Raw genomic sequence first — 54,994 nt, 5'->3', positions numbered from 1 at the left:
CGAGCCGGGGGCGGGGGCCCGCCCCCCCGGACCCCCCCCCCCCCCACTCGGGGGGGGGGCGCGCGGGGGCCCCCCCCCCCCCCCCCCCCCACGGTCACGTCCGCCTCAGGCGCCGCGCAGCTCCTCCAGGATCGGCGCGGCGACCTTGAAGGCGTGGTTGGCCGCGGGCACCCCGGCGTAGACCGCGGAGTGCTGGATGACCTCGGCGATCTCCTCGTCGGTCAGCCCGTTGTTCTTCGCCGCGCGCACGTGCAGGGCGAACTCGTCCCAGTGCCGCAGCGCGATGGTGATCGACAGGGTCATCAGGCTGCGGTCCCGCCGGGCCAGGCCCGGCCGCTGCCAGACGTCCCCCCAGGCCACGCGGGTGATGAAGTCCTGGAAGTCGGCGGTGAACGGCGTGGTGTTGGCCACCGCGCGGTCGACCCACGCGTCGCCGAGCACCTGCCGGCGGGTCCGCATCCCCGCCTCGCGGCGGGCGTCGTCGGTGCTGGGCAGGTCGCTCATCGGGGGTCTCCGTCGAGGTGGGCGAGCAGCGCGCCGGTGACCTCCAGCGGCGACTCCAGGTTGGCCAGGTGGGCGCCGGGGCTCACCGACACCAGCTCGGCGCCCGGGATCCCCTCCGCGATCGCCCGCTGGTGGTCCGGCGGCAGCGCGGGGTCCTCGGCCCCGGACACCACCAGCGTCGGGGCGCCGATGCGGCCCAGCTCCTCCCGCAGGTCCAGGTGCGCGACCACCTCGCAGCAGGCGGCGTAGCCCTCGTCGTCCGCACCGGCGATCATCGCCTCGAGCCGGGCCACCAGGTCCGGCTGCGCGGCCGCGAAGGACGGCGTCAGCCAGCGGCTCACCACGGCCGGCGCCAGCGGGGCGGTGCCGCCGGAGCGGGCGGCGGCCGCCCGGTCGAGGAAGCCCTGCGGCTCGGTCTTCGCCGACGTGCACAGCAGGGCGATGCGCCCCACCCGGTCGGGCTCCCGCGCGGCCAGCCGCATCACGGTCATGCCACCCAGCGAGAGCCCGGCCACGTGCGCCCGCCGCACGCCGAGCCGGTCCAGCAGCGCGACGACGTCGTCCACCAGGTCGTCGAGGCGGTACGGGCCGGCAGGTGCCGGCGAGCTGCCGTGCCCCCGGGTGTCGTAGGTGACCACGCGGAAGCGCTCGGCCAGCGCCGGCACCTGCGGGTCCCACATGGCGCGGGTGGCGCCCAGGGAGTTGGAGAGGACGACGACCGGCGCGTCGCGCGGCCCGTCCTCGGTGTACGAGACCTCGACAGCAGTCACGGCTTCCCTTCGGTCAGTCGGGCGTGTTCGGCGAGCGCGGCGTCCACCTGGGCGCCGGCCTCCCCCACGGCCGGGGCCGCGGCGGCCAGGACGGCAGCGGGGTCCACGTCGGTGCGCGCGGCCACCACCTCGGCCAGCGGCCGGCCGGTGTCACGGGCCTCGCGGACGGCGGTCGCCGCGGCGTCGTGGGCCGGGCCCCTCCCCAGGCCGGGCGCGAGCGCGTCGGCGAGCGCGCCGGCCAGCGGGCCCTCGTTGGCCGCGGCGACGGTCGCGGCCATGCGCGCGACGTCGGGACGCAGGCCGCGCAGGCTCTCGGCCAGCCAGGCCGCGGCCGACCCGACGGTGGTGAGCAGTTCGGTGAGCGAGGGCCACTCGCTGTGCCAGGCGCCGGCGGCCCGTTCGTGCTCCTGCTCCATGGCGCCGAGCAGGGTGGCGACCAGGCCGGGGGCGCGCCGGGCGCACGCGCGGGCGGAGATGGCCGCGACCGGGTTGCGCTTGTGCGGCATCGCCGACGAGCCGCCGCGCCCCTCCCCCACCTCGGCCACCTCGGCGACCTCGGACTGGGCGAGCAGGACGACGTCGACGGCGACCGTGGCCACCGCGCCGGCGGCGGCCCCGAGGGCGCCGGCCAGGTCGGCGATCGGCAGCCGGACGGTGTGCCACGGGACGGCGGTGGTCACCAGCCCCAGCTCGTCGGCCAGCGCCGCGCGCACGGCGACCCCGGCCCCCTCGCTGGCCGCCAGCGTGCCGACCGCGCCGCCGTACTGCACCGGCAGCGAGGCGACCACCTCGGCCAGGCGCAGCCGCGCCCCGTCGAGACCGGCCAGCCAGCCGGCCGCCTTCAGGCCGAACGTCGTGGGCAGGCCCTGCTGCATCAGGGTGCGGCCCATGACCACGTCGTCCCGGTGGGTGCGCGCCAGCCCGGCCGCGGTCTGCGCGGCCGCCGCCAGGTCGGCATCGATCGCCGCGACGGCGTCGCGGGCGAGCAGCACCAGGGCGGTGTCCAGCACGTCCTGGCTGGTGCCGCCCACGTGGACGGCGACGGCGTCGCGCTCCCCCACCGCGTCCTGCACCGCCCGCACCAGCGGCGGGACCGGGTTGCCCGCGTCGGCGGCCTTCGCCACGACGGTGGCCAGGTCCAGCCGGGACGGGTCGGCGCAGGCGGCAGTGACCGCGTCGGCAGCCGTCGTCGGCACCAGCCCGCTGCGCGCCGCGGCGCGGGCGAGGGCCGCCTCCACGTCGAGCAGCGCCCGGAACCAGGCGTCGTCGGAGACGGCGGCCGCCGCCGCGCCGCGGGCGAACGTGCCGGCGAACAGAGCTGTCACGGCTGTGTTCATACCGTGCGGCTCCACACCCAGGCCGCTCACACCGCGAAGAAGACCGTCTCCGCGTCGCCCTGCAGGTGCACGTCGAAGGAGTACCCGTCCTCGGTCCGCCGGGCGATCAGGGTCCCCCGCCGGTCCTCGGGGACCGACTTCAGCACGGCGTCCTCGGCGTTGGCCTCGGCCTCGTCCTCGAAGTAGATGCGGGTGACCACCCGGTCGAGCAGGCCGCGGGCGAAGACGCTGACGTCGATGTGCGGCGCCTGCAGGCCGCCCTCGCCGTCGGGCAGCCGGCCCGGCTTGAGCGTGTGCAGCGCGAACTCGCCGGGCGGGTGGACCGTCTGCACCCGGGCGTAGCCGCGGAAGCCCGGGTAGGACGACGCGCCGCGGGGGTCCTCGGGCGACGGGAAGCCGCCGTCCGGGTCGGCCTGCCAGGTCTCGATCATCGCGTCGGGGACGAGGTCACCGGCGCCGTCGAAGACCCGCCCGCGGATCCAGATGCCGCCCTCGGTCCCCTCGGCGGCGGCCCACGCGCCGTCCGACCACGTCAGCCCGATCGCCAGGTAGGGCCCGACCGTCGCGCTCGGCGTGGAGCCCAGCCGCAGCGGCCCGGTGAGGAAGCCGGTGCCGCGCTGCCCCGAGCGCGGCTGGAAGGGCGTGGTGGGGTCCGGTGGGACGTCCAGCGGGTCCACGATCTGGGTCACGCGACACCTCCTGCGCGATTCCGCGCCTCGATCCGCTCCTCGCTCGATGCCACCGGTCGCCTCCGCGGTCGCTCCGCTCCTCGGTCGCTGGCGCTCGCTGCGATGCCCACTCCCTGTCGGCTCCCGCCTCGCTGCGATGCTCCCTCGGCTGTCATCACGCGACATCTCCGTCGTCGTCGGTCTCGAACGGGGTCTGGTCCCTGCCGCGCAGCACGATGTCCCACTCGAAGGCCAGCGCCCAGTTGTCCTGGGTCCGCTCGAGGCTGTACTGGCTGATCGCCCGGTGGCGCGCCGCGGCCGGGATGGAGTTGTAGATCGGGTCCTGCTCGAACAGCGGGTCGCCCGGGAAGTACATCTGGGTGACCAGCCGCTGGGTGAAGGCGCGGCCGAAGAGGCTGAAGTGGATGTGCGCCGGACGCCAGGCGTTGTGGTGGTTGCCCCACGGATAGGCGCCGGGCTTGATCGTCATGAACTCGTAGCGGCCCAGGCTGTCGGTGACCACCCGGCCGAGGCCGTCGAAGTGGGGGTCGAGCGGCGCGGGCCAGTTGTCGACGACGTGCCGGTAGCGGCCGGCCGCGTTCGCCTGCCACACCTCGACCAGCGCGTCGGGCACCGGGCGGCCGTCGCTGTCGAGCACCCGCCCGAAGACGAGGATCCGCTGGCCGATCGCCTCGCCGCCGTTGCGGTAGGTCAGGTCGGCGTCCTGCTGCTGGACGCGGTCCTCCCCCAGCACCGGGCCGGTGATCTCGGTCAGCCGCTGGGGCAGGTCGACCGGCGTCCGCAACGGCGCCCGGAGCCCGGTGCTCCGGTAGTCGGGGAAGCCGACGGGAGTGCGCAGCGAGGGGTCCTCGCGCAGGTAGCGCGGCAGGTGCAGCCGGCTCTCGGATGTGGTCCCGGTCATGCTGGGACGGTACGACCGGCGGGCTAGGCTGCCCAAGCCGGGACTTCCGGCCAGTAGAAGGAGGGGGCCGTGGCCGGAGGAGGCGCGACACCGGGGCGGTCGGTCACCTCGCGGGCGCTGGCGGTGCTCGACGCGTTCAGCAGCAGCGCGCCGCACCTCACGCTGTCGGAGATCGCCGAGCGCTCGGGAACGCCGCTGTCGACCGCCCACCGGCTGCTCGCCGAGCTCACCGACTGGGGGGCGCTGCAGCGGCGGGCCGACGGTCGCTACGAGATCGGCCGCAAGCTGTGGGACCTCGGGCTGCTCGCGCCGGTGCAGCTGGAGCTGCGGCAGGTGGCCGCACCGTTCCTGCTCGACGTGCACACCGCGACCCGAGACACCGTCCACCTCGCCGTGCGGGAGGGGCGCAGCGCGCTCTACGTCGAGCGCATCTCCGGCCGGGAGTCGGTCCCCGTGGTGAGCCAGGTGGGCAGCCGGCTGCCGCTGCACGCCACCGGGGTCGGCAAGGTGCTGCTGGCCAACGCGCCGGTCGACGTGGTCGAGGGGGTCCTGCGCTCGCTCACCCGGGAGACCCGGCACACCGTCGTCGACCCCGCCCGGCTGCGCCGCGAGCTCGGCGAGGTGCGCCGCCGCGGGTACGCGCGCACCGCCGAGGAGATGTCGCTGGGCACGCTCTCGGTCGCCGTCCCGGTCTCCGCCGAGCGGGCCGGCACGCCCGTGGCCGTGGCCGCGCTGGGCGTGGTGGCGCCCAGCCACCGACGGGACCTCGCCCGCCTGGTGCCGGTGCTGGAGGTGGCCGCGCGGGGCATCGGCCGCGAGCTGTCGCGAGCCCAGCGTTTCCACTGAGCGGCAACGAGCGGTTCCCAGGTACACGTACCGCCGGTCACACTCGGCCCGTGCGTACTCAGGTGGGGATCATCGGCGCCGGCCCGGCCGGCCTGCTGCTGTCGCGGCTGCTGCAACTGCAGGGCATCGACTCGGTCGTGCTGGAGAACCGGTCGCGGGAGTACGTGGAGGCCCGCATCCGCGCCGGCATCCTCGAGCAGCACACCGTCGACACGCTCACCGCGGCGGGCGTCGGTGACCGGCTGCAGCGCGAGGGCCTCGAGCACCGCGGCATCTACCTGCAGTACCCCGGCACCCGCCACAAGCTGGACTTCCCGGAGCTGTGCGGGCGCACGGTCTGGGTGTACGGGCAGACCGAGGTCACCAAGGACCTCATCAGGGCCCAGCTTGACGGCGGCCCGCCGCTGCTGTTCGAGGTGTCCGACGTGCGCCCCGAGGACGTCGACACCGACAGCCCCCGGATCCGGTTCGTCGACGCCGACGGCGCCGAGCAGGTGCTCGAGTGCGACGTCATCGCCGGGACCGACGGCTTCCACGGCGTCTCCCGCCCGGTGGTGCAGGCGGCCGGCGGGCGGGTGTGGGAGCGCACCTACCCCTACGCGTGGCTGGGCATCCTGGCCGACGCCGCGCCGGCGACCGACGAGCTGATCTACGCCTGGCACCCCGACGGCTTCGCGCTCTACTCGATGCGCTCGCCGAAGGTCTCGCGGCTGTACCTGCAGGTCGACCCCACCGAGAAGATCGAGGACTGGTCGGACGACCGGATCTGGGAGGGCCTCGCGACGCGGTTCGGGCACGAGGGCTGGGAGATCAACACCGGGACGGTGACCGAGAAGTCGATCCTGCCGATGCGCTCGTTCGTCAGCGCCCCGATGCGCCGCGGCCGGCTGTTCCTGGCCGGGGACGCCGCGCACATCGTGCCGCCGACCGGCGCCAAGGGGCTCAACCTCGCCGTCGCCGACGTCACCCTGCTCGCCTCGGCACTGGTGCGGCTGCTGCAGGAGAAGCAGACCGACCTGGTCGACTCCTACTCCGACCGCGCGCTGGCCCGCGTCTGGCGGTGCACCCACTTCTCCTGGTTCATGACCTCGATGCTGCACCGCTCCGGGGACGACTTCGACGCCGAGCTGCAGCTCTCGCAGCTGCGCCGGATCGCGGCGTCCGAGCCCGCCGCCCGCGAGCTCGCGGAGAACTACACCGGTCTCCCGCTCGAGCTCTGACCCGAGGGGGGCGCGGGGTCAGCGGCCGGCGTCGAGCAGGGTGAGGACGGCGGCCGCGGTGCCCGGCGCCAGCGGCAGGTGCGGGAGCACGGCGGGCAGCTCGTCGGGCTCGATCCCCTCGGCCAGCAGCGCGGCGAGCACCCGGGCGGCGTCCCGCGCCCCGACCGGCCCGTCCAGTCCCGCCTCCGCCAACGCCGCGCGGGCGAGGAACACCGCGCCCGAGGCGGCCGGGTCCTCCCGGCTCCGCGGCGGCGCGGACGGCGCGGCCTGCCGGGTCAGCGCCTCGGCGGCCCGGACCAGCGACAGGGGCAGGCCCTCGGCCTCCACCTCCAGCAGCGGGACGTCGGCCAGCGCGGCCAGCACCGCGTGCTCGGCCTCGGTCCGCAACGGCGCCTCCCACCCACCGGCCCGGACGACGGCGACCAGGTCGCGGCCGTCCTCCCCGAGGTCGTCGAGCAGCTCGGCCCACTCCGGTCCGCGGGTGGCCCGCGCGCGCTCGGCGGCCAGCACACAGGTGGCCAGCACGAACGGCTCCACGACCTCGGTGTCGAACCGGTCGGCGTAGACCACGCCGTCGGCGTCCACCGCGTTGAGAGCGTCGCGGAAGGTGCCCGGCCGCGCGTCGCCGAGCTCGAGCCGGCCGTCCTCCTCGCCACTGAGCGCCTGCCCGCGGGCGAGCCGGTCGCCGTTGGTGCCGCCGGTCTCGACCAGCCGCCCGCGGCGCCGCTCGTGGTGCGGCCGGTCGGAGATGCCGACGCTCCAGGCGCAGGTCTCGGCGATGAGCGCGGGCACCCGCTCGCGCAGCACCTCCCGGGTCAGCTGGCCCATCCAGTCCACGTCGAACACGCCCCGAGAGTGCCCCCGCGGGCCCCACCGTGCACGTGGCCTCAGCCGAAGAGGCCGTCCAGGAAGGACTGCTTGCGCTTGCCGCCGTGCCCGGACGACGAGGTCTTCTTCCCCTGCACCTGGTTGAGCACCTCGCCGACGACCGCACCGAGCCCACCGGAGCCGGCTCCGTAGCCGCCGGAGCCGGTCGAGTGGCCGGAGCCGGTCGAGTGGCCGGACGTGCCGTGCGCCGCGCTGCCGTGCCCGGACGACGTCCGGCCGTGCCAGTCGTTCTCCGCGTCGATGAGCCGGTCCAGCTCACCCCGGTCGAGGAAGATGCCGCGGCAGTCCGAGCACTGGTCGACGTGCACGCCGTTGCGCTCGTAGGTCCGCATCGCGCCGTGGCACTTCGGGCAGATCAGCTCCATGGCGCGGCAACGACCGACCCGCCGGGACGGGTTCCCCGTCGCGGCCCGCCGCCGTCCCGACGCGCCGGGACCGCGGTCGCCCCGGGAGCTACCGGCCGGTAGCTCGTGTGGGATCGTCGGGGTGACCCACCTGCGAGACGGCGGTGCTGCCGTCAGGAGAGAGGCCCGATGCGGTTGCAGCTGTCCCCGGAGCTGGAGGCGTTCCGGGAGGAGATGCGGACGTTCTTCACGACCGAGGTCCCCCAGGAGATCCGCGACACCGTCGCCGCCCGCCGGCACGTGTCCAAGGACCAGTACGTCCAGACCCAGCGGATCCTCAACGCCGCGGGGCTGGCCGTCCCCCACTGGCCGGTGGAGTGGGGCGGCAAGGACTGGACGCCGCTGCAGCGCCACATCTGGCGCGAGGAGATGCAGCTGGCCTGCGTCCCCGAGCCGCTGGCCTTCAACGCCGGCATGATCGGCCCGGTCATCGCCGCCTTCGGCAACCAGGAGCAGAAGGAGCGCTTCCTGCCGGCGACGGCGAACCTCGACATCTGGTGGTGCCAGGGCTTCTCCGAGCCCGACGCCGGGTCCGACCTCGCCTCGCTGCGCACCACCGCGGTCCGGGACGGCGACGACTGGGTCGTCAACGGCCAGAAGACGTGGACGACGCTGGGCCAGCACGCCGACTGGATCTTCTGCCTGGTCCGCACCGACCCCACCGCGGAGAAGAAGCAGCGCGGCATCTCGCTGCTGGTCTTCCCGATGGACACCCCCGGGGTCACGCTGCGGCCGATCGAGCTCGTCGACGGCAGCTTCGAGGTCAACGAGGTCTTCTTCGAGGACGTCCGCGTCCCGGCGGAGAACCTCATCGGCGAGGAGAACCGCGGCTGGGACTACGCGAAGTTCCTGCTCGGCAACGAGCGGGTGGGCATCGCCCGCGTCGGCGCCACCAAGCGGCTGCTGGCCCAGGCCAAGGAGTACGCGCGGGAGGTCACCGTCGACGGCCGGCCGCTCGCCGACGACCCGCGGATGGCCGGCCGCATCGCCGAGCTGGAGAACGACCTGCTCGCCCTGGAGCTGACCGCGCTGCGCGTGGTCGCGCACTCCTCCGACGGCCGGCCGCACCCAGCGTCCTCGGTGCTCAAGCTCCGCGGGTCGGAGCTGCAGCAGGCCGCCACCGAGCTGGTCGTCGACATCGCCGGCCCGCTCTCGGTCGCCTCCTTCGCCGACGAGGGGTCCGACGTGCCCGACTGGGCCCGCGTGGCGACCCCGGAGTACCTGAACCACCGCAAGGTCTCCATCTACGGAGGCTCCAACGAGGTGCAGCGCACCATCATCGCCGGCACGATCCTGGGGCTGTGAGGTAACCGTGGACTTCACCTTCGACAGCGAGCAGAACGACCTGCGGGAGGCCGTGCGCGGCCTGCTGGAGCGCGCCTACGGCGACAGCGAGGCCCGCCGCAGGGTCGTGGCCCAGGACCCGGGCTTCGACGAGAAGACCTGGTCGCGGATGGCGGAGATGGGCCTGCTCGGCCTGCCCTTCGCCGAGGATCACGGCGGCATGGGCGCCGGGCCGATCGAGGTGGCGATCGTCGCCGAGGAGATCGGGCGGGTGCTCGCGCCCGAGCCCTTCGTCGAGACGGTCGTGCTGGCCGGCGGGCTGGTCGCCGCCGTCGGCACCGACGCGCAGCGGGGCGAGGTCCTGGCCGGCATCGCCGAGGGGACCTCGCTGGCCGCGTTCGCGCACGCCGAGCCCGGCACCCGGTGGAGCCCGTCCGCGGCGGCGGTCACCGCCACCGAGGACGGTGGCACCTGGCGGCTCACCGGCGTCAAGGAGCCGGTGCCCGGCGGCGCGCGGGCCGACGTCCTGGTGGTGTCGGCTCGGCCGACCGGGGACGGGGCCTCCGGCGGCACCGCGCTGTTCCTCGTCCGCGGCGACGCCGAGGGCCTGACCCGCACCGGCTACCGCACCCACGACGGCGGCCGCGCCGCGCGCGTGGCGTTCGACGGCACCCCCGCCGAGCTGCTCGGGGAGGGGACCGGCGACCGGACCGCGGACGTCGAGAAGGCGCTCGCCGCGGCCCGCATCGCCTACAGCCACGAGGCGGTCGGCGCGATGGACACCGCGCTGCGGACCACGGCCGAGTACCTCAGGACCCGCAAGCAGTTCGGCGTGACGCTGAGCAAGTTCCAGGCGCTGACCTTCCGGGCGGCGGACATGTACGTCTCCCTGGAGCTGGCCCGCAGCACCGCGCTGTGGGCGGCGATGGTGGCCGACGCCGGCGGGGACGTCGTCGCCGCGGCCGACCGCGTGCGGCTGCAGACCAGCCGCGCCGGCCGGCACATCGGCAAGGAGGCCATCCAGCTGCACGGCGGCATCGGGGTGACCGCGGAGTACACGGTCGGCCACTACACGAGCCGGCTCACCGCGATCGACCACCTGCTCGGCGACGGCGACTGGGCGCTGGCCCGGCTCGCCGCCGGCGTCACCGACCACGAGACGGTCGACCCGATCGGCGCTCCCTACACCGGCTGACGAGCAGGGCCGGCGTCCCCCAGGGGGCGCCGGCCCCGGTGTGGCCCACCTGCCCGGGGCAGGTGTCCTCCCTCAGCCCAGCATCGCCAGGCGGAGCTCCTCGGCCCCGGCGGTGACCTTCTCGGCCACCGCCGGGACGGCGTCCTCCCGCAGCAGGCCGCCGGTGACCTGCTCCACCGGCACCGGCTGGTACCCCTCCGCGGTCAGCCGCGAGGCGATCTCCAGCGCGCCGCGCAGCAGGGCCCCCTCGTCGGCGGCGAGGTCGTCGACGGCGATCAGCGGGGCCACCATGCTCGCCGGGAAGCCCCACTGGTCCAGCGCCACCGCGGTCAGCCGGAAGGCGTGGATGCCGTACCGGTGGACCTCCCCGGCGCGGCGACCGGCGATGGTCGCCTCGGCCGCGACCAGCTCGCCGTAGCCGTCGGGGTCGTTGTGGTGGAGCAGGGCGATCCCCAGCGGCGCGAGCAGGCCCAGGCAGAGCGCGTCCTGCGGCCGCTCGCCGAACCGCGGCGCCAGCGTGGAGGCGGCCAGCGCGACGCTCGTGCTGCGCCGCCAGAAGTCCTCGGGCAGCCGCGACTCGTCGTCCAGGTCGGTCAGCGCCACGGTGGCCATGGTCCGCACGGTCGTGAAGCCGATGACGGTCACCGCGAACTGCAGCGAGGTCACCCGCCCGCGCATGCCGAAGTAGGCGGAGTTGGCCAGCTTCATCACCCGGCCGGCCAGCGCGACGTCCGCGGCGAGGGTCTCGGCCAGCACCTTGGCGCTGGTGTCGTCGGAGTTGGCCGCGGAGACGATGTGTGCGGCGACCGGCTTCTGCGCGGCCATGGTGTCGATGCTGGCGAGCACCGCCTCCAGGTCGAAGGTCGGTGCGGCGGCCAGGGTGGCGGGCACGTCGGCTCCCGGGAGGACGAGACGGGCGGGGGTCATCGGGTGTGCGCGGCGAACCACGCGGCGGTCCGGTGGCCGGTCATCGGCGCGGCGAGGCTGAAGCCCTGCAGGAACCCGGCCCCGAGGGAGGCGAGCTCCGCGGCCTGCTCGGCGGTCTCCACCCCCTCGGCCACGGTCGACAGGCCCAGGTTCTTGGCCAGGGCGATGACCGCCGAGGCGATCTCGGTGTGGCCGTGCGCCAGCTCGGCGACGAACGAGCGGTCCACCTTGAGGCAGTCCACCGGCAGGTGCCGCAGGTGGGCCAGGGACGAGTAGCCGGTGCCGAAGTCGTCGATCGCCAGCTGGACGCCGAGCTCGCGCAGCTGGCCGAGCACCTCGCGGGCCGAGGCGGGGTCCTTCATCAGGGCCGACTCGGTGATCTCGATGGACAGCCGGGACGGGGCCAGCCCGTGCCGCTCCAGCGCCGCGACCACGTGGCCGTGCAGGTTGTCGTCCAGCTGCAGCGCCGAGACGTTGACGTTGGCCCGCCGCGGGGCGGCCGGGCCCAGCAGCCGGTCCCACTCCGCGAGCTGCCGGCAGGTCTCGTCGAGGACCAGCAGGCCCAGCCCACCGATCAGCCCGCTCTCCTCGGCCAGGGCCACGAACGTCGCCGGGCTGATCGGGCCCCGCTCGGAGTGGTCCCAGCGGGCCAGCGACTCGACCGCGACCGAGCTGCCGTCGACGGCGCTGAAGATCGGCTGGTACAGGAGGGTGATCTCCCGGCGCTCGATGGCCTCGCGGAGCTCGACGACCAGCCGCAGCTTGTCCCGGGCCTCGGCACGCGCCTGCTGGTCGAGCACGGTGATCCGGCCCTTGCCGCCGGCCTTGGCCTGGTACATGGCGATGTCGCAGTCGCGGATCAGCTCCTCCGCGGCGGTGTGCTCGGCGGTCTGCACGGTGACCCCCACGCTGGCGTGCGGTCGGACGTCGACCCCGCCCAGCTTCACCGGCTCGGTCAGCACGGCACCGATCCGCTCGGCCAGCGCGACCGCGTCGTCCTCCCCCACGTCCTCGCAGACGACCACGAACTCGTCGCCACCGAACCGCGCCACCAGGTCGACGGGGCGCACCGTCGCGCGCAGCCGGGCGGCGATCTCCACCAGCAGCTCGTCGCCGGCGGCGTGCCCCAGCGAGTCGTTGACGACCTTGAAGTTGTCCAGGTCCAGGAACAGGCAGGCCAGGCCGCTGCCGCCCGGCGTGAACCGCGCGGCGACGTGGTCGGCCAGCAGCGTCCGGTTGGGCAGCCCGGTCAGCGGGTCGTGGTTGGCCTGGTGGGCCAGCCGCGCCTCGAAGGCCAGCCGGTCGGTGATGTCCTCGATCGTGCCGACGAAGCCCGCGCCCACGCCGGGGGTGAACAGGTGCGCGAAGCGGATGACCGTCGTCCGCTCGGTGCCGTCCTCGCGGACCAGGCGCGCCTGCGCCTCGCCGTCCCCGCCGCCGAGGACGGCGACCACCTGCTCGATCACCGCGTCGAGGTCCTCCGGGTGCACCGTGGCCATCCAGCCGGTGCCCAGGAGCTGCTCGGCCTGCAGGCCGACGAGGCTGCAGAAGGCGTCGTTCACGTGCGCGAGCCGCATGCCCTGCTCCGAGAGCAGGGTCGGGATGGGCGAGCGCTCGGTGAGCGTGGCGAAGCGCTGCTCGTGGGCGTCGGCGGTCGCGCGCAGCGCCCGCTCCTGCTCGTTGGACGTCGGCACCAGCCGCAGGGTCCACATCCGGCCCGACGGCGAGGGCGTGCACACCACGAGCGTGTCGACCAGGGCGCCGCTGGCGGTCCGGACCGGCAGGTTCATGCGGGCGGCCCGCTCGCGGCGCAGCAGGAGCTTGATCTCCCCGCCACGCAGGGTGGGGACCAGGGTGGCGACCGGCAGCGACCGCAGGTCGGCCAGGCCGAGGCCGAGCAGCTGCGTGGCGCCCTCGTTGCCCCAGGTGACGCGGGGGGTGCCACCGACCAGTTCGGCCACGAGGAGGACGAGGGTGTCGCTCACCGCGGCGCCGTAGAAGATCGACGAGACGATCTCCGGTGAGACCACCGGCTCGGCAGGCACCGTCGTCGCTGACACGCTCACCCCTTCATCCCGCACCCGCGGGGACCCCGGGCGCGCCGCCGGGCGGTCCCGGCTCACGGATGAGTACGGCAGCGGGGGCGGGCGGCTACAGCCGACGGCGGCGTGCCCTCACCCGCACGGGTGGGGGCCTGCGCCCCGCGGAGGTGGCGCGCCACCCCGCGGCTGCGGTCGGTCACCGGCCGCCGCAGGGCGGTGCGGCGCCGTCCGGGGGCGCGGGAGCGGGGAGGAACGGCATGATCGGCCCCGGCTGCGCCACCACGCACGCCGTCCCGGTGTGCCCGCCGAACCGGCGGGCCCACCCGTACCTCGCACCGGATGCCCCGTCGACGACGCCGGGGCCGACCCGCCAGGAGGAGTGGACGTGCTCATCGGAGTGCCCAGGGAGACCCGTCCCGGGGAGACACGGGTTGCCGCGACGCCGGCGACGGTGCGGCAGCTCACCGCGCTCGGCTACGCCGTGGTCGTCGAGGCCGGGGCCGGGCGGGCGGCCAGCTTCCCCGACGAGGCCTACGCCGACGCCGGCGCGCGGCTGGTGGGGACGGCAGCCGAGGCGTGGGGCGCCGACGTCGTCCTGCACGTCGCCCGGCCGCGGGCAGGAGAGATCGACCTGCTCCGGGACGGCGCGGTGCTGATCAGCCAGCTGACCCCCGCCCTCGACCCCGACCTGGTCGCCACGCTGGCCGCCCGGCCGGTCACCGCGCTGGCGGTCGACGCGGTCCCCCGGATCTCCCGCGCGCAGTCGCTGGACGTGCTGTCCTCGATGGCCAACGTCGCCGGCTACCGGGCCGTGGTCGAGGCCGCGCACGCGTTCGGCAGGTTCTTCACCGGGCAGGTCACCGCCGCGGGCAAGGTCCCGCCGGCCACGGTGCTGGTCGCCGGCGCCGGTGTGGCAGGGCTGGCGGCGATCGGCACGGCCAGCAGCCTCGGCGCGATCGTGCGGGCCACCGACGTCCGGCCCGAGGTCGCCGAGCAGATCGCCTCCATGGGGGGTGAGTACGTCGGTGTGCCGGCCGACGACCAGCAGGCCGGCGGCACGGGCTACGCCGGTGTGACGTCCGAGGACTACGACCGCCGGGCGGCGCAGATGTACGCCGAGCAGGTCCGCGAGGTCGACATCGTCATCACCACCGCGTTGATCCCCGGCCGGCCGGCGCCGCGGCTGATCACCGAGGAGATGGTGGCGAGCATGCGGCCGGGCAGCGTGATCGTGGACATGGCCGCCGCGCAGGGCGGCAACGTCGCGGGCTCGGTCCCCGACGAGGTGGTGGTGACGCCCAACGGCGTGACGGTCATCGGCTACACCGACCTGCCCGGCCGGCTGCCCGGGCAGTCCTCGCAGCTGTACGGCACCAACCTGGTCAACCTGGTGAAGCTGCTGACCCCGGGGAAGGACGGGCAGCTGGTCCTCGACCTCGACGACGTCGTCCAGCGGGCGATGACCGTCGTCCGGGACGGCGAGGTCCTCTGGCCGCCCCCGCCGGTGCAGGTGTCGGCGGCACCTCCCCCCGCGCCGGCCCCCCGCGCGGACACCCCCGCACCGGCGGAGCGGCCGCCGGCCTCCCGCACCCGGACCCCGCTGCTGGTGGGCGGCGCCGCGGTGGCGCTGTTCCTCGTCACGGCGTTCTCGCCCGGCCAGCTGATCGGCAACCTCACCGTGTTCGCGCTGTCGATCGTCGTCGGCTTCTACGTCATCGGGAACGTGCACCACGCGCTGCACACGCCGCTGATGAGCGTCACCAACGCGATCTCCGGGATCATCGTGGTCGGGGCCCTGCTGCAGATCGGCCACACGAGCACGCTGGTCAGCGTGCTGGCGGTCATCGCGGTCCTGGTGGCCAGCATCAACGTCTTCGGCGGCTTCGCCGTGACCCGCCGCATGCTCGGCATGTTCACGCGAGGCCGGGCATGAGCGCGTCCTCCGCCGCCGCGGCGGCCTACATCGTCGCCGGCCTGCTGTTCGTCCTCAGCCTGGCCGGGCTGTCCAGGCACGAGACGGCCAAGCGCGGCAACGCCTACGGCATCGCCGGCATGGCCGTCGCCCTGGTCGCCACCATCGGGCTGGCCGCCCGCAGCGTCGGGGCCGCCGCGATCGCCGCCATCGCCGTCGCGATGGTCATCGGCGCGGCCCTCGGCCTGTGGCGGGCCCGCAGCGTGCAGATGACCGGCATGCCCGAGCTGATCGCGATGCTGCACAGCTTCGTCGGCCTGGCGGCGGTGCTGGTCGGGTGGAACGGCTACCTGTCGGTCGAGCGGGCGGGCACCGGACAGACCGAGGTGCCCGCCGACCTGCTCGGCATCCACTCCGCCGAGGTGGTCATCGGCGTCTTCATCGGCGCGGTCACCTTCACCGGCTCCATCGTCGCCTTCCTCAAGCTCTCGGCCCGCATCAGGAGCAACCCGCTGATGCTGCCGGGCCGCAACGCGCTCAACCTCGGCGCTCTGGTCGCCTTCGCCGGGCTGACCGTCGCCTTCGTCGCCGCACCGGGCCTCGCCGTCCTCGCCGTCGTCACGGTGCTGGCCCTGGCGCTGGGCTGGCACCTGGTCGCCTCCATCGGCGGCGGCGACATGCCGGTCGTCGTCTCGATGCTCAACAGCTACTCGGGGTGGGCGGCCGCGGCGTCGGGCTTCCTGCTCGACAACGACCTGCTGATCATCACCGGTGCACTGGTCGGCTCCTCCGGTGCCTACCTCTCCTACATCATGTGCCGGGCGATGAACCGGTCGTTCCTGTCGGTCATCGCCGGCGGCTTCGGCAACGAGGGCAGCACCGCCGCCGGCGTGGAGGGCGAGCACATCGAGATCACCGCCGAGGAGACCGCCGAACTGCTCCGGGACGCGGAGTCGGTGGTCATCACGCCGGGCTACGGGATGGCGGTCGCGCACGCGCAGGGGCCGGTCGCCGAGCTCACCCGCAGGCTCACCGACAAGGGGGTGCGGGTCCGCTTCGGCATCCACCCGGTCGCCGGCCGGCTGCCCGGCCACATGAACGTGCTGCTGGCCGAGGCGAAGGTCCCCTACGACATCGTCCTGGAGATGGACGAGATCAACGACGACTTCCCCGAGACCTCCGTCGTCCTGGTCATCGGGGCCAACGACACGGTCAACCCGGCCGCGCTCGAGGACCCGGGCAGCCCGATCGCCGGCATGCCCGTCCTCGCGGTCTGGGAGGCCGAGCACGTCGTCGTCTTCAAGCGCTCGATGAACACCGGCTACGCCGGCGTCCAGAACCCGCTGTTCTTCCGGGACAACACCCGGATGCTGTTCGGCGACGCCCGGGAGCGGGTCGAGGACATCCTCCGCGCGCTGTGACCCCGGAGACTGTCTCCCGGGCGGCCCAGGGCCTACCGTGGATCCGTGCGCTCCTCGGGGCCGGTCCTCGAGCCGGTCGACACCGGCCCGGCCGACCACGTCTGCTGGGTCCACGACGACGCCGAGTCCCTCGCCGAGGGGGCCCGCCGCTTCCTGGCCGGCGGGCTGGCCCGTGGCGAGCGCCTGCTCTACGTCGGTCCGGAGGACGGCATCGCCCGGCTCCGCAGCGCTCCGGGCCCGCTCGGCCCGCTGGCGGACCTCGAGGCCGACGGCCGGCTGAGCCTGCTGTCCCTCGCCGACGCCTACAGCCGCCTCGGCCACTTCGTGCCCGAGCGGCAGCTGGCCTTCTACGAGCAGGCCACCCGGCGGGCGATCGAGGACGGCTGCTCCGGCCTGCGGGTCGTCGCCGAGCTGACCGCGCTGGCCGCCGATCCCGCCACCCGGGACGAGCTCGCCCGGTGGGAGCACCTGGCCGACGACTTCATGGCGGCGGGCAGCGGGATGTCCGCCCTGTGCGCCTACCGCCGCGACGGACTGGACGCCGAGGCGCTCGCCGCGGTCGCGAGCGTGCACCCGCAGGTGCGCGTCCCCGACGGCGTGGCGCCCGACGACGTCGCGCCGTTCCGGGTCTTCTGCGACGAGGACCGGGTGGTCGTGGCCGGCAGCGTCGACGCCTTCAGCGCCGACCGCCTCCACCGGGTCCTGGCCGCCTCCCCCGCCGACGCCCGCGACCTGGCCACCCTGGACCTCGCGGGGCTGCTGTTCGCCGACGCGGCCGGCTGCCGGGCGATCGCCTCCTGGGCCCAGGACCGCCTGCGCCGCGGACGGCGCGTCGCCCTGGTCGAGACCACGCCGATGTTCGCCCGGGTGTGGCGGCTGCTGGGGTACGACGCGCTGGCGGCGGTCACGCCGGGGAGTGCCACCGCGTGAACGCGGCCTCGGGCTTCCTGCACGAGACGGTCACCTACCGCGGCGACGAGGGCTTCCTCGACGGCGTGCTCGGGTTCGTGCGCGAGGGGCTGGACCGCGACGAGGACGTCGTGGTCGTCGAGCCACGCCGGCGGCTGGACCTGCTGCGCGACGCCCTCGGGTCCGACGCGGCCGGGGTGGAGCTGCTCGACATGACCGAGGTCGGCGCCAACCCCGGCCGGATCATCGCCGTCTGGGCCCGGGTCCTCGCCCGGGCCGTCCGTGCCGGGCGCGTGCTGCGCGGGGTGGGCGAGCCGGCCCACCCGAGCCGGTCGCCGGCCGAGCTCGCCGAGTGCGAGCTGCACGAGCTGCTGCTCGACGAGGCCTTCGGTGCCGGGCCCGGCTGGCGGCTGCTGTGCCCCTACGACGCGGGGGGCCTGCCGCCGGCGGTGTGCGCCCGCGCCCTGAGCACCCACCCGTACCGGTCCGGCCCGGACGGGCCCGAGCCCAGCGGCGAGCGCCGGCTGACCGTGGCCGAGCTCGTGGAAGCCCCGCTGCCCCCGCCGGCCGAGGTGGTCCTGCGCGGCGGGTTCCGCGAGGCGGACCTGCCCGCCGTGCGCCGCACCGTCGCGACGTACGCGCGCTCCTGCGGTCTGCCCGGCGAGCGCGTGGAGGCGCTGGCCCTGGCCGCGTCGGAGCTGGCCACCAACAGCGTGCGGCACGGCGGGGGCGGCGGGACCCTGGCGATGTGGCGCGAGCCCCGCGCCGCCGTCATCGAGTTCACCGACGCCGGGCGGCTGACCGATCCGCTGGTCGGCCGGCGGCTCCCCGACCCCACCCGGCCGGGCGGGCACGGGGTCTACCTGGTGCACCAGCTGTGCGACCTCGTCCAGCTGCGCAGCACCTCGCGGGGGACGACGGTCCGCGTCACCACCTGGCTCTGACCCCGCCACCGCCCGCACCGGCGGTTGCGCCGGCGCCCCGCGTCCCCGACCGTTGCGGCGTGGACCCCTTCCGCAGCCTGGGCATGCCGCGCATCCCCGGACTGTCCGAGCTCATCGCCCAGCTGCAGGCGCAGACGGAGGCCCTGGCCCAGCTGCCGCGGACGATGACCGACCTGAACACGGCTGTTCGCGATCTCATCGCCGCCACCACCGTCGCCACCGAGACGATCGCCTCCGCCCAGCGCACCGCCGAGCGGCTGGAGACCCTCGTCGAGGAGCTGGAGGAGCCGGTCCGGTCGCTGCGGCCCGGGCTGGAGCGGGTGGGCAAGGTGCTCGACGACCCGGTCATCGACACCGTCCCCGACACCCTGCGGCGGATCTCCGAGGACCTGCTGCCCCTGATCCACACCCTGCGCCAGGCCACCACGCGGCTCGGGTCGGTCACCGGCGTCCTGCGCCGCCGGGGGCGCCCCGAGGAGGCCGGGGACGCGCCGCCGGAGGCCTGAGCCGCTCAGCCGCCGTCCCGTTCGAGGAGGAACGCGTACGGCTCGGGCAGGCCGCGCATATCCATCAGGCCCAGCAGCAGGCCGGGCGTGACCAGGCGGAAGGCGTCGATGACCGGCAGCCGGTCGTAGACCAGCGCGCTGGTGGCCACGCCGCGGTGCGTGACCACCCGCACCCGGGCGGCCGGGCGGCCGGTGCGCAGCAGCGGGCGGACCGCGGCGAACGCGACCCGGGCGGCGCGGCTCCGGGCCGCCCCGGGCGCCCGGCGCAGCAGCGCCAGCGGGGCGAGGGCCGGGTCGACCGGCCGGGGGAGGCCGTCCGGGCCGGCGAACAGCAGCGGGTGGACGGTCTCGGCGTCGAGGACCTCCTTGCCCCACCAGCCGTGGACCGCGAGCAGCCCGTCCAGCCGCGAGCCGGTGGGCAGCTCGGCGCCCCGCCAACGGCCGACCAGGGTCTCGGGGTCCACCGCGGGCAGCCGGTCGGCGAAGGCCAGGACGTCGGCCGGCGCCGCGCCGCCCCGGTGGCGGGTCAGCCAGCAGACGGCGTCGTCGCTCAAGACCAGCGCCCCGGCTGCTGCAGGCCCGCGGGGAGCACCGTCGCGGCGTCCCCGACGGCCGCCGCCACCTGCGGGCGGGTGAGGAACAGCGCGCCGGCCAGGTCGGCGCCCCGCAGGTCCGCGGCGCGCAGGTCGGCCCCGAGCAGGTCGGCGGTCCGCAGGTCGGCGCCCCGGAGGTCGGCGCCGATCAGGTACGCGCCCCGCAGGCTCACGCCGCGGAGGTCGGCACGGCGCAGGTCGGCGCCCACCAGGTCGGCGTCGCGACGGTCCCGCGCTCCCCGGCGGCGGACGCCGGACCGGGCCAGCTCGCTCACCGACGTCAGCAGCGCCCCGGCCTCCTGCCGCAGCGCGCCGGTGTCGACGGCGGCCAGCTCGTCGGGTCCCGCCGCGGTGAGCCGCTCGGCGCGCTCGTGCGCGGCGGTGAGCTCGCGGCGCAGCGGCGCCGCGGCCGCCAGGGCGAGGGCCTCGGTGAGGTACCAGAGCAGCTCGTGCAGCTGGCGCTGCACGCCGAACGCGGTGAACACCGCGTCGGCGACCTCGGGACCCTCGCGCCAGTCGCGACCACCGAAGGTGACCTGCACGGTCTGCTGGCCCGCCCCGAAGCAGTCGAACACCGTGCACCCGGGGAACCCCCGCTGGCGCAGGTCGGCGTGGATCTCGCAGCGGGAGTCGCCCTGCAGGTGCGGGCAGGCCCGGCCGGCGGGCTTGTCGAGCGCGAAGTCGGCCGACGCGGTGAACGCGGGCGCGACGCAGCACAGCCCCGCACAGCGGGCGCAGTCGGCCCGCAGCCGTGCCCGGCCGTCGGCAGCGGGGTCGGGCACGACGTCCTCCCGGGGATCAGCTGGTGGCGCGCTCCAGGGTGACGAGGACGCCCTCGACGCCCCCGGGGCCGATGCGGCCCTTCACCTCGACCGACGTGATGGCCCGGAGCTGCCACCCCTGCCGGGCGTGCTCGTTGAGCACCTTCTCCAGCTTGTCACCCGACATCTTGCCGCCGATGAGCCCCTCCCGGAGCTCGACCACCTTGTACTCGTAGCGCTGCGTCACGGGTTCCTCCTGTCGTCGGGGGCTGTCCACCCCGATGATGCCGGGATGGACGTGCTGAGCAGCCGGATCCTGCTGCGGCCGAGCGACCCCGCGCGCTCCCGGGCCTTCTACCGCGACGTCCTGGGGCTGGCGGTCTACCGCGAGTTCGGGCCGCGGGACGACCCGGGGCAGGTGTTCTTCCTGGGCAACGGACTGCTCGAGGTCTCCGGCCGCGGGGAGGGGGCGCCGCGCGGGCTGGCGCTGTGGCTGCAGGTCCGCGACGCCGCCGCGGAGGTGGCGCGGCTGCGCGCGGCCGGCGTCCCGGTGCTGCGCGAGGCGCGCACGGAGCCGTGGGGGCTGGTCGAGGCGGAGGTGGCCGATCCCGACGGCGTCCGCATCGTGCTCGTCGAGGTGCCCACCGACCACCCGCTGCGCCGCGACCCGCGCTGAGGGCGGGCGGCGCTAGGCGTTCCCGGCGGGGGCCTCACCGGCGGGCCGGTCCTCGGGCGGCTGGCGGCGCACGAGGTCGGCCACCGACTCCTCGAGCCGGGCCCACGTCGCGCTCCACTCCACGAGCGGCTCGAGGATCCGCTCGAAGACGGCGAGCTGCTCGTCGAAGGCCTGCAGCTGGGCCGTCATCGCCTGGATCTGCTGGCGCTGGCCCCGCACCGCCTTGTCGATCGCCTTCAGCTGGGCCGCCGAGAGGGCGCCGGGCGGGGAGGGCAGCCGCGGCAGGGAGAACGGGACGGCACCGGCGGCCAGCCCCCGGGCGCGGTCGGTGAACGCGCGCAGCTGGGTGACGAACTCCTCGACCGACCGGCCGACCCGGTTGCCCGACCCCGGTTCCCGGTTGCCGTCCGGCTGCTCGCTCATGCGGTCCTCCTCGCGTCGTCCCGGCTCCCGGTGGCCGGGTCCCCAGTCTCCCGCCGCGGGCGGTGCTCCCGCGCCCTCCCGCGTGCCACGCTGGTGCCGTGGTCGCCGCCGCCTCCGCCGTCGCCGTCCTGCACGCGGCCGTCGTCGTCGTGATGCTGGCCGGCGCGCTGCTGGCCCTGCGCTGGCCGCGGCTGGTGCTCGTGCACGCGCCGGTGGCTGCCGCCGTCCTCGCGGTGCACCTGGCCGGTGCGCCGTGCCCGTTGACCGAGCTGGAGCTGGCGCTGTGGGCACGGGCCGGGGTCGAGCCCTACACCGGTGGCTTCCTGGGCCACTACCTGTTCTCGCCGCTGGGCCTGCAGGCCGGCAGCGCGGCGGTGCAGGCCGGGACCTACACGGTGGCGCTGCTGCCCAACGCCGTCGGCTACGGGTTGCTCGCCACCCGCGCGCTGCGCCGGCGCGGCCTGTCCGGCCCCGGCGTGAGCGGCTGACCCCGGGTGGTGCCGCCGGGAGGCGGCTCCCGAGCCGCGTGCCGGGTCAGGAGTCGTCGTCCCGCGGCTAGGGTCGGAGGGTGCCGGAGCCGACCGCAGGGGGCGCCGTGGGCGGAGCCCGGACGCTCGCCCGGGTGTACCGGCGCTTCGGTGAGGTCGACGCCGCCGCGACCTCGCCGCTGTACCAGCGCGTCGCCGTCGCCCTGAGCGGGTCCGACGAGGCGTTGCGGGCCATCGAGGCGGTGCCGGCAGGCAAGCGGCACCCCGCGGTGGTCCTCGCGGCGCTGCACGACCTCGCCCTCGCCGGACGCGCCCCGGCGCTCGCCGCGGCCTACGCCGCTGGGGACGGCGACGCGGCCGCCGGCGCGGCGATCGACGCGCTCCTGCGGATGACCGACGCGGTCGTGGCCATCGCGGTGCGCCGGCGGCTGCGGACCGACGAGACCGGACGCTGCGCCGTGCTGTACCCGGCCATCGCCGAGGCGGCGCGCCGGGTGGGCGCGGATGCGGTCGGGCTGATCGACGTCGGCTGTTCGGCCGGGTTCAACCTGACCGTCGATCGCGTCGGCATCTCCTACGACGACGGACGATCGCTGGGCGACCCGTCCTCTCCCGTGCAGCAGTCGGCCTCGATCGTGGGCCACCGGTCCGTGCCGGTCCGGGCGATGCCCCCGTTCCTCGCCCGGATCGGCATCGACCCCGACCCCCTCGACGTGACCGACGCGGACGACGCCCGGTGGCTGCGCGCGTGCCTGTGGCCGGGTCGGCGGGAGCGGGCCGCGAGGCTCGACGCGGAGATCGCGTTGGTGGCGACGGCGCCTCCCGTGCTGCTGCGGGGGAACGCCGTCGAGGTGCTGCCCGAGGCCTTCGCCCGTGTGCCCGCGGACGCCCTGCCGGTCGTCACCACGACGTGGGCGCTGTCGCGCCTCCCGCTCGAGAGCCGCCTGCGCTTCCTCCACCGCCTCGACGAGGCGGCGGCCGGACGGACGGTGGTGTGGGTGTCGGCGGAGGGGGTCGGGGTCGCGCCGGCGATCCCGACACTGGGCGATCGCCGGGCCTCCGGCCACAGCACCATCGGACTGGCGGTGTTCGAGGGGTCGGCGCTGCACGCCGAGGCCGTCGGCCGCTGCTGGTCGCGGGGCCGCCTGCTGTCGTGGCTCGCGGACGACTGGTCCCCGACGTCCCCCGAGCGGTCATCGGCACCTCGGGTCCGCATCGGACCCCCCGGCTTGTCCCCCGGCCGTCTCGACACCTAGCCTGCTGGCGTGGCCGGACGACTCATCGGGTGCGGACTCGTCGGCGGATGACTCTCGAGCCGGCGGGTCCGTGGCACTGCTCTCGAGAGCGACCACCCCGCCGACCAGGGGCCTCGCGAGGCCCGGAGGACCACATGCTCCCCCGCCCCGACCACACCCGGGATGCAGCGAAGCTGCACGTCACCGTCACCGACCTGCTCGGCGCCCAACGCGTCCTCACCATGGTGACCGGACGCAACTACCGGCTCACCCGCTTCGATGCCGAGGAAGCGGGCGCCGGGCGCTGGCGGGTCACCCTCGACCTGGTCGCCGTTCCCGACCAGGTCGAGCTCCTGGAAGCCCGGCTGCACCGGTTCCCCAGCGTGCTGGCCGTCGACGTCGACCGGGGTGGCGCCCTGGCCGCGACCGCGTGACGCGCCCGCGTCGACGCCCCGTCGGCGGCACCCACCACATCGACCGACCGCCCGGAGCGCCAGAGGCACCGGGCACTGGCCACCGGGCCGCCTGAGGGCCACCCTGGGGGTGGACAGGGATCGGCCGACCCGGGGAGCTCCACGCCGCACCGTCAGGAGGCAGCCATGGTCGTGGTCAGCGAGAGCCCGCACGAGGCGGTCGTCGTCGACCTCCGCCAGGCCTGCATCGACCTGGCCGAGGCCCGCGCCGTGCAGCGGCGGTTCCCCACCCCGGAGTCCTCGGCCCGCGTCGACCGCTGCCGCGCCCGGATCGACGAGCTCCTGGACCTGTGGAACGAGGTCGGCGACGACGGGTGAGCCGGTCGCTCAGGAGCCGGTCATCGCGCGCAGCGTCTCGGCGTTGCGGACGGCGTGGCCGTACCCGTCGTTGTTGAAGTACACGTAGACGTCCCGCCCGGCCTCGGACCACTCCCCCACCCGGTCGGCCCACCAGCGCAGGTCGGCGTCGGGGTAGGAACCGGCGTAGAGGTGCCCGGCGTCGGGCCCGTGCATCCGGACGTAGACGAACGGCCCGGTCGCCCGCAGCACGCAGGGCAGGCCCGCACCGCTCATCACGCAGTAGGCCGCCCCGTGCCGCTCGAGGAGCGCGAAGACGCCCTCGTCGTGCCAGCTGGGGTGGCGGAGCTCCACGGCGACCCGCATCCAGTCCGGGAGCAGCGACAGGAAGAACTCCAGCCGCTGGTCGTCGCGCTCCTGGGTCGGGGCCAGCTGCACGAGCAGGACCGCGCGCTTGTCGCCGAGCTCGTGCCAGCACGCGGTCAGCCGGCCGATCCAGGTCTCCGGCGCGTAGAGGCGCTTGGCGTGGGTGAGCCCGCGCGGCGCCTTGACCGACAGCTGGAACCCCGGCGGGAGCCGCTGCCGCCAGCCCGCGAAGGTCGCCGTCCGGGGCCAGCGGTAGAAGCTCGCGTTGAGCTCGACGGTCCCGAACCGGCGCACGTAGTGGGCCAGCCGGTCGCGGGGCGGGGTCCCGGGCGGGTAGAGGACGCCGTCCCAGTGGTCGTAGCTCCAGCCCGACGTCCCGATGTGCACCGCCACGGGCGTCCTCCTACCCGCTCAGCGGCGGCGTCCCGCCAGCGCGGTGAGGCCGGCCAGCAGCCGGCCGTGGGAACCGGGCGCGAGCCGGACCAGCAGGTCGGGGACGACGGCGCTCCAGCCGACCAGCTGCCGGGGCCGGCGACGCTCCACCGCGGTCAGGACGACCTCCGCGGCCTTCGCCGGGTCCATGGTGAGCAGCCGGGCGAACTCCCGCTTCCCGCGCTCGCCCTCCTCGGCCGGCACGCCGGAGCCGACGCGGGCGTTCTCCGCGATGCGGGTGCGGATGCCGCCGGGGTGCACGCAGGTGACGCCGACGCCGTCCTCGGCCAGCTCGGAGCGCAGCGCCTCGGTGAAGCCGCGGACGGCGAACTTGCTGGTGGCGTAGGCCGCCTGACCGGCCGGCGCCATCAAGCCGAACAGGCTCGAGACGTTCACCAGGTGCGACCCCGGGTGGGCCTTCAGCGTCGGCAGCAGCGCGTGGGTCAGCCGGACGACGGCCCGCAGGTTGACCTCCTGGACCTCCTCGAACTCCCCGAGGGTCACCTGGTCGAACCGCCCGCCCAGAGCGATCCCGGCGTTGTTCACCAGGAGGGTGACCTCCGGGTGCGCCGCGGCGAGGGTCGCGGCCGCCCTCCGGGTCTCCGCCGGGTCGGCGAGGTCCACGACGTACGTGGTCACGGCGAGCGCGGGGTGCGCCGTCCGGATCCCCCGCGCGACCGTCTCCAGCCCGTCGGCGTCCCGGTCGAGCAGCACCAGCGAGCTGCCGCGCCGGGCCAGGCCCGAGGCGAGCGCGGCGCCGATGCCGCCGGCGGCGCCGGTGACCACCGCCGTCCCGCCGGCGAACCGGTACGGGGCGAGCCTCACGCGGCGACCTCCTCGGCGGCCCGGGCCGGCTGCCGCGGGGCGAAGCGCACGCCCTCGTCCTCCAGCCGGCCGCGCCGCATGAGCAGCACGTCGCGCACGTAGTTCTGGTACAGCCGCCACGGCGCCCGCGAGCCCTGCTTGGGCAGGGCGGCGAGGCTGCGCTGGACGTAGCCGGCGGTCAGGCCGATGAACGGCTCGGTGCCGCCGCCGGGCGGGGCGACCGGGGTGCAGGTCGCGTATCCCGAGACGGCCATGTGCCGCAGCAGCCGGCAGACGTAGCGGGCGACGAGGTCGGCCTTCAGCGTCCAGGAGGCGTTGGTGTAGCCGATCGTCATGGCGAAGTTCGGCACCCCGGAGACCATCATCCCCTTGTAGGAGACCCGCTCGGACAGCTCGACCGGCTCCCCGTCGACGGTGAGGGTCATGCCGCCGATCGGCAGCAGGTTCAGCCCGGTGGCCGTGACGACGACGTCGGCCGCGAGCTCCTCGCCGGACTCCAGCGCGATCCCGGTCTCGGTGAACCCGGTGATCCGGTCGGTGACCATCGACGCCCGGCCCTCGCGGAGCGCACGGAACAGGTCGCCGTCGGGCACCAGGCACAGCCGCTGGTCCCACGGGTCGTAGGGCGGGCCGAAGTGCGTGTCGACGTCGAACCCGGCCGGGAGCTGCTTGCCGGCCAGCCGCTGGATGAACCGCCGCATCGCGGCCGGGCGCCGCCGGCTGAACTGGTAGGAGGCCATGGAGACCAGCACGTTCTTCCACCGCACCACCGGGTAGACCGCGCGTGCCGGCAGCCGGCGGCGCAGCGTGTCGGCCAGCGGGTCCCGGCCGGGCAGGGAGAGCACGTAGCTGGGGGTGCGCTGCAGCATCGTCACGTGCGCGGCCGTCTCGGCCATGCTGGGCACGAGGGTGACCGCGGTGGCGCCGCTGCCGATGACGACCACGCGCTTGCCGGCGAAGTCGAGGTCCTCGGGCCAGAGCTGGGGGTGCACGATCGGGCCGCGGAAGCGCTCCTCGCCGGGGAACCGCGGGCGGTAGCCCTCGTCGTAGCGGTAGTACCCGGAGCAGACCGACAGCCACGAGCAGGTCAGCCGCACCGTCTCGCCGGTGTCGGCGCGCTGCGCGGTGACCGTCCAGCGCGCCTCGTCGGTCGACCACTCCGCGGCGACCACCCGGTGACCGAACCGGATGTGGCGGTCGACCCCGTGCTCGCGCGCGGTCTCCTGGACGTAGCGGCGGATGGACTCGCCGTCGGCGATCGCCCGCGCCTCGGTCCACGGCTTGAACGAGTAGCCCAGCGTGAACATGTCCGAGTCCGAGCGGACGCCGGGATAGCGGAACAGGTCCCAGGTCCCCCCGATGGCCTCCCGCGCCTCGAGGACGGCGTAGCTGCGGTCCGGGAGCTCGCGCTGCAGGTGGCAGGCCGCCCCGATCCCCGACAGGCCGGCGCCGACGATCAGGACGTCGACGTGCTCGGTGGCGGTCTGCTCGGCGAGCTCGGTCATGGGCGCTCCCTGGCGTTCGGCGGTGACCGCCGCCACGGTACTCGACACGGTGTCGACTGCGCCGACTCCACGTCGAACGAGCGGGGTCAGCCGTCGGTGCCGTAGATGGCCCGCAGCCAGACGGTCAGCAGGACGTCGATGAGGTCGTCCTCGGCGACGGCGGGACGGTGCCCACCCAGCGTCACCTGGACCACCCGCTCGTTCATCCAGTTCAGCGCCACGGCCAGGTCGCGTGCCGGCGGGCCCGCGGGGGCGGCGCCGCGCGCCCGCTCGGCCTCGATGGCGGCGGCGGTCTCGGCGACGAAGCCCTCCATCACCTGCGACCACAGCTCCCGCACCTCGGCACTGCCGGCGAGCAGCTCGGTCGCCGCCGCGGTCAGTGCCCGGTGCGCGCGGAAGGTGTCCCGGACGGCGACCAGCGCCGCGCGCCAGCCGGCCCGCGCGTCGTCGGCGGCGCCGGCCAGCGCAGCGGCCCGCAGCTCGCGCGCCTCGGCCACCACGCGGTCGAGCAGCGCGAGGACGACGGCCTCCTTGGAGGCGAAGTAGAAGTAGAAGGTCGGCCGCGAGATGCCGGCGCCGCGCGCGAGGTCGTCGACGGAGATCTCGGCCAGCGGCCGCTCCCCCAGGAGCCGCTCGGCGGTGGCCAGCAGCGCGCGCTCCCGGTCGTCGCCGGAGGGCCGGCGGGCCCGGCGCCCCCGGCCGGGGGCGGCAGCGGGGAGCGGGGCGGCCACGGCCGCGACCCTACCGACGCCCGGGCGGCCCGGACGCCGGCGGCGGACGACGTCCCCCGCTCAGGGGAGCCGCCAGACCGTCGTCCGCCGCAGGCCCGGCCCCTCGGTCTCCGGGATCTCGTACACGGCCTCCGCGGCCAGCCGCTCGTGCGGCAGGTACGGCCGGCCCGGATCGCCCACGTACACCTCGACCCCGCCGGCACGGGCGCGGTCGAGGAAGGGCAGCACCCGCTCGGTCATCTCGCGGTCGTAGCAGACGTCCCCGGCCAGGACGACCTCGACGCCGCGCAGCTCCCGGCCCAGGACGTCACCGGTCACGCTGATGCCGGAGACCCGGTTGAGACCGGCGTTGACGCCGATCGCCGTCCGGCTGAACACGTCGACGTCGCTGGCCAGGACCGACCGGGCCCCGGCCAGCCGGGCGGCGATGGCGACCAGGCCGCTGCCCGAGCCCAGGTCGAGCACCGCCCGGCCGGCGACCACCGCGGGCCGGTCGAGCACGAACCGGGCCAGCGCCTGCCCGCCCGGCCAGGCCGCGGCCCAGAACGGCGGCGCCTCACCGGCGCCCCCGCCGGCCTCCATGGCCTCCCAGAGCGCGACGACGTCGTCGGCCACGTGCAGCCGGACCTCCGGCACGGACGACGGCCGCCGGACCTGGGTGTGGGCCCGGACGAACCGGGACGGGACGACTCTCACGCCCGGCAGTCCACCACCCGTGCCCCGGGCTCCGGTCACCCGACCGGCCACCGTCGCTCCGGGCACGCCCGCCGGCCGGCGGGTCAGGGAGCGCCCGGGGGACCCGGCGGCGGCGTGCGCGGCGCCCGCCGGGGCAGGTGGTCGCGGCACCACCGCTCGCAGTCGGCCAGCAGGTTGCCGGTCGAGATCGGCCGGTCCAACGAGGCCGCCCCGGTGCGGCGCGTGCGCTCGGGCGGCCGCGCCGCACCGGAGTCGGGACCCTGCTCGACGGCGCGCCGCTCCACGCTGCGCCTCCCCGCTCTCGGCGGTCGGTGGTCCTCCACCGTCCCGCGTGTCGGTCCGGATCGGCCTCGTCCACGACGGGCCCGGCCACCAGGGTGCCCGAGCCCGTCGACGCGGAGGGCCGCACCCCTCCCTGGGAGGCGTGCGGCCCTCAGCGTGCGGCTCTGAGCAGGCAACGCGCGTCTCGGGACGCGCGCGGTGTCGGCTCAGTACCAGCCGGTGGACTGCGAGTGCGACCAGGCCCCGCACGGGGAGCCGTAGCGCTTCTCGATGTAGATCAGGCCGGCGTCGATCTGGCGGTAGCCGTCCGAGGTCTTGGCGATCCCGGTGCCGGCCCAGGTCGAGTCGAGGAACTGCGGGATGCCGTAGGCGGTGCTGGAGGGGTTCTGCGCGTTGGGGTTCCAGCCACTCTCCTTGCCCCACAGCTTCTCCAGGCAGCTGAACTGGTCGCCGCTGCCGACCTTGCTCATCGCGTAGTCCTTGAAGGACCCGCTGCGCGCCGGGGCGGCGGCCGCGGCCGGGGCAGCGGCGGCGGCAGCCTGGGCCGCCTGCGCGGCCTGCTGCTCGGCGGCAGCGCGCTCGGCGGCCTCCCGGGCGGCCTGCTCGGCGGCAGCGGCCTCGGCGGCGGCACGCTCGGCGGCCGCGCGCTCGGCGGCCTGGCGGTCGAGTTCGGCCTGGTCGGCCGCGGCCTGCGCCTGGGCGGCGCTGGCCTGCGCCGCCTCGCGCTCGCTGCGGGAGGCGGTCAGACCCTCGAGGGGCGCGAGGTCGGGCGCCGAGGCCGTGGCGGGGTCGGCGGTGATGCCGAGCTGCTCGGCGACGCTCGTCGAGGCGCTGACCGTCGCGGTCTCGGCCTCGGCGGCCGGCTGACCGGTGGTCAGCACGTTGACCGCGATGGCGCCCGCGGCCGCGGTGGCCAGCAGGATCGCCGGGCGGCGGCCCCGGGCCGGCAGCCGCAGCCGGCGACGGGGAGCGGCGGAGGGGAGCTCCGCGGTGGCGGGCTCGGCGGTGGCGATCTCGGCGGTGGTCGGCTCGCCGGCGAGGGCGTCGGCGTCGGTGGGACGCGGGAACTGCGACGTGCGGGAGTTCATGGGGGTTCGTGTGCTCCGGGGGCGTGGGGGCGCGCACGAGCCGGTCCTCAGCGCAGTGAGGTCAGCCCGCGGTGCGGCGGTCGACGTCGGGTGCCGGTGGCGGTCGGGAGGGACGCGCGGCGCCGGCGGTCGCGGGTCAGCGGGACAGGCGGGCCGGGGAGGAGGCGCGAGGTGCGCGCGGCCGGGAGTCCCTGCGAGCCGCGAGGGCCCGTGGGCGAGGCATGCGGATGCTCTCCGTTCCTTCCGTGGCCGCCTACCGAGTTAGCTGACGGGTTCGGGCGGGAAGGTGCCCTACCTGCCCTCCGAGCGGGGCTCGGCGGGCAGGACTCACCCCAGGACTGCGGTGGGTCCCCGGCTCGCGTCCACGGGAGGCGGACACGACTCGGCGGCGTCCGGCCAGGCTCCCCGGATGGGGACGCACGACCGACCGGACGCACTCACCGTAGGGGCCGTTACCGTGCCGTGACAATCCCAGGGGTCACATCGGTTGCGTGAGGTACCTCGCGCGTGCGTGCCGGCCCCGGCGGAATACCCAGGCCGTGGGACCGTTGCACCCAGCAGTAGTTGCGCTCTCAACCACCTGGAGCACGAGATGCAGTTCGGGATCTTCTCGGTCAGTGACATCACGACCGACCCCACGACGGGGCGCACGCCCAGCGAGGGTGAGCGGATCAAGGCGATCCTCACGATCGCGCAGAAGGCCGAGGAGGTCGGGCTGGACGTGTTCGCGCTCGGCGAGCACCACAACCCGCCGTTCTTCTCGTCCTCCCCCACCACCACGCTGGCGCACATCGCCGCCCGGACCAGCACCCTGCAGCTGTCGACGGCGACCACCCTGATCACCACGAACGACCCGGTGAAGATCGCCGAGGACTACGCGATGCTGCAGCACCTGGCCGACGGCCGGGTCGACCTGATGATGGGCCGCGGCAACACCGGGCCGGTCTACCCGTGGTTCGGGCAGGACATCCGCAACGGCATCCCGCTGGCGGTGGAGAACTACGCGCTGCTGCGCCGGCTGTGGGACTCCGACGTCGTGGACTGGTCCGGCCAGTTCCGCACCCCGCTGCAGGGCTTCACCTCCACCCCGCGCCCGCTGGACGGCGTCCCGCCGTTCGTGTGGCACGGCTCGATCCGCTCCCCGCAGATCGCCGAGCAGGCCGCCTACTACGGCGACGGCTTCTTCTCCAACCACATCTTCTGGCCCAAGGAGCACACGCAGCGGATGGTGGAGTTCTACCGCCGGCGCTTCGAGCACCACGGCCACGGGTCGGCCGACCAGGCGATCGTGGGCCTGGGTGGGCAGGTGTTCATGCGCAGCAACAGCCAGGACGCCGTGGACGAGTTCCGGCCGTACTTCGACAACGCGCCCGTCTACGGGCACGGCCCGTCGCTCGAGGAGTTCACCCGCGAGACGCCGCTGACCGTCGGCAGCCCGCAGCAGGTCATCGAGCGCACCCTCGGCTTCCGGGACTACGTCGGCGACTACCAGCGACAGCTGTTCCTGGTCGACCACGCCGGCCTGCCGCTGAAGACCGTCCTGGAGCAGCTGGACATCCTCGGAGAGGAGGTCGTGCCGGTGCTGCGCCGCGAGTTCGCCGCGGTCAAGCCGGCCCACGTGCCCGACGCGCCGACCCACGCGTCGCTGGTCGCCGCCCGGGGCGGGGCCGTGGCCAGCACCGTGCACGCCACCGGCGACGACGTCACCGGCCGGTCCGTGGAGGCGGTTCCCGACGAGGTGACCGTCCGATGACCACCCGCACCCTCGCCGTGGTCAGCGCCGGGCTGTCGACGCCGTCGTCCACCCGGCTGCTGGCCGACCGGCTCACCGCGGCCACCGTCGCCGCCCTGCGCGAGCGGGGCGACGACGCGGCCGTGGAGGTCGTCGAGCTGCGCGAGCACGCCCGCGACCTGGCCGACCACCTGGTCACCGGGTTCGCGAACGCAGCGCTGCAGGCGTCGGTCGACACCGTCGTCGGCGCGGACGGCGTGATCGCGGTGACCCCGGTGTTCTCGGCCTCCTACAGCGGCCTGTTCAAGACCTTCTTCGACGTCGTCGACAAGGACGCCCTCACCGGGACGCCGGTGCTGCTCGGTGCGACGGCCGGCACCGCCCGGCACTCGCTGGTCATCGAGCACGCGATGCGGCCGCTGTTCGCGTACCTGCGGGCGATCGCCGTCCCCACCGGGGTGTTCGCCGCCTCGGAGGACTGGGCCGGGGCCGGCGGCGTGGACCAGGCGCTGGCCGCGCGGATCGACCGTGCCGCCGGCGAGCTGGCCGACCTGGTCACCGGCAGGCCGGCGGCGGCGCGCCGCCCGGCCGACCCGTTCGAGGACGTGCCCTCCTTCGAGGAGCTCCTCCGGGGCACCTGAGCCCACCGCACCGTTCGGGCCCCCTCCGCGGCAGCGGAGGGGGCCCGACGGGTTCCCCGGGTCAGGCGGTGGGACCGCCCGTGCGTCCGGACGGGCCCGGTGTGCCGGTGCCCACCCCGCCGCCGCGCTCGGTGGAGTGCCGCGCCACCGGCACGCCCTCCGGCGCCTCGGGGGCACCCTGCGGGACCGGAGCCGCCGGCGGGACGGCCGGCTCGGGGCGGGCCCGCAGCCGGCCATAGGGCAGCACCAGGCTGGCCAGCAGGACGACGGCGAGGATGATCGCCCACACGCCGCTGTACGGGGTCCAGGAGTTGGTCAGCAGCAGGAACGCCGGCAGGGCCGTGGTCAGCACGCCGGCGACGACGGCGATCGCACCGGTGTAGCGGGTGAGGTCCTCCCGCTTGAGCCCGAGGACCAGCCAGAACAGCGTCCAGAGCACGGCCCAGTAGAGCCAGATGACGCCGAAGCCGGGGTCCCGCGGTTCGAAGTAGAAGAAGTTCAGCCCGGCGTACACCACCGCGCAGACGGCGACGAAGGCCGAGAACCAGCCCAGGCCGGTGCCGTCGAGGTTGCCCAGCAGGTTGATCCCGACGTAGAGGTACGTGAAGCCGAACAGGTAGATGCCCCCGGCGAAGAGGATCGCGGCCGTGTCCCCGCCGGAGGTGAGGATCAGGTAGGTGGGCGTGAACACCTGCAGCGCGCCCACGAACAGGTTCAGCGGCGCCGCCGCCCGCGGGTCCACCCTCCCCAGCAGCATCAGGCCGTTGACGATCAGGACGGCTCCGACGTACAGCAGTCCGACAGCTCCCATGTGCACTCATCTCCTCGGGTCCCGCAACGGTGCGGACGTCCCCCGTGACGGATGGCGGCGGCGCGGAGGCGCCGGCCGGAAGCGGCGCGACGGCCGCTGCTCGCAGCAGTCAGGAGAGCGGGGCGCGCGGGCGGCAGGCGCCGGCGCGCCCCGGGACGGCGACCGGTGCCAGGGCGGCCCGCGTGGTCGGGTGCAGGTCCGGGGCCATCTCGACCTCCTGCCGGTCGGGACGCCGAGGCCGGCTCGGCGCTGCTCACGACCGATCGCCGGACAACGATGGCGCTGGTCCCCTGCCGCGTCAACGGGCCGGGCGATCCCCCGCCACGTCGTCGGGACCGGTGCCGTCCTCGTCCTCCTCGAGGGCCTCGTCGAGCAGGGCGGCGAGCCCGTCGAGGGAGCGGTGCGGGCCGGTGCGGCGGACGACGACCGGCTCGGGCACGTCGTCCTCGTCCTCGGCCAGCGCCTCGGTCAGCTCGTGCGCCGCCCGCAGTGCGGCCTTGCCGAACCGCTCGGTCGCCTGGTGCCGCTCGATCGGCGGCGGTCCGTCGGTCACGACTCCTCCCGGGTCACGGTCGGTGAGGCCCTCCCCCGGTTCGGGGACGGCACGCGGGGGTACACCCCGGTCCGGCCTCGAACAACCGGTGGCCACGGAGGCGGAGACGAAGGAGCGATCCGTGGAGCACCGGGTCGAAGTGAGCTGGACGTGCACGCCCTGCGAGGTGGGCGGTCAGGACGCACCGGAGGACGGTGATGCCGACCCGACCTGCTGGAACTGCGGTGGCCCGGTCGTCGTGACCGCCCGGCCGACCGTTCGGCGGCTCCCCGACCGGGCGGCCGCCTGAGGCGGGGATCCCGGTCGGGGAGCCGGTCAGCCGGCGGGCGCGGGGAGCCCGCGCCCCCTCACGAGGTCACGGCGCACTGCCCGCGGTCCGCGCGCACCGGCCCGGACGCCGACGGCCTGATGTCGAAGTCGAAGATCGCCGTCGGGAGGTAGAGGGACGCACAGGCGTTGGGGATGTCGACCACCCCGCTGATGCGGCCCTCGATCGGTGCCGACCCCAGCAACAGGTAGGCCTGCTCCCCCGAGTACCCGAACTTCTCCAGGTACCGGACGGCGTTCAGGCACGCCCGCTTGTAGGCCAGCGTCGCGTCCAGGTACTTGTTCGTGTTGCTCTCGTGGTCGACCGAGACCCCGATGAACGTCAGGAACTCCGAGTACCGGGGCTCGACGTTGCCGGGCATGAACACCGGGTTGGTGGTCACGCCGTAGGTCTCCATGCCGCCCTTGATCAGGTCGATGTGGAAGTCGATGAACCCGCCCATCTCGATGGCACCGCAGAACGTGATCTCGCCGTCGCCCTGACTGAAGTGCAGGTCGCCGCCGGAGAGCTTCGCGCCCTCGACGTGGACCGGGTAGAACACCCGGGAGCCGCGGGAGAAGTTCTTGATGTCGTGGTTGCCGCCGTTCTCGCGGGCCGGCACCGTGCGCGCGCCGTCCCGGGCGATGCCGTCCAGCACGTCCCCGGTCGCCTGACCCCCCAGCGTGTTCTCCTCCAGCGGCGGGAGCGCCAGGGCCGGGACGCGGTCGGGGTCGGTCGCGATCAGCGCCCGCTCCCGCTCGTTCCACCGGGCCAGCAGCTCGGCCGACGGCGCGGTACCGAACAGCCCGGGGTGGGTCAGGCCGGTGTAGCGCACGCCCGGTATGTGCCGGGAGGTCGCCACCTGGCCCTGGAAGTCCCAGATCGCCTTGTAGGCGTCCGGGAAGTAGTCGGTCAGGAAGCCACCGCCGTTGACCTTGGCGAAGATGCCGGTGTACCCCCAGCCCTGGCCGGGGGCGTCGCCGTACTCCTGCGGCGCCGGCACCGGGCCGAGGTCGAGGATGTCGACGACGAGCAGGTCGCCGGGCTCGGCACCCTCGACGCCGATGGGACCGCTCAGCATGTGCGCGTGGGTCAGGTCGACGTCCCGGACGTCGTTGGCGGAGTCGTTGTTGCCGATCTGACCGTCGGTCCACTCCCGGCACTCGACCCGGATGCTCTGGCCGGGGCGCACCATCGTGGCGACGGGTACGTCCGGGTGCCAGCGGTTGTGCCCGGGCACGGCCTGGTCGCGCATGGACTTGGCCTGGTCGACGGTGAACACCACGTCGGGCATGTCCCCCACTCTCCGATCTGCGTTGATGGTGAGCGTCAGCCCGCGGGCTGCGGGCCGTTCGTGGGGCTCCGGGCGGGAGCCGGCGGGGAAGACGGCGCCCGGGGGCAGGGGGCGCCGCGCGGCGGGTCAGGGGCGGGGCAGCGCGCTCCACCGGGGGTCGCGCGGGGCCGGACGGCGCGCCGCTGGGGGCACCGCCGTCGTCACCGCGGGTTCGTCGCGGCTGGCCTCCTCGCGCAGCCGTGCGGCGGCCGCGGGCGCGGGCGTGCGGGACAGCAGGGGTGGGGTGTAGAGCCGTCGGCCGTCCGCTCCGCAGGCGGGGCACGGGCTGGTGCTCTCCGCCGTGCCGACGGGGCGCCGGATCTCCCACGGACCGCAGGTGGTGCACCGGTAGAGGTAGGCCGCCATCGGGGTCCTCCGAGGTGTCGGGACCGCTCAGGTTCGGGCGAAGCTAGTGGTGGCGCGCCGCGCGCGGAGGTCGCGCGGGCTCCCCCTTCCGGCCGGATCCGTCCCCGTCGCGCGTCGCTACGGCCGGCCCACCTGAGGTGACCCCGGGTGCCGTGGACCGGGGTCACACTGGTCGGCTCCCGCGCCGGTCGGCCCCGTGCAGGGGCCCGCCCCGAGCCTGCGAGGGCGTGAGGCCCCGTGCAGGGGCTCGCCGCGAGCCTGCGAGGGGCGAGGCGGACGGGGTCCTTCCAGGGGCCCTCCGTCAGCCGACGGCGTCGGCGGACTCGGGCGCGGAGCCGCCCTGCGGCACGGTCCCGGTGAGCAACCGCACCACCTCCGCTCGGTCGGCGGCCGACGGCAGGCCCCAGCCGGGCTCGTAGCCGTAGACCTCGCCCAGCGGCGTGGAGCTGGTCCGCCCGTCGAGGATCTCCACCGCGTCGACCGGGATCAGCCCCGGGTGCTCGACGCCGCAGGCCTCGGCCACCTTGAACAGGTCCCGCCGCAGCGTCTCGACGTAGTTGGCCGCCCGCACCGACTTCAGCGACGGGTCCAGTCCGTGGGACAGCCACGGGTTCTGCGTGGCGACGCCGGTGGGGCAGGTGTCGGTGTGGCACTTCTGCGCCTGGATGCAGCCGATCGCCAGCATCGCCTCGCGGCCGACGTTCACCATGTCGCAGCCGAGCGCGAACGCCACGATCGCGTTGTCGGGCAGGCCCAGCTTCCCGGCGCCGATGAAGGTGACCCGCTCGTGCAGCGCCCGGCGGGCGAAGGTCGCGTAGACCCGGGCGAACCCCAGCTGGAAGGGCAGCGAGACCGAGTCGGTGAAGATCAGCGGCGCGGCGCCGGTGCCGCCCTCGCCGCCGTCGACGGTCACGAAGTCCACGCCGCGGCCGGTGCGGTCCATGAGGTCGGTGAGCTCGTCCCAGAAGGCCATGTCGCCGACCGCGGACTTGATGCCCACCGGCAGCCCGGTCTCGGCGGCCAGCAGCTCCACCCAGTCGAGCAGGCTGTCGGTGTCGGAGAACTCCGCGTGCCGGGACGGGCTCACGCAGTCCACGCCCTCGGGGACGCCGCGTGCGGCGGCGATCTCGGCGGAGACCTTCGCCCCCGGGAGCACCCCACCCAGGCCCGGCTTGGCGCCCTGGCTGAGCTTGATCTCCAGCGCGCGCACCGGGGCGCCGGCCACGAGGCCCTTGAGCCGGGCCAGGTCGAAGCGGCCGTGCTCGTCGCGGCAGCCGAAGTAGGCGGTGCCGATCTGGTACACCAGCTCCCCACCGTGCCGGTGGTGCACCGAGATGCCGCCCTCGCCGGTGTTCTGCAGGCAGCCGGCCAGCGCCGCGCCGCGGTTGAGGGCCTCCACCGCCGCACCGGAGAGCGACCCGAAGCTCATCGCCGAGATGTTGACGACCGACGCCGGCCGGAACGCCCGCGCCCGGCCGCGCGGGCCGCCGAGCACCTTCGCCGAGGGCACCTGCACGTCGTGCGCCGCGACGGGGTGCGACGGCGGGACGGCACGGCCGAAGGTGCGGTGGTTGATGACCGGGTAGCCGGCGGTGTACTCGAGGTCGTTGTCGGTGCCGAAGCCGAAGTAGTTGTTCTCCTTCTTCGCCGAGGCGTAGACCCACCGCCGCTGGTCGCGGGTGAACGGCCGCTCCTCGTTGTTGCCGGCCACCAGGTACTGGCGCAGCTCCGGGCCCAGCGACTCGAGCAGGTACCGCGCGTGCCCGAGGACGGGGAAGTTCCGCAGCAGGGTGTGCTCGCGCTGCAGGAGGTCGCGTGCGGCGACCGCGGCCAGGGCGGAGAGACCGGCGACGGCGGCACGCGACCCGCGCTTCATGCCCTCACCCTGGCACGCTGCGGCCGCTTCCGGCGCGTCGAGGACGCGCCCGCGCCGGGGGACCCGTGCCCGTCCGGCGGCGCCGCCCGGTCAGACCGGGCCGCCGGGGCCCCCGTCGAGGCCGTCGAGGGTCGTCAGGACGTCGGTCAGCGCCTGGGTGGAGCGGTCGACCAGCGGCCTGAGCCGGCGGTAGACCTCGACCTCGGCGGGGTCGGGCTGCACCGGTTCGTTCACGGCCACCAGTGCGGTGGCGGCGTCGAGGTCGGGCAGCGCGCCCAGGGCGTGCAGGCCGAGCAGGCAGGCGCCCAGCCCCGTGCCCTCCGGCGAGTCGGCGACCCGCACCGGCAGGTCGAGCGCGGCCGCGAGCGTGCGCACCCACAGCGGCGAGGCGACCGCGCCGCCGGTGGCCCGCACCTCGCGCACCGGCAGGTCGGTCGCGGCGAAGGCGTCGCGGACCAGCGCGAGCTGCTGGCAGACGCCCTCGACCGCGGCCCGCACCAGGTGCGGCCGGCGGTGCTCCCGGCGCAGCCCGATGTAGGCGCCCCGCAGGCCCGAGCGCCACCACGGGGCGCGCTCCCCGAGCAGGTAGGGCAGGCAGAGCAGGCCGGAGCTGCCCGTCGGCACCTCGGCGGCCTCGGCGAGCAGGCGGGCGTCGAGGTCGTCGGCGGCCTCGCCCTCCGGATCGGGCGTGTCGAAGCCGGCCGCCAGCGCCCGTGCCGCCCACCGGACCACGGAACCGCCGTTGTTCACCGCTCCCCCGACCACCCAGTGGTCGTCGGTGAGCGCGTAGCAGAACAGCCGGTGCCCGGGGTCCACCGTGGGGGCCGGGACGACGACCCGCATCGCGCCGCTGGTGCCGAGGGAGACCGCGGCCACCTCCGGCCGGACCGCGCCCACACCCAGGTTGGCCAGCACGCCGTCGGAGGCGCCGACCACGACCGGCAGCCCCGCGGGCAGCCCCGTGGCCTCGGCGACGTCGGCGCGCAGGCCGGTCAGCACCGCCGTCGTGGACAGCACCTCGCCGAGCTGGTCGGACCGCACCCCCGCGATCGCCAGCGCCTCCTCGTCCCAGCGGCCGCCCCGGATGTCGTACAACCCGGTCGTCGACGCGCAGGACCGGTCGACCACGTGCCGCCCCCCGACGAGCGCGGCCACGACGAGCTCCTTGACCCCGCCCCAGCGCGGCGTCCCGGAGACCAGATCGGGGTCCTGCGCCCGCTCCCAGGACAGCTTCACCAGCGGCGACATCGCATGCACGGGGGTGCCGGTGCGGGCGTGCAGGTCCGCGGCCCGCCCGTCGGCGACCAGTGCCGCGGCCCACTCGGCCGCACGGTCGTCCGCCCAGGTGAGCAGCGGGCCCAGCGGTGTGCCCTCGTCGTCCATCGGCACCAGCCCGTGCATGGCGGTGCTCAGGGAGATGCCGAGGACGCGGTCACCGCGGTCGCGCGCGCGGGCGCTCACCTCCTCCAGCGCCTCCACCGCCGCGGCCTGCAACCGTCCGGCGTCGAGCTCGGCCCGGCCGGGAGCGGGCACCAGCAGGGGGTAGCCGACGCTGGACACGTCGCGCACCCGCCCGTCGGTGCCGGCGGTGACCGCCTTCGTCGCCGTCGTCCCGGAGTCGAGCCCGACGACGACGTCCACGACACCCCTCCCGAGCAGCTCCCCTCCGGGGATCGTGCTCGGCTCGGCGGCGGGGCGCCACCGGGCTCAGGACGCGAGCTGCTCCTCCTCCTCCTCCACGGAGCGCTCCTGCGCGGGCTCCTCCGGCACGCCCTCCTCCTCCCGGGCGGCCTGCTCCTCCGCGGCCAGCACGCCCGAGAGCGTCCCCAGCGCGTCGCCGATCTGGCCGGTGAGCCGGCGCAGCGCGGCCCGCGCCTCGGCGCGCCGCCGCGCGAGGTCGTCGAACCGCTCCTGGGCCGCGTCGACGCGGGCCGCGCAGGTCTGCGCCAGGTCGGCCAGGGTCTGCTCCACCTCGGTGGAGATCCGCGCCGCGGCCTCGGCGGCCTCCCGGGCCCGCTCGGCCGCCGCCTCCTCCGCGAGCCGCGTGCGCTCGGCCGCGGCCTCGGCCAGCAGCCGGTCGGCGGTCACCCTGGCCTGCCGCAGCTCCTCCGCCGCCTGCTCGCCGGCCTCCCGCTTGGTGGCCGCCGCCTCCTCCGCGGCCCGGTGCCGTTCCTCGGCCGTCTCGGTCTCCGCCTCCGCCCGCATCCGGGCCGCCTCGGCACCGGCGAGTTCCCACTCCGCAGCGGCGTCCTCCCGGACGCGCTGGGCCTCCTCCTGGATCCGCACGGACTCGGCCACCGCCTCGTCCTTGACCTCGTGTGCCCGCCGCAGCAGGAGGTCGGCCTCGCCGCGCGCCTGCCCCCGGATCCGGTCGGCCTCGGCCTGCCCGGCCTCGGTCAGCTGGGCGGCCTCGTCCGCGGCCAGGCGGAGGATCTCGCCGACGCGTTCGGACGTGCGCACCATCTCCCGGCCCTCGGGCGAGCAGGCCAGCAGGCGGCGGGAGAGCTCCAGCTCCGCCGAGCAGGCCCCGTACCGGGCGAGCAGGTCCTCGTTCTCCCTGCGGGCGGCCACCAGCTCGGACTCGACCCAGGCGACGTAGTTGTCCACCTGCAGCCGGTCGTAGCCGCGCAGCGCCGTCCGGAACAGCGGACGCGGCGTGAAGAGGGTCTCGAGGTCACCGGTGAGGTTCGGGCGGGCCGACGCGGCGCCGGGACTGGAGGCGTCCGCCTGCCGCGCGCCGTCTGCCGCCACGACCTCGCGGTGTCGGAACATCCGGGCCTCCTCCCTGACCCGACGTGCGACCGCGGCCCAGCTCGACCGGCCCCACGTCCGGACAGCTCGAACGACTGCTCGGGGCTCCGGACGATGCCAGAACCGCCCGGTCCCCAGCCGGAGCCACGGCGTCCCGCCGCGGGACGCGCGGAGCCCCCGGCGTAGTCCCGTCGGTCTGTACCGAGACGACTACGGTCGGCGATCCGGGGTCAGCGGTAGGCCGACTCCCCGCGCAGCCGAGCCCCGACGGCGACGTGCAGGGGCGCGAGCACGACGCCGTCGCCGGCCAGCCGTTCCCGCAGCTGCCGCCGGTGGCGCAACACCCCGACGAAGCCGATCGCCCAGAACACGTACTGGACGGCGAAGGCGGCGCGGAAGGCGTCCAGGGAGTAGGCGGTGGATGCGCCCGGGGTGAGCAGGTCGAGCACGGCGCCGACGGCCAGGATGGTCAGCAGGGAGGCGAGGAACCCCCCGACGTTCACCACCCCGCTCGCGCTGCCCTGCCGCTCGGCCGGGTTCCAGGTCCGGGCGAAGTCGAACCCGATCATCGAGCCGGGCCCGTTGGTCCCGAGGACGACGACCAGCACGACCAGCAGAGGGAGCGGAGCGCGGCCCGGCCACAGCAGCACGACGGTCCAGGTGGCCGCGGTGGCCAGCAGGATGGAGAAGACGAGGGAGGAGCGGCGCAGCGGCCAGCGGCCGCAGAGCCGGCCGAGCAGCGGCCCCACCGCGATCCCGACGACGACCAGGAGGGTCAGCAGGCCCGCCGCCGTGGCGGGGCTGCGGCCCTGGCCGACGACGAGGAACGGGTACCCCCAGAGCAGGGCGAACACGGTGCCGGAGAACTGGGTGACCAGGTGGGTGTAGAGCCCGATGCGGGTGCCCGGCTCGCGCCAGGTGAGCGCCAGGCTGCGGCGCACCTCGGCCAGCCCCGAGGGTGGGGTGAGCACCGTGCCGGGCGGCGCGTCGCGCAGCGCCACGACGACGAGGACCGCGACGAGGACGCCGATCCCCGCGGCGCCGAGGAACGTCGCCTCCCACGAGGTGGAGTGCAGGAGCGTGACCAGCGGGTACGCGGCGGCGATCTGCCCGAACTGGCCGAGCATGCCGGTGAGCTGGGTGATCAGCGGGACCGTCCGCCCGGGGAACCAGAAGCCGATCACCCGCAGCACGCTGACGAAGGTCATCGCGTCGCCGGCCCCGACCAGGACCCGCGCGGCGACGGCGGTGGGCACGTCGCCGGCCAGCGCGAGCAGGGCCTGCCCCGCGGCCATGGTCAGCGCCCCGGCGAGGACCAGGTTCCGCGAGCCGAAGCGGTCCAGGGCCACCCCGACCGGCACCTGCATGCCGGCGTAGACGACCAGCTGGAGGACGAGGAACAGCGAGATCGCCGAGGCCCCTGCCGAGAAGCGCTCCTGCGCCTCCACCCCGGCGACCCCCAGGGAGGCCCGGTGGAAGACGGCGACCGCGTACGCGGCCAGCGCCACCAGCCACACGGCGTAGGCACGGGCGCTCGGTCGGGGTGCGGTCGGCGGGCTCACCCCAGGGACGACGTCCACCTGCCCCGGGTGCTTCCGGTCCGGCCCGTGAGATCGCTCACCACCCGGGCCGCCGCGGCCGCCGTCGTCCGCCCGCGGGCGCGCACCGCCCCTCCGCCGCGGCCTTGACCGGGCGGGATCCTCGCTCCTAGCTTGTGACCTGGCTCACACGGGGTGACGGCGCCGTCGCCCGCTCCCCGCTCCCGCGACACCGGGCAGCCGGGTCGCGGGCCTGTCCGGCCGCGCCGAGGAGGACCCGTCCCATGACCCAGACCGCCCCCGCCCAGCAGCAGGCTCCCGCGCCCGACACCGCACCCCGCCAGCTCGACGTGGTGGTCATCGGGGCCGGGTTCTCCGGCATGTACATGCTCCACCGGCTGCGGCAGCTCGGGTGCTCGGTCCAGGTCATCGAGATGGCCGACGGCGTGGGCGGCACGTGGCACTGGAACCGCTATCCCGGAGCCCGCTGCGACGTCCGCAGCATGGAGTACTCCTACTCCTTCGACCCGCAGCTCGAGCAGGAGTGGCAGTGGACGGAGAAGTACCCGACGCAGCCGGAGATCCTCCGCTACGCCAACCACGTCGCCGACCGGTACGACCTGCGCCGCGACATCCGGTTCGAGACCCGGGTGGAGTCGACGGTCTGGGACGACGACGCCGGACGCTGGATCGTCCGTACCGATCGCGGCGACGTGCTGTCGGCGCAGTTCGTCGTGCACGCCTCGGGCTGCCTGTCGATCTACAAGAAGCCGGAGATCCCGGGCCTGGAGACCTTCCGCGGGCCGTGGTTCCACACCGCCCGGTGGCCTCGGGAGGGCGTGGACCTCACCGGCCTGCGGGTCGGCGTCATCGGCACCGGCTCCTCGGCGATCCAGAGCATCCCGCTGATCGCGCAGCAGGCCGCCGACCTCACCGTCTTCCAGCGGACGCCGAACTTCGCCGTCCCGGCGCACAACCACCCGTTCCCGCCCGGCTACCAGGAGCAGATGAAGGCGCACTACCCGGAGTTCCGGCAGGACGCGCGGACCTCGCCGCTGGGCATCCCCACCCCACCGCCGGAGAAGGGGGCGCTCGAGGACGACGCCGAGTCCCGGCGCCGCCGGTACGAGAAGGCCTGGCACGACCAGGACAACACCCTCGTGGACCTGATGGCCGCCTACACCGACATGCTCACCGACCCGGCGGCCAACGACACCGCGGCGGAGTTCGTCCGCGAGCGCATCCGCGAGATCGTGCACGACCCGGAGGTGGCCGAGACGCTGTGCCCGAAGGACTACCCGATCGGCACCAAGCGGATCTGCGTGCACACCGACTACTACGAGACCTACAACCGCGAGAACGTCCACCTGGTGGACCTGCGGAAGACACCGCTGGTGGAGATCACGCCGGACGGGGTGCGGACCACCGACCGGGAGTACGAGTTCGACGCCCTGGTGCTGGCCACCGGGTTCGACGCCCAGACCGGCGCGCTGACCGCCATCGACATCCGCGGCCGCGGCGGGCAGCGGCTCACCGACCACTGGTCGGCCGGGCCGCGCACCTACCTGGGCATCGCGATGGCCGGCTTCCCCAACGCCTTCGTGATCACCGGGCCGCAGAGCCCCTCGGTGCTGTCGAACATGATGGTGTCGATCGAGCAGCACGTGGAGTGGGTCTCCGACGCCATCGGGTACGTGCGCGAGCACGACCTGCGCACCATCGAGCCGACCCCCGAGGCCGAGCAGGCGTGGGTCGAGCACAACGAGGAGGTCGGCAACGCGACCCTCTTCCCGACCGCCAACTCCTGGTACATGGGCTCGAACGTCGAGGGCAAGCCGCGGGTGTTCATGCCCTACATCGGCGGCGTGGGCCTGTACCGCGAGCGGTGCGACGAGGTGGCCGCCAAGGACTACGAGGGCTTCGTCCTCGCCGGGTGACAGCGGCGGGAGCACCGCAGCGAGGAACGAGCGAGGAGCGGACCGGCGCGCGGAGCCCGGCCCGTGACCTCGCCGGGTGACAGCGGCGGCAGCACCGAGGCGGGCATGCGCGGTGGCGGTGAGCCCAAGCAGTGTGCGGTGGTGGCGGGTTCGTGCCGCGGGAGCCGCCACGAACGCACATCACCGGCCGTTGCCCACCGGACGCTGGCCCGCTGCCGAACTCACCGCCGGGTGAGGGTGATCAACTCCTGGCCGATCCAGGACTAACCGCGCACGTCGGCGGGCAGGAGCAGCGCAGCCGCCGGGGCCCGGTGCGCCCGGCCGCAGCTGCCCTGCCCGCCCGACGAGAGGAGCGCCCTCGAATGGCGTCCGTCATCCACTACACGATCGCGACCGAGGCCGAGAAGTACGCCGACTTCCGCCGCGTCCTCTGGACCGGCAAGAACACCCAGCTGGTGATCATGACCATCCCGCCGGGCGGGGAGATCGGCGAGGAGGTGCACGAGGACATCGACCAGATCCTCACCTTCGTCAGCGGCACCGGCGAGGCGCAGATCTCGGGCAACAAGAAGAAGGTGGCCCAGGGCGACCTGGTCGTCGTCCCGGCCGGGACGAAGCACAACTTCGTCAACACCGGGCCCAACCCGCTGGTGCTCTACACGGTGTACGGCCCGCCGGAGCACGCCGACGGTGCGGTGCACAAGACCAAGGAGGAGGCCGACGCGGCCGAGGAGTCGGGCCAGGACGAGCCGCCGACCGAGTGACCCTCCCCGAGCGGGGCGCGGGAGCGCGGGAGGCCTGCGCTCCCCGCTCCGCTCAGCGCTCGGCGGAGGCGCGCTGGACCGAGCCGTGCCGGGCCGACCGCGGCACGGGCGGCCGGGCCGCGGCCGGCTGCGGCCGCGGGGCGAGGGCCGGGGAGGGCGCGACCTGCGCGGGCATCACCGTGGTCCCCCCGTCGCTCACCGACCGGCGTTGCTGCGCCGGCTGCTCCGGCTGGATGCGGGTCAGGATGAACAGGCAGAAGGCGATGACGGCCAGCAGTCCGCCGACGACGAGGTAGTCCAGCACGCGGTCCAGTGTCCCGTCGTGACCGTTCCGTGACACTGGGAGATGTCTCACCCGGGGGTCCCGCGTGTCGCCACCAGCTGTCCCAGGTCGGTGGTCTATCGGCGGACGCGCCGCGGGCTGGCCCCGTCCCGGCTGCGGCAGCAGACTCGCAGGGGCGTACCGCACCCGACCGTCAGCGCCGACCGAGGAGGGGCCATGCCGTCGCCCACCTACTCCCCCGCGAACCCCGAGAGCGTCTTCACCTACGGCGCGCCGCAACTCAAGTTCGGCCCCGGCGCCTCCGACGAGATCGGCTACGACCTCAGCCAGACCGGCGCGAAGCGGGTCCTCGTGGTCACCGACCCCGGCGTGGCCGCGACCGGGCACCCGCAGCGGGTCGCCGACCAGATGACGCCGTTCGGCATCGAGGCGGTGGTCTTCGACGGAGCGCACGTCGAGCCGACCGACGAGAGCCTCGGGTACGCCGTCGACTGGGCGCGCGAGCACGGCCCCTGGGACGCGATCGTGGCCGTGGGCGGCGGCACCAGCATCGACACCGCCAAGGCGATCAACCTGCTCACCACCAACCCCGGTGAGCTCATGGACTACATCAACAAGCCGGTCGGCGAGGGCAGGGCCCCGGTGAACCCGCTCAACCCGCTGGTCGCCGTCCCGACGACCACCGGCACGGGCGCGGAGAGCACGACGATCTGCGTGCTGGACGTCCTCTCGCTCAAGGTCAAGACGGGGATCAGCCACGCCCGCCTGCGGCCGACGCTCGCCGTCGTCGACCCGGCGCTGACCCGCACGCAGCCGGCCGGGGTCACCGCGGCGGCGGGGATGGACATCCTCTGTCACGCGCTGGAGAGCTACACCGCCCGCCCCTACACGACCTACGAGCACAAGCGCCCCGAGCAGCGGGTCCCGTACAACGGCGCCAACCCGATCGCCGACATGTGGTCGGAGAAGGCGCTGTCGCTGCTGGCCGGGTCCTTCCGCCGTGCAGTGCGCGACGGGGAGGACGAGGACGCCCGCGGGCAGATGGCCATGGCCGCCACCTTCGCCGGGCTGGGCTTCGGCAACGCCGGTGTGCACATCCCGCACGCCAACGCCTACCCGATCGCCGGCCGGGTCAAGGACTTCCACCCCAAGGACTACCCCGCCGACGAGCCGATGATCCCGCACGGCATGTCGGTGGCCCTGACCGCTCCCGAGGCGTTCCGGTTCACCTTCGACGCCGACCCGGAGCGGCACCTGCGCGCCGCGCGGCTGCTGGACCCCGGCGCCGAGCAGACCGACGACCCCACGGAGTTCCTGCCCACCGTGCTCAGCGCGCTCATGCGCGACATCGACATCCCCGGCGGCATCGGGGCGGTCGGCTACGACGAGGGCGACATCCCCGACCTGGTCGACGGCACGATGAAGCAGCAGCGGCTGCTGGCCACCGCCCCCAAGGAGGTCACCGAGGACGACGTCGCGGGGATCTTCTCGCGCTCGCTGTCGCTGTGGTGACCCGCGGCTGGTGGCCCGATCCCCCGCTCCAGCCGCTGCGACGGCTGGAGCGGGGTCACCGGATGAGGTCGTAGGACCCCCGTCCCCTTGCGCGATCACCCCTGCCGGTGGCACAACTCCCCGGCAGGGCGGCGCCGGAGGGTCCGGAGCCGGCGCGGGGACGCGCGACCACGCGCACGGGGGGTGGGCCATGGCCACGCGCCAGCGCGCGACCGCGGTCCCGCCGCCCCGGACCTCGCCCGGGGACGGCCCCGGCTGGGTCCCCCTGGTCGAGAGTCCCGCGGCCGGGCAGCGACCGCGCTCGCCGTCGGTCGGCCGGGTGGTGGCCCGCTTCCTCGCGGCCAACGTCGCGGCCATCCTGCTCCTGCTCGGCGTCGGGGTGTGGGCCAGCGCCCGGGCCGCCGAGCACGAGGCCCTGGCCGACGCGCGCCACCACACCGACCTGCTGGCCGAGGTCCTCGTACAGCCCAACCTGGACGAGCGCCTCCTCGCCGGGGACCCGGTCGCGCTCGCCGCGTTCGACGACCGCATGCGCACCCGACTGCCAGGGGTCGGCATCAACCGGATCAAGATCTGGACCGCCGACGGCCGGATCGTGTACTCGGACGAGCCCCTGCTGATCGGTCGCACATTCCCGCTGGGCGACGACGACCGGCAGGCCCTGCGGGACGGCGTCACCCGGGCCGAGGTGAGCGACCTGAACCGGCCGGAGAACCAGTTCGAGAAGGCCGACAGCGGCCGCCTGCTCGAGGTCTACCGCCAGATCACCGGGCCCGACGGGCAACGGCTGCTGCTGGAGACCTACTCGGACTACAGCCAGGCGACTGCCCGGCAGGAGGAGATCTGGTGGGAGTTCGCCCCCATCTCCGCGGCCGCACTGCTCGCCATGGTCGCCGTCCAGCTCCCCCTGGCCCGGCGGATGGTCACCCAGCTGCGGACCGCCCAGCAGGAGCGCGAGCTGCTGCAGGCGCGGGCCCTGGACGCCTCCACCGAGGAGCGGCGCCGGATCGCCGGGAGCCTGCACGACGGCCTGGTGCAGGACGTGTCGGCGGCCGCCCTGCTCGTCGCCCGCGCCGCCGACCAGCTCCGGCAGTCCCCGGCGAGCGCTCCTCCACCCGAGGTCGCCGACGGGCTCGGGCAGGCCGCCGGGGCGCTGCGGGACTCGGTCGCGTCGCTGCGGTCGCTGCTGGTGGAGATCTACCCACCCACGCTGGACCAGGCGGGGCTGGAGATGGCCCTGGCCGACTGCGCCGACCGGCTGCGGCCCCGCGGGATCGACGTCCGGCTCGCCGTCCCCGACCGGCTGGCCCCGCCGCCGGGGACTGCCGCCCTGGTCCTGCGCACCGTCCAGGAGGCGCTGCGCAACGTGGTGAAGCACTCGGGCGCCCGCAGGGTGGACGTCACCGTCGAGCAGCTCCCCGGTGCCCTCGTCCTGCAGGTCACCGACGACGGGGTCGGCTTCGACGTCGGCCCGGCGCTGGACGGGCGCGGCGGCCACCTGGGCCTGCGCCTGCTCGCCGACCTGGCCGCCGCCGAAGGGGCGACGCTGTCCCTGCGCACCGCGCCCGGCGCGGGCACGAGCCTGCGACTGGAGGTGCCGCACCCGTGATCGACGTCCTCGTGGTCGACGACCACGCGCTCATGCGCTCGGGCCTGGCCGGCCTGATCGCCGCCGCCGACGACATGCGGGTCGTCGGCACGGCCGCCGACGGCGCCGAGGCGGTGGCCGCGGTCGACCGGCTCTCCCCGCACGTCGTCCTCATGGACCTGTCCATGCCGGTGATGGACGGCGTCACCGCGACCCGCCGGATCGTCGAGGACCACCCCGCCGTCGAGGTGCTCGTGCTCACCTCGTTCTCCGATCAGCAGCGGGTGGTGGAGGCGCTCGACGCCGGCGCCGGCGGGTACGTGCTCAAGGACACCGAACCGGCCGACCTGCTGACCGCCATCCGGTCCTCCGCTCGCGGCCACTCCCCGCTCGACCCCCGGGTGGCGCGGACGCTGCTGCACGCCCGGCGGGGGCCCGCCCGGGTCGCCGACCTGACCGAGCGGGAGCAGGAGGTCCTCGCCCTGGTCGGCCGCGGGATGGCGAACAAGCAGATCGCCCGCGCCCTCGGCATCCGGGAGGGCACCGTGAAGGCGCACCTGACCAGCGTGTTCCAGCGCATCGGCGTGCGGGACCGGACGTCGGCGGCGCTGTGGGCGCGCACCCACCTCGCCGAGGACCCGCCCGGGCTCGCGGAGTGACCCCGCTCGCCGCGCGCCGAGGTCCGGGCCGAGACTGGAGGGCGTGACCCGGTCCGCCGCACCCCCTGCCACCGACCTGCTCGCCGCCCTGCGCGGGGCCGGCATCGGCGACGTCGACGACTCCGGGCTGGCTCGGGCCCTCTACTCCTCCGACGGCTCGCTGTACCGGGTGCTGCCGCGGGCGGTGGTGCGGCCCCGGCACCCCGACGAGATCGAGGCGACCCTCGCCGTCTGCCGGGAGCTCGGCGTCCCGCTGACCGCCCGGGGCGCGGGCACCTCGATCGCCGGCAACGCCGTGGGCCCCGGCGTCGTGGTCGACACCAGCCGGTACCTCGCCCGGGTGCGGGCGATCGACCCGGAGGGCCGGACGGCGACCGTCGACCCCGGTGTGGTGCAGGCGGCGCTGCAGGCGGCGGCGCGGCCGCACGGGCTGCGCTTCGGCCCCGACCCGAGCACGCACAACCGCTGCACGATCGGCGGGATGATCGGCAACAACGCCTGCGGCTCCCGCGCCCTGGGCTACGGCCGGACGTCGGACAACGTGGTCGGCCTCGACGTCGTCACCGGCGCCGGCGAGCGGCTGACCCTCGGTCCGGACGACGCCCCGGCCGCCGGGGTGCTCGGCCAGCTCCGGGCGCTGGTCGACGGGCACCTCGGGCCGATCCGCACCGAGCTGGGCCGCTTCGGCCGGCAGGTGTCGGGCTACTCGCTGGAGCACCTGCTGCCCGAGCGCGGCTTCGACGTGGCCCGCGCGCTGGTCGGCAGCGAGGGCACCCTCGCCCTGGTGCTCGGCGCGACCGTGCGGCTGGTGACCGACGCTCCGTACCGGGGGCTGGTCGTGCTGGGCTACCCGTCCATGGCCGATGCCGCCGACGCCACCCCGGCGCTGCTGCGGCACGAGCCGACCGCGTGCGAGGGACTGGACCAGCGCATCGTCCAGCGGCTGCGCGACGTCCCCGCCGCCGTCGTGCCGGACCTGCCCCGCGGCGACGGCTGGCTGATCGTCGAGCTGACCGGCGACTCGGTCGCCGAGATCGAGGCCAAGGCGAGGGGCGTGCTGGACGACGCCGGGGCGCTGGACTCCCTGGTGGTCACCGACCCGGCCGAGGCCGCCGCCATCTGGCGGATCCGCGAGGACGGCGCGGGCCTGGCCGCCCGCACCTCCGACGGCCGTCCGGCGCACGCCGGCTGGGAGGACGCCGCGGTGCCGGTGGAGCAGCTGGGCGCCTACCTGCGCGGCTTCGAGGCGCTGCTGGACGAGCACGGCCTGCAGGGGGTGCCCTACGGCCACTTCGGCGACGGCTGCGTGCACGTGCGCATCGACTTCCCGCTGGGGCACGGCGAGGACCGCGGCCGGGCGGCCTACCGCTCCTTCGTGCAGGACGCCGCCCGCCTGGTGGCCCGTTTCGGCGGGTCGGTGTCCGGCGAGCACGGCGACGGCCGGGCCCGCAGCGAGCTGCTGACGACCATGTACTCCTCCGAGGTGCTGGCGTTGTTCGAGCGGGTCAAGGGCCTGTTCGACCCCGGGGACGTGCTCAACCCGGGGGTGCTGGTGCGGCCGGCGCGGGTGGAGGACGACATCCGGGTGGCCGCCGCGCCGCGCCGGACCGAGCGCCTGGCGCTGGCCTACCGGCACGACGGTGGGGACTTCTCCGCCGCGGTGCACCGGTGCACCGGCGTCGGTAAGTGCCGCGCCGACCTGCAGGCCACCGGCGGGGTCATGTGCCCGTCGTGGCCGGCCACCCGGGAGGAGAAGGACACCACCCGCGGCCGGGCCCGGGTGCTGCAGGAGATGCTCGCCCCCGGCGGCCCGGTGCGCGACTGGCGCTCGCCGGAGGTGCACGCCGCCCTGGACCTGTGCCTGTCGTGCAAGGGCTGCTCCCGGGACTGCCCCACCGGCGTGGACATGGCCTCCTACAAGGCCGAGGTGCTGCACCAGTCCTACCGCCGGCGGCTGCGGCCGCTCTCGCACTACACCCTCGGCCGGCTGCCGCGGTGGGCCGACCTCGCCGCCCGCGCGCCCCGGTTGGTCAACGCCGTGATGACCTCCCGCCTCGGTGGCCGGCTGGCGAAGTGGGGTGCCGGGGTCGACCAGCGGCGCAGCCTCCCGGCCTTCGCGCCCCGCACCTTCCGCGCGGGCTGGGCCGAGCGGCCCCCGGCGAACCCGGACGGCGCGCCGGTCGCGCTGTGGGTGGACTCGTTCACCGACCACTTCGCCCCCGAGGTCGCCGAGGCCACCGCCGCGGTGCTCGAGGCCGCCGGCTACCGGGTGCAGGTGCCGCCCGCCGAGACCTGCTGCGGACTGACCTGGATCACCACCGGCCAGCTCGACGCCGCCCGTCGCACGCTGGGCCGCACCGTGGAGCTGCTCGCGCCGCTGGTGGACGCCGGCGTGCCGGTGGTCGGGGTGGAGCCCTCCTGCACCGCCGTCCTGCGCGGGGAGACACTCGAGCTGGTCGGCGGTCCGGCCGCCGAGCGGGTCGCCGCGGGCACCCGCACCCTGGCCGAGCTGCTGCACGAGACGCCGGGCTGGACGCCGCCGTCCCTGGCCGGGGTCGAGGTCGTCGCCCAGCCGCACTGCCACCACCACGCGGTGCTCGGGTGGGCGACCGACGAGCGGCTGCTGCGCACGGCCGGCGCCACCGTGCGCCGGGTGGGCGGCTGCTGCGGGCTGGCCGGCAACTGGGGCGTCGAGCGCGGCCACCACGAGGTGTCGGTCGCGATCGCCGAGCACCAGCTGCTGCCCGCCGTCCGGGAGGCCGGTCCGGACGCCGTCGTGCTGGCGGATGGGTTCTCCTGTCGCACCCAGCTCGACCAGCTCGCCGGCCGGCGCGCCCTGCACCTGGCCGAGCTCCTGGCGGCCCGGCTGTCCTCCGGCGTCCGGTGAGCGCCGCCGCGGTCTGCCACGATGCGGCCGTGGAGCTCGAGGAGACGATGCTGCCGGGCGTGGGCGTCCGCTACGAGCTGCGGACCCGCGCGGGCCAGGTGCTGGCCATCGTCGTCCAGCGGGACGGCGGGGCCGAGGCCGCGGTCTACGACCCGCGCGACCCCGACCGGGCACTCGGCGTGGTCCGCCTCGACGCCGAGGAGGTCGACGCGGTGGCCGAGGTGCTGGGCGCGCCGCGGCTCACCCAGCGGTTCGCCGACCTCTCCCGTGAGGTACCCGGCCTGGAGTCCGGCCGGTTCCCGCTCGCCCCGGTCTCGCGCTTCGTCGGCCGGCCACTGGGCGACACCCGCGCCCGCACGCTGACCGGCTGCTCCATCGTGGCGATCGTGCGGGACAGGGACGTCGTCCCCTCCCCCGGCCCCGACGACGTGCTGCGGGCCGGCGACGTCCTGGTGGCCATCGGGTCGGAGTCCGGGCTCGAGCAGCTGGAGCGCCGTCTGGCCGAACGGGTGTAGGGCGCGGCTGGTGGAGCACGTCGCCGCCCTCCTGCTCGAGCTCGGCCTGCTCTTCCTCGGCCTCTCGCTGCTGGGTCTGCTGGCGCGGCGGTTCGGGCTCTCGCCGATCCCCTTCGTGCTGGTGGCCGCGCTGGCCCTCGGGGAGGGCGGCGTCGTCCCGCTGGCCACGGCCCAGCCGTTCCTGGAGGCGGCCGCCGAGATCGGTGTCGTCCTGCTGCTGCTCGCGCTCGGGCTGGAGTTCTCCGCCGACGAGCTGTTCGCCTCCCTGCGCCGGCACGGCCCCTCCGGCCTGGTCGACCTGCTGCTCAACGCCCCCCCGGGGTTCGTCGCCGGCCTGCTGCTCGGGCTGCCGTGGCAGGGCGCGCTGGCTTTGGCCGGGGTCACCTGGATCTCGTCGTCGGGCATCGTCGCGCGGCTGCTCGGCGACCTGGGGCGGCTGGCCAACCGGGAGACGCCGGCGGTGTTGTCTGTGCTGGTGCTCGAGGACCTCGCGATGGCGTTGTTCCTCCCGCTGCTGGTGGTCGCGCTCGCCGGCAGCGGCCCGGCGTCGGCGGTCGCCGGCATCGGGCTCGCCGTCGGCGCCGTGGTGCTCGTGCTGCTGGCCGCCCAGCGGCACGGCCAGCGGCTCGGCCGGCTGCTGGTCTCCCCGGACGACGAACAGGTGCTGCTGCGGCTGGTCGGGCTGACCCTGCTGGTGGCCGGGCTCGCGCAGTCCCTCGGCGCCTCGGCCGCGGTCGGCGCGTTCCTCGTGGGCCTGGCCCTGCCGGCCTCCTTCGCGGACCGGGCGCGGGCGATCCTCGGCCCACTGCGGGACCTGTTCGCCGCCACGTTCTTCGTCGCCTTCGGTCTCTCCACGGACCCGGCCGCGATCCTGCCGGTGCTGCCGGCGGTGCTGCTGCTGGCGCTCGTCACGACCGGCACGAAGGTGGCCACCGGCTGGTTCGCCGCCCTCCGGGACGGGATCGGCGTGCCCGGTCGGCTCCGTGCGGGGACCGCCCTGGTGGCGCGCGGCGAGTTCTCCATCGTCATCGCGGGCCTGGCGGTGACCGCGGGCGTGACCGACCTCGGCCCGGTGGCGACCGGCTACGTGCTCGTCCTCGCCGTCGCGGGCCCCGTGCTGACCCGGTTCGCCGACCCGCGTGCGCTGCGCGCTCCCCGCGTGACCGGCTGAGCCGTCGGCGGTCAGCGCGCCCGGCGCAGCCGCTCCACCACCGGGGCGGTCGACGCCGGCAGCAGCCGTTCGCGCAGCGGGGGCGCCACGGGCGGACACGCCGACCGGCGCGACGACGACCCCATGGTCACGGCGGGCCAGGGCGCTGCGCGGTGACCGCGGCCCCGGCGGGCCGGGCACCCGAGCGGCTCAGGCGGCGGACTCCGGGCGGGCGGCGGCCGCGGCCAACACGTGCGGGGTCAGCGCGTCGGCGATGTGCGCGTAGCCCGCCGAGGACGGGTGGAACCGGTCGGCGGAGAACAGCCCGGCGTCGGCGGAGAACGCGGCGGCCACGGCCGCGGACACCTCCGCGACCGTCGCGCCGGCGGCCCGGGCGGCGGCAGCCTGCTCGCGCTGCAGCTGTTGGGAGGCGGTGCGCACCAGTGGGCGGTACGCCGGGGGCACGAACGGCACCATGGACATGTCCGGCGCCGGGACGACGAGCACGTCGCTGCCGCTCGCGCGCAGGTCGCCCACCGCCCCGCCGAGGGCGGCGGCCGCCTGCGCGGGCGGCACGAACCGGGCGAGGTCGTTGGCGCCGACCACCACGACGGCGAGGTCCGGCGCCAGCGGGACGGCACGGCGGGCCTGCGCGGCGAGGTCCCGCGACACCGCGCCCGGGACGGCCAGGACGTGCAGGTCGACGTCGTACCCGGCGCGGTCGAGGACGGCGGCCAGGCGGGGGCCGAGGGTGTCCTCGACGTGGGTGGCACCGGAGCCGTACGCGAGCGAGTCGCCGAGGAGGACGAGGCGCAGCGGGGTCATCAGCCGTCCCTTACCCACCGGGATGGTCCGGACACGCAGCGGGCCCGGCCGGGAGATCCCGGCCGGGCCCTGCTGAGGTGCTGGAGCGGCCCCGTCCCGGGTCCCGCCCTGAGCTCGCGGAGGGTGGGGAGGACGGGGTCCTCCTTCAGGCCTTCGGACCACCCGCGGCGTAGACGACCTGCCCGGAGACGAAGCCCGCGCCCTCGCTGACGAGGAAGGACACCAGGTGGGCGATGTCCTCGGGCTGCCCGACGCGCTGCACCGGGATCTCCTTGGCGGCCCCGGCGATGAAGTCCTCGAACGGGATGCCGATCCGCTCGGCGGTCGCCTTGGTCATCTCGGTCTCGATGAACCCGGGCGCGATCGCGTTGGCGGTGACGCCGAACTTGCCCAGCTCGATGGCGAGGGTCTTGGTGAAGCCCTGCAGCCCGGCCTTGGCCGTCGAGTAGTTGGCCTGGCCGCGGTTGCCCAGCGCGGAGACGCTGGACAGGTTCACGATCCGGCCCCACCTGGCCTCGATCATGTGCTTCTGCACCGCGCGGGTCATGAGGAAGGCGCCCCGCAGGTGCACGTTCATCACGACGTCCCAGTCGACCTCGGTCATCTTGAACAGCATGTTGTCGCGGGTGACGCCGGCGTTGTTCACCAGCACGGTGGGCGCGCCCAGCTCGGCGGCGACGCGCGCGACCGCGGCCTCCACCTGCTCGGCGTCGCTGACGTCGGCTCCGACGGCCAGTGCCCGGCCACCGGCGGCCTCGATCGCCTGCACGGTGTCCTTGCCGGCGGCCTCCTCCAGGTCGAGCACGCCCACCGCGAACCCGTCCCGAGCCAGGCGCAGGGCGGTGGCCGCGCCGATGCCGCGCGCCGCCCCGGTCACGATGGCCACGCGGGCCCCGGTGCTGCTCGTCTCGCTCATCCCGATCCCCTTCGATGTCTGGCGCCGTCCGGCTGCCCGGGGACACGGTACGGCGACCCGTCCGCGGACCTACCGACCGGTAGGCCTCGGCGGGTCGCGGCGGCCCCGGAGGGGCCGGGGCGTCAGGGCCAGATGCTCGCGACGACGATCGCGGCGACGGACAGCTGCACGGCCCCGAGCACCAGGCTGGCGGGGTGGAACGCCACCTCGGTGACGTGCGCGCCGAGCTTGCCGGGAGTGATCAGGTCCAGCACGAGGAAGGCGACCGCCTGCAGCAGGACGCCCAGCACGCCGAAGACGACGGTGTAGAGCAACGCCTCCCCGAAGCCGCTGGTGGCGTTGGTCCAGATGGCGGCGAAGACGACCGCGCCCTGGCCGAGGAAGCCCGTGGAGAGCACGATGCCGGCGTTGACCGACCGCTCCTCGTGGATGTGCCGGCCCAGCCGGCCGGGCGTGAGCAGGTCGAGGACGACGAAGCCG

56 protein-coding genes and 1 riboswitch (1 of these 57 only partly in view) are annotated in these 54,994 nt (G+C 75.4%); of the genes, 24 read left to right on the top strand and 32 right to left on the bottom strand.

The features are described 5' to 3' along the window. Positions 1–105 precede the first annotated feature (105 nt). From pcaC to pcaH, 5 genes are all read right to left on the bottom strand, one after another. A complete protein-coding gene (pcaC, locus tag ACI79C_RS16060; RefSeq protein WP_456946666.1) occupies positions 106–504 on the bottom strand; it encodes a 4-carboxymuconolactone decarboxylase in 399 nt (132 codons plus the stop codon). Then, entirely contained in the window at positions 501–1,274 is a 774-nt protein-coding gene (gene pcaD / locus ACI79C_RS16055; RefSeq protein WP_456946665.1) for a 3-oxoadipate enol-lactonase, read from the bottom strand. The genes pcaC and pcaD overlap by 4 nt, the downstream gene beginning before the upstream one ends. Then, positions 1,271–2,599: a 3-carboxy-cis,cis-muconate cycloisomerase gene (gene pcaB, locus ACI79C_RS16050; RefSeq protein ID WP_456946664.1), complete on the bottom strand. Its 1,329-nt coding sequence runs from the start codon at positions 2,597–2,599 to the stop codon at positions 1,271–1,273. The genes pcaD and pcaB overlap by 4 nt, the downstream gene beginning before the upstream one ends. 38 nt (positions 2,600–2,637) lie before the next feature. Beyond that, positions 2,638–3,300 (bottom strand): protocatechuate 3,4-dioxygenase subunit alpha, encoded by a 663-nt coding sequence (gene pcaG, locus ACI79C_RS16045; RefSeq protein ID WP_456946663.1) that lies wholly within the window; start codon positions 3,298–3,300, stop codon positions 2,638–2,640. Positions 3,301–3,454: 154 nt separating this feature from the next. Continuing rightward, positions 3,455–4,201, bottom strand: coding sequence for a protocatechuate 3,4-dioxygenase subunit beta (pcaH, locus tag ACI79C_RS16040; RefSeq protein ID WP_456946662.1), 747 nt, complete (start codon positions 4,199–4,201; stop codon positions 3,455–3,457). Positions 4,202–4,270: 69 nt separating this feature from the next. Between pcaH and ACI79C_RS16035 the strand changes: the two genes are divergently transcribed. Together ACI79C_RS16035 and ACI79C_RS16030 are read left to right on the top strand one after the other, a co-directional pair. Beyond that, the gene (locus ACI79C_RS16035) at positions 4,271–5,047 is read left to right on the top strand and encodes an IclR family transcriptional regulator (RefSeq protein ID WP_456946661.1); all 777 of its coding nucleotides are present in this window, start codon (positions 4,271–4,273) and stop codon (positions 5,045–5,047) included. A gap of 50 nt (positions 5,048–5,097) precedes the next feature. Then, a complete protein-coding gene (locus ACI79C_RS16030) occupies positions 5,098–6,267 on the top strand; it encodes a 4-hydroxybenzoate 3-monooxygenase (RefSeq protein ID WP_456946660.1) in 1,170 nt (389 codons plus the stop codon). 18 nt (positions 6,268–6,285) lie between these two features. On the opposite strand, the gene ACI79C_RS16025 is transcribed toward ACI79C_RS16030, so the two are convergent. Then, positions 6,286–7,113, bottom strand: coding sequence for a hypothetical protein (locus tag ACI79C_RS16025; protein WP_456946659.1), 828 nt, complete (start codon positions 7,111–7,113; stop codon positions 6,286–6,288). 41 nt (positions 7,114–7,154) lie between these two features. Beyond that, on the bottom strand, positions 7,155–7,520 hold the full coding sequence (locus ACI79C_RS16020) for a TFIIB-type zinc ribbon-containing protein (protein WP_456946658.1): 366 nt from the start codon (positions 7,518–7,520) through the stop codon (positions 7,155–7,157). Between the two features lie 168 nt (positions 7,521–7,688). Between ACI79C_RS16020 and ACI79C_RS16015 the strand changes: the two genes are divergently transcribed. Together ACI79C_RS16015 and ACI79C_RS16010 are read left to right on the top strand one after the other, a co-directional pair. Continuing rightward, a complete protein-coding gene (locus ACI79C_RS16015) occupies positions 7,689–8,864 on the top strand; it encodes an acyl-CoA dehydrogenase family protein (RefSeq protein WP_456946657.1) in 1,176 nt (391 codons plus the stop codon). Between the two features lie 7 nt (positions 8,865–8,871). Then, the gene (locus tag ACI79C_RS16010; protein ID WP_456946656.1) at positions 8,872–10,038 is read left to right on the top strand and encodes an acyl-CoA dehydrogenase family protein; all 1,167 of its coding nucleotides are present in this window, start codon (positions 8,872–8,874) and stop codon (positions 10,036–10,038) included. A 72-nt stretch (positions 10,039–10,110) separates the two neighbouring features. Here the strand turns inward: ACI79C_RS16010 and ACI79C_RS16005 are convergent, their stop codons facing one another. Continuing rightward, positions 10,111–10,929: an HDOD domain-containing protein gene (locus ACI79C_RS16005; RefSeq protein ID WP_456946655.1), complete on the bottom strand. Its 819-nt coding sequence runs from the start codon at positions 10,927–10,929 to the stop codon at positions 10,111–10,113. A 32-nt stretch (positions 10,930–10,961) separates the two neighbouring features. Next, positions 10,962–13,031 (bottom strand): putative bifunctional diguanylate cyclase/phosphodiesterase, encoded by a 2,070-nt coding sequence (locus tag ACI79C_RS16000; RefSeq protein WP_456946654.1) that lies wholly within the window; start codon positions 13,029–13,031, stop codon positions 10,962–10,964. Positions 13,032–13,392: 361 nt separating this feature from the next. Here ACI79C_RS16000 and ACI79C_RS15995 point away from each other — a divergent pair, with 361 nt between their 5' ends. The 5 genes from ACI79C_RS15995 to ACI79C_RS15975 are packed head-to-tail and all read left to right on the top strand — an operon-like array spanning position 13,393 to position 18,699. Then, complete coding sequence (locus ACI79C_RS15995; protein ID WP_456946653.1) at positions 13,393–14,940, top strand: Re/Si-specific NAD(P)(+) transhydrogenase subunit alpha; 1,548 nt, start codon at positions 13,393–13,395, stop codon at positions 14,938–14,940. Further along, positions 14,937–16,340: a Re/Si-specific NAD(P)(+) transhydrogenase subunit beta gene (gene pntB / locus ACI79C_RS15990; RefSeq protein WP_456946652.1), complete on the top strand. Its 1,404-nt coding sequence runs from the start codon at positions 14,937–14,939 to the stop codon at positions 16,338–16,340. The genes ACI79C_RS15995 and pntB overlap by 4 nt, the downstream gene beginning before the upstream one ends. Before the next feature lie 45 nt (positions 16,341–16,385). Then, a complete protein-coding gene (locus tag ACI79C_RS15985) occupies positions 16,386–17,270 on the top strand; it encodes an MEDS domain-containing protein (protein ID WP_456946651.1) in 885 nt (294 codons plus the stop codon). Further along, on the top strand, positions 17,267–18,193 hold the full coding sequence (locus tag ACI79C_RS15980) for an anti-sigma factor RsbA family regulatory protein (protein WP_456946650.1): 927 nt from the start codon (positions 17,267–17,269) through the stop codon (positions 18,191–18,193). The genes ACI79C_RS15985 and ACI79C_RS15980 overlap by 4 nt, the downstream gene beginning before the upstream one ends. Before the next feature lie 59 nt (positions 18,194–18,252). Continuing rightward, positions 18,253–18,699: a hypothetical protein gene (locus ACI79C_RS15975; RefSeq protein ID WP_456946649.1), complete on the top strand. Its 447-nt coding sequence runs from the start codon at positions 18,253–18,255 to the stop codon at positions 18,697–18,699. Between the two features lie 5 nt (positions 18,700–18,704). Here ACI79C_RS15975 and ACI79C_RS15970 read toward each other — a convergent pair whose 3' ends face one another. The 3 genes from ACI79C_RS15970 to ACI79C_RS15960 are packed head-to-tail and all read right to left on the bottom strand — an operon-like array spanning position 18,705 to position 20,300. Next, entirely contained in the window at positions 18,705–19,253 is a 549-nt protein-coding gene (locus tag ACI79C_RS15970) for a GXWXG domain-containing protein (RefSeq protein WP_456946648.1), read from the bottom strand. Then, the gene (locus ACI79C_RS15965; protein WP_456946647.1) at positions 19,250–20,074 is read right to left on the bottom strand and encodes a pentapeptide repeat-containing protein; all 825 of its coding nucleotides are present in this window, start codon (positions 20,072–20,074) and stop codon (positions 19,250–19,252) included. Before ACI79C_RS15965 ends, ACI79C_RS15970 begins: the two co-directional genes overlap by 4 nt. Before the next feature lie 16 nt (positions 20,075–20,090). Further along, positions 20,091–20,300, bottom strand: coding sequence for a DUF4177 domain-containing protein (locus tag ACI79C_RS15960; protein WP_456946646.1), 210 nt, complete (start codon positions 20,298–20,300; stop codon positions 20,091–20,093). A 45-nt stretch (positions 20,301–20,345) separates the two neighbouring features. Here ACI79C_RS15960 and ACI79C_RS15955 point away from each other — a divergent pair, with 45 nt between their 5' ends. Beyond that, on the top strand, positions 20,346–20,729 hold the full coding sequence (locus ACI79C_RS15955) for a VOC family protein (protein WP_456946645.1): 384 nt from the start codon (positions 20,346–20,348) through the stop codon (positions 20,727–20,729). Between the two features lie 12 nt (positions 20,730–20,741). Here ACI79C_RS15955 and ACI79C_RS15950 read toward each other — a convergent pair whose 3' ends face one another. Beyond that, positions 20,742–21,152 carry a hypothetical protein gene (locus ACI79C_RS15950; protein ID WP_456946644.1) on the bottom strand — a complete coding sequence of 137 codons (411 nt, stop codon included), beginning with the start codon at positions 21,150–21,152 and terminating at the stop codon, positions 20,742–20,744. A 98-nt stretch (positions 21,153–21,250) separates the two neighbouring features. On the opposite strand from ACI79C_RS15950, the gene ACI79C_RS15945 reads away from it, so the two are divergent. From ACI79C_RS15945 to ACI79C_RS15930, 4 genes are all read left to right on the top strand, one after another. Continuing rightward, on the top strand, positions 21,251–21,640 hold the full coding sequence (locus tag ACI79C_RS15945; RefSeq protein ID WP_456946643.1) for a DUF2784 family protein: 390 nt from the start codon (positions 21,251–21,253) through the stop codon (positions 21,638–21,640). 80 nt (positions 21,641–21,720) lie between these two features. Next, complete coding sequence (locus ACI79C_RS15940) at positions 21,721–22,896, top strand: DUF2332 domain-containing protein (RefSeq protein WP_456946642.1); 1,176 nt, start codon at positions 21,721–21,723, stop codon at positions 22,894–22,896. 134 nt (positions 22,897–23,030) lie between these two features. Next, on the top strand, positions 23,031–23,309 hold the full coding sequence (locus ACI79C_RS15935) for a hypothetical protein (protein ID WP_456946641.1): 279 nt from the start codon (positions 23,031–23,033) through the stop codon (positions 23,307–23,309). 165 nt (positions 23,310–23,474) lie between these two features. Further along, complete coding sequence (locus tag ACI79C_RS15930) at positions 23,475–23,666, top strand: hypothetical protein (protein WP_456946640.1); 192 nt, start codon at positions 23,475–23,477, stop codon at positions 23,664–23,666. A 9-nt stretch (positions 23,667–23,675) separates the two neighbouring features. Here ACI79C_RS15930 and ACI79C_RS15925 read toward each other — a convergent pair whose 3' ends face one another. The 7 genes from ACI79C_RS15925 to ACI79C_RS15895 form a co-directional block, all read right to left on the bottom strand. Beyond that, entirely contained in the window at positions 23,676–24,404 is a 729-nt protein-coding gene (locus ACI79C_RS15925) for a DUF72 domain-containing protein (protein ID WP_456946639.1), read from the bottom strand. A gap of 18 nt (positions 24,405–24,422) precedes the next feature. Further along, a complete protein-coding gene (locus ACI79C_RS15920; RefSeq protein ID WP_456946638.1) occupies positions 24,423–25,268 on the bottom strand; it encodes an SDR family NAD(P)-dependent oxidoreductase in 846 nt (281 codons plus the stop codon). Continuing rightward, entirely contained in the window at positions 25,265–26,773 is a 1,509-nt protein-coding gene (locus ACI79C_RS15915) for a flavin-containing monooxygenase (protein ID WP_456946637.1), read from the bottom strand. Before ACI79C_RS15915 ends, ACI79C_RS15920 begins: the two co-directional genes overlap by 4 nt. Positions 26,774–26,859: 86 nt before the next feature. After that, on the bottom strand, positions 26,860–27,504 hold the full coding sequence (locus tag ACI79C_RS15910; RefSeq protein WP_456946636.1) for a TetR/AcrR family transcriptional regulator: 645 nt from the start codon (positions 27,502–27,504) through the stop codon (positions 26,860–26,862). A gap of 60 nt (positions 27,505–27,564) precedes the next feature. Next, positions 27,565–28,200, bottom strand: a complete 636-nt coding sequence (locus tag ACI79C_RS15905; RefSeq protein ID WP_456946635.1) for a class I SAM-dependent methyltransferase — start codon at positions 28,198–28,200, stop codon at positions 27,565–27,567. 83 nt (positions 28,201–28,283) lie between these two features. Continuing rightward, positions 28,284–28,484: a hypothetical protein gene (locus ACI79C_RS15900; RefSeq protein ID WP_456946634.1), complete on the bottom strand. Its 201-nt coding sequence runs from the start codon at positions 28,482–28,484 to the stop codon at positions 28,284–28,286. A 204-nt stretch (positions 28,485–28,688) separates the two neighbouring features. Continuing rightward, on the bottom strand, positions 28,689–29,570 hold the full coding sequence (locus ACI79C_RS15895) for an aggregation-promoting factor C-terminal-like domain-containing protein (RefSeq protein ID WP_456946633.1): 882 nt from the start codon (positions 29,568–29,570) through the stop codon (positions 28,689–28,691). A gap of 235 nt (positions 29,571–29,805) precedes the next feature. Further along, positions 29,806–29,954: riboswitch (cyclic di-AMP (ydaO/yuaA leader) on the bottom strand. 208 nt (positions 29,955–30,162) lie between these two features. Between ACI79C_RS15895 and ACI79C_RS15890 the strand changes: the two genes are divergently transcribed. Next, the gene (locus ACI79C_RS15890) at positions 30,163–31,323 is read left to right on the top strand and encodes an LLM class flavin-dependent oxidoreductase (RefSeq protein ID WP_456946632.1); all 1,161 of its coding nucleotides are present in this window, start codon (positions 30,163–30,165) and stop codon (positions 31,321–31,323) included. Then, positions 31,320–31,943 (top strand): FMN reductase, encoded by a 624-nt coding sequence (locus ACI79C_RS15885; RefSeq protein WP_456946631.1) that lies wholly within the window; start codon positions 31,320–31,322, stop codon positions 31,941–31,943. The genes ACI79C_RS15890 and ACI79C_RS15885 overlap by 4 nt, the downstream gene beginning before the upstream one ends. Positions 31,944–32,004: 61 nt before the next feature. Here the strand turns inward: ACI79C_RS15885 and ACI79C_RS15880 are convergent, their stop codons facing one another. The 8 genes from ACI79C_RS15880 to ACI79C_RS15845 all read right to left on the bottom strand — a co-directional run bounded on the left by ACI79C_RS15880 (position 32,005) and on the right by ACI79C_RS15845 (position 41,520). After that, positions 32,005–32,754, bottom strand: a complete 750-nt coding sequence (locus ACI79C_RS15880) for an AmiS/UreI family transporter (protein WP_456946630.1) — start codon at positions 32,752–32,754, stop codon at positions 32,005–32,007. 298 nt (positions 32,755–33,052) lie between these two features. After that, complete coding sequence (locus ACI79C_RS15875; protein WP_456946629.1) at positions 33,053–33,307, bottom strand: hypothetical protein; 255 nt, start codon at positions 33,305–33,307, stop codon at positions 33,053–33,055. Positions 33,308–33,654: 347 nt separating this feature from the next. Next, positions 33,655–34,908: a formamidase gene (gene fmdA / locus ACI79C_RS15870; RefSeq protein ID WP_456946628.1), complete on the bottom strand. Its 1,254-nt coding sequence runs from the start codon at positions 34,906–34,908 to the stop codon at positions 33,655–33,657. 126 nt (positions 34,909–35,034) lie between these two features. Continuing rightward, positions 35,035–35,313, bottom strand: coding sequence for an FmdB family zinc ribbon protein (locus ACI79C_RS15865; RefSeq protein ID WP_456946627.1), 279 nt, complete (start codon positions 35,311–35,313; stop codon positions 35,035–35,037). A gap of 301 nt (positions 35,314–35,614) precedes the next feature. Beyond that, positions 35,615–37,189 carry an FMN-binding glutamate synthase family protein gene (locus tag ACI79C_RS15860; RefSeq protein ID WP_456946626.1) on the bottom strand — a complete coding sequence of 525 codons (1,575 nt, stop codon included), beginning with the start codon at positions 37,187–37,189 and terminating at the stop codon, positions 35,615–35,617. A gap of 90 nt (positions 37,190–37,279) precedes the next feature. After that, positions 37,280–38,830 (bottom strand): gluconokinase, encoded by a 1,551-nt coding sequence (locus tag ACI79C_RS15855; protein WP_456946625.1) that lies wholly within the window; start codon positions 38,828–38,830, stop codon positions 37,280–37,282. Positions 38,831–38,896: 66 nt separating this feature from the next. After that, positions 38,897–39,961, bottom strand: a complete 1,065-nt coding sequence (locus ACI79C_RS15850) for a DivIVA domain-containing protein (RefSeq protein WP_456946624.1) — start codon at positions 39,959–39,961, stop codon at positions 38,897–38,899. 209 nt (positions 39,962–40,170) lie between these two features. Then, the gene (locus ACI79C_RS15845) at positions 40,171–41,520 is read right to left on the bottom strand and encodes an MFS transporter (protein WP_456946623.1); all 1,350 of its coding nucleotides are present in this window, start codon (positions 41,518–41,520) and stop codon (positions 40,171–40,173) included. Positions 41,521–41,762: 242 nt separating this feature from the next. Between ACI79C_RS15845 and ACI79C_RS15840 the strand changes: the two genes are divergently transcribed. Together ACI79C_RS15840 and ACI79C_RS15835 are read left to right on the top strand one after the other, a co-directional pair. After that, positions 41,763–43,415, top strand: coding sequence for a flavin-containing monooxygenase (locus tag ACI79C_RS15840; RefSeq protein ID WP_456946622.1), 1,653 nt, complete (start codon positions 41,763–41,765; stop codon positions 43,413–43,415). A gap of 362 nt (positions 43,416–43,777) precedes the next feature. Beyond that, complete coding sequence (locus ACI79C_RS15835; RefSeq protein ID WP_456946621.1) at positions 43,778–44,179, top strand: cupin domain-containing protein; 402 nt, start codon at positions 43,778–43,780, stop codon at positions 44,177–44,179. A gap of 52 nt (positions 44,180–44,231) precedes the next feature. Here ACI79C_RS15835 and ACI79C_RS15830 read toward each other — a convergent pair whose 3' ends face one another. Then, positions 44,232–44,483 carry a hypothetical protein gene (locus ACI79C_RS15830; protein WP_456946620.1) on the bottom strand — a complete coding sequence of 84 codons (252 nt, stop codon included), beginning with the start codon at positions 44,481–44,483 and terminating at the stop codon, positions 44,232–44,234. 195 nt (positions 44,484–44,678) lie between these two features. On the opposite strand from ACI79C_RS15830, the gene ACI79C_RS15825 reads away from it, so the two are divergent. The 6 genes from ACI79C_RS15825 to ACI79C_RS15800 all read left to right on the top strand — a co-directional run bounded on the left by ACI79C_RS15825 (position 44,679) and on the right by ACI79C_RS15800 (position 52,794). After that, positions 44,679–45,974 carry a hydroxyacid-oxoacid transhydrogenase gene (locus ACI79C_RS15825; RefSeq protein WP_456946619.1) on the top strand — a complete coding sequence of 432 codons (1,296 nt, stop codon included), beginning with the start codon at positions 44,679–44,681 and terminating at the stop codon, positions 45,972–45,974. 190 nt (positions 45,975–46,164) lie between these two features. Beyond that, a complete protein-coding gene (locus ACI79C_RS15820; RefSeq protein ID WP_456946618.1) occupies positions 46,165–47,583 on the top strand; it encodes a sensor histidine kinase in 1,419 nt (472 codons plus the stop codon). Continuing rightward, entirely contained in the window at positions 47,580–48,221 is a 642-nt protein-coding gene (locus tag ACI79C_RS15815; protein WP_456946617.1) for a response regulator, read from the top strand. Before ACI79C_RS15820 ends, ACI79C_RS15815 begins: the two co-directional genes overlap by 4 nt. Positions 48,222–48,264: 43 nt before the next feature. After that, on the top strand, positions 48,265–51,108 hold the full coding sequence (locus tag ACI79C_RS15810; protein ID WP_456946616.1) for an FAD-binding and (Fe-S)-binding domain-containing protein: 2,844 nt from the start codon (positions 48,265–48,267) through the stop codon (positions 51,106–51,108). 29 nt (positions 51,109–51,137) lie between these two features. Further along, positions 51,138–51,623, top strand: coding sequence for a cation:proton antiporter regulatory subunit (locus tag ACI79C_RS15805; protein WP_456946615.1), 486 nt, complete (start codon positions 51,138–51,140; stop codon positions 51,621–51,623). Positions 51,624–51,633: 10 nt separating this feature from the next. Then, positions 51,634–52,794 (top strand): cation:proton antiporter, encoded by a 1,161-nt coding sequence (locus ACI79C_RS15800; RefSeq protein WP_456946614.1) that lies wholly within the window; start codon positions 51,634–51,636, stop codon positions 52,792–52,794. A gap of 189 nt (positions 52,795–52,983) precedes the next feature. On the opposite strand, the gene ACI79C_RS15795 is transcribed toward ACI79C_RS15800, so the two are convergent. From ACI79C_RS15795 to ACI79C_RS15785, 3 genes are all read right to left on the bottom strand, one after another. After that, a complete protein-coding gene (locus ACI79C_RS15795; RefSeq protein ID WP_456946613.1) occupies positions 52,984–53,598 on the bottom strand; it encodes a GDSL-type esterase/lipase family protein in 615 nt (204 codons plus the stop codon). Between the two features lie 145 nt (positions 53,599–53,743). Beyond that, positions 53,744–54,514 (bottom strand): 3-oxoacyl-ACP reductase FabG, encoded by a 771-nt coding sequence (gene fabG / locus ACI79C_RS15790; RefSeq protein WP_456946612.1) that lies wholly within the window; start codon positions 54,512–54,514, stop codon positions 53,744–53,746. Between the two features lie 122 nt (positions 54,515–54,636). Continuing rightward, positions 54,637–54,994, bottom strand: the 3' portion of a protein-coding gene (locus tag ACI79C_RS15785) for a DUF350 domain-containing protein (protein ID WP_456946611.1). The gene runs 62 nt beyond the window's last position; the window shows 358 of its 420 coding nt (coding positions 63–420); its start codon lies off the right edge, out of view — the gene reads right to left on this strand; it ends in the stop codon at positions 54,637–54,639.

It is taken from the genome of Geodermatophilus sp. SYSU D00697, from assembly GCF_054050175.1.
The sequence above is the reverse complement of the archived record's forward strand: the minus strand, read 5'-3'. Positions and strand labels throughout refer to the sequence as shown.

Bases quoted from the DNA above. Each gene is read 5' to 3' on its own strand.
- pcaC (WP_456946666.1), bottom strand. From the start codon at position 504: ATGAGCGACCTGCCCAGCACCGACGACGCCCGCCGCGAGGCGGGGATG.
- pcaH (WP_456946662.1), bottom strand. From the start codon at position 4,201: ATGACCGGGACCACATCCGAGAGCCGGCTGCACCTGCCGCGCTACCTG.
- ACI79C_RS16020 (WP_456946658.1), bottom strand. From the start codon at position 7,520: ATGGAGCTGATCTGCCCGAAGTGCCACGGCGCGATGCGGACCTACGAG.
- ACI79C_RS16015 (WP_456946657.1), top strand. From the start codon at position 7,689: ATGCGGTTGCAGCTGTCCCCGGAGCTGGAGGCGTTCCGGGAGGAGATG.
- pntB (WP_456946652.1), top strand. From the start codon at position 14,937: ATGAGCGCGTCCTCCGCCGCCGCGGCGGCCTACATCGTCGCCGGCCTG.
- ACI79C_RS15955 (WP_456946645.1), top strand. From the start codon at position 20,346: ATGGACGTGCTGAGCAGCCGGATCCTGCTGCGGCCGAGCGACCCCGCG.
- ACI79C_RS15950 (WP_456946644.1), bottom strand. From the start codon at position 21,152: ATGAGCGAGCAGCCGGACGGCAACCGGGAACCGGGGTCGGGCAACCGG.
- ACI79C_RS15935 (WP_456946641.1), top strand. From the start codon at position 23,031: ATGCTCCCCCGCCCCGACCACACCCGGGATGCAGCGAAGCTGCACGTC.
- ACI79C_RS15930 (WP_456946640.1), top strand. From the start codon at position 23,475: ATGGTCGTGGTCAGCGAGAGCCCGCACGAGGCGGTCGTCGTCGACCTC.
- ACI79C_RS15915 (WP_456946637.1), bottom strand. From the start codon at position 26,773: ATGACCGAGCTCGCCGAGCAGACCGCCACCGAGCACGTCGACGTCCTG.
- ACI79C_RS15895 (WP_456946633.1), bottom strand. From the start codon at position 29,570: ATGAACTCCCGCACGTCGCAGTTCCCGCGTCCCACCGACGCCGACGCC.
- ACI79C_RS15890 (WP_456946632.1), top strand. From the start codon at position 30,163: ATGCAGTTCGGGATCTTCTCGGTCAGTGACATCACGACCGACCCCACG.
- ACI79C_RS15885 (WP_456946631.1), top strand. From the start codon at position 31,320: ATGACCACCCGCACCCTCGCCGTGGTCAGCGCCGGGCTGTCGACGCCG.
- ACI79C_RS15880 (WP_456946630.1), bottom strand. From the start codon at position 32,754: ATGGGAGCTGTCGGACTGCTGTACGTCGGAGCCGTCCTGATCGTCAAC.
- fmdA (WP_456946628.1), bottom strand. From the start codon at position 34,908: ATGCCCGACGTGGTGTTCACCGTCGACCAGGCCAAGTCCATGCGCGAC.
- ACI79C_RS15865 (WP_456946627.1), bottom strand. From the start codon at position 35,313: ATGGCGGCCTACCTCTACCGGTGCACCACCTGCGGTCCGTGGGAGATC.
- ACI79C_RS15860 (WP_456946626.1), bottom strand. From the start codon at position 37,189: ATGAAGCGCGGGTCGCGTGCCGCCGTCGCCGGTCTCTCCGCCCTGGCC.
- ACI79C_RS15850 (WP_456946624.1), bottom strand. From the start codon at position 39,961: ATGTTCCGACACCGCGAGGTCGTGGCGGCAGACGGCGCGCGGCAGGCG.
- ACI79C_RS15840 (WP_456946622.1), top strand. From the start codon at position 41,763: ATGACCCAGACCGCCCCCGCCCAGCAGCAGGCTCCCGCGCCCGACACC.
- ACI79C_RS15835 (WP_456946621.1), top strand. From the start codon at position 43,778: ATGGCGTCCGTCATCCACTACACGATCGCGACCGAGGCCGAGAAGTAC.
- ACI79C_RS15825 (WP_456946619.1), top strand. From the start codon at position 44,679: ATGCCGTCGCCCACCTACTCCCCCGCGAACCCCGAGAGCGTCTTCACC.
- ACI79C_RS15820 (WP_456946618.1), top strand. From the start codon at position 46,165: ATGGCCACGCGCCAGCGCGCGACCGCGGTCCCGCCGCCCCGGACCTCG.
- ACI79C_RS15795 (WP_456946613.1), bottom strand. From the start codon at position 53,598: ATGACCCCGCTGCGCCTCGTCCTCCTCGGCGACTCGCTCGCGTACGGC.
- fabG (WP_456946612.1), bottom strand. From the start codon at position 54,514: ATGAGCGAGACGAGCAGCACCGGGGCCCGCGTGGCCATCGTGACCGGG.